Source organism: Pseudomonas sp. MWU12-2037 (genome assembly GCF_023242345.1).
GTDB lineage: Bacteria > Pseudomonadota > Gammaproteobacteria > Pseudomonadales > Pseudomonadaceae > Aquipseudomonas > Aquipseudomonas gingeri_D.
The window spans coordinates 57,672-112,887 of the sequence record NZ_JALLIZ010000024.1 but is presented as its reverse complement, the minus strand read 5'-3'; the positions used below and the strand labels follow the sequence as shown (position 1 = coordinate 112,887).

The 55,216-nt window shown below is 61.8% G+C and carries 57 protein-coding genes (1 of these 57 running past the window's edge); 24 read left to right on the top strand and 33 right to left on the bottom strand.

Going from position 1 to position 55,216, the window contains the following annotated elements; all coding sequences use genetic code 11:
• Positions 1–490, top strand: a 490-nt coding sequence (locus tag M5B42_RS29180) for a ribonucleotide-diphosphate reductase subunit beta (protein WP_187601521.1), incomplete at its 5' end; no start/stop codon positions are given.
• A gap of 88 nt (positions 491–578) precedes the next feature.
• Here the strand turns inward: M5B42_RS29180 and M5B42_RS29175 are convergent.
• A complete protein-coding gene (locus tag M5B42_RS29175) occupies positions 579–875 on the bottom strand; it encodes a fructose-bisphosphate aldolase (protein ID WP_152741244.1) in 297 nt (98 codons plus the stop codon).
• Positions 876–1,407: 532 nt separating this feature from the next.
• On the opposite strand from M5B42_RS29175, the gene M5B42_RS29170 reads away from it, so the two are divergent.
• Positions 1,408–2,604, top strand: a complete 1,197-nt coding sequence (locus tag M5B42_RS29170; RefSeq protein ID WP_248747759.1) for a Fic family protein — start codon at positions 1,408–1,410, stop codon at positions 2,602–2,604.
• Between the two features lie 116 nt (positions 2,605–2,720).
• Positions 2,721–2,972 carry a type II toxin-antitoxin system VapB family antitoxin gene (gene vapB / locus M5B42_RS29165; RefSeq protein WP_248747763.1) on the top strand — a complete coding sequence of 84 codons (252 nt, stop codon included), beginning with the start codon at positions 2,721–2,723 and terminating at the stop codon, positions 2,970–2,972.
• 2 nt (positions 2,973–2,974) lie between these two features.
• Here the strand turns inward: vapB and M5B42_RS29160 are convergent, their stop codons facing one another.
• The 3 genes from M5B42_RS29160 to M5B42_RS29150 all read right to left on the bottom strand — a co-directional run bounded on the left by M5B42_RS29160 (position 2,975) and on the right by M5B42_RS29150 (position 3,986).
• Positions 2,975–3,283 carry a chorismate mutase gene (locus tag M5B42_RS29160; protein WP_248747758.1) on the bottom strand — a complete coding sequence of 103 codons (309 nt, stop codon included), beginning with the start codon at positions 3,281–3,283 and terminating at the stop codon, positions 2,975–2,977.
• Positions 3,284–3,345: 62 nt separating this feature from the next.
• On the bottom strand, positions 3,346–3,747 hold the full coding sequence (locus M5B42_RS29155; RefSeq protein ID WP_100944165.1) for a type II toxin-antitoxin system HicB family antitoxin: 402 nt from the start codon (positions 3,745–3,747) through the stop codon (positions 3,346–3,348).
• Positions 3,744–3,986, bottom strand: a complete 243-nt coding sequence (locus M5B42_RS29150; protein WP_248747757.1) for a type II toxin-antitoxin system HicA family toxin — start codon at positions 3,984–3,986, stop codon at positions 3,744–3,746. Before M5B42_RS29150 ends, M5B42_RS29155 begins: the two co-directional genes overlap by 4 nt.
• Before the next feature lie 279 nt (positions 3,987–4,265).
• Here M5B42_RS29150 and M5B42_RS29145 point away from each other — a divergent pair, with 279 nt between their 5' ends.
• The gene (locus M5B42_RS29145; protein ID WP_103498814.1) at positions 4,266–4,595 is read left to right on the top strand and encodes a helix-turn-helix transcriptional regulator; all 330 of its coding nucleotides are present in this window, start codon (positions 4,266–4,268) and stop codon (positions 4,593–4,595) included.
• Positions 4,596–4,599: 4 nt separating this feature from the next.
• Here M5B42_RS29145 and M5B42_RS29140 read toward each other — a convergent pair whose 3' ends face one another.
• Positions 4,600–5,160 (bottom strand): AAA family ATPase, encoded by a 561-nt coding sequence (locus M5B42_RS29140; RefSeq protein WP_152741248.1) that lies wholly within the window; start codon positions 5,158–5,160, stop codon positions 4,600–4,602.
• 108 nt (positions 5,161–5,268) lie between these two features.
• Positions 5,269–6,207: a GlxA family transcriptional regulator gene (locus M5B42_RS29135; protein WP_248747756.1), complete on the bottom strand. Its 939-nt coding sequence runs from the start codon at positions 6,205–6,207 to the stop codon at positions 5,269–5,271.
• A 118-nt stretch (positions 6,208–6,325) separates the two neighbouring features.
• Between M5B42_RS29135 and M5B42_RS29130 the strand changes: the two genes are divergently transcribed.
• Positions 6,326–7,129: an SDR family oxidoreductase gene (locus M5B42_RS29130; protein ID WP_248747755.1), complete on the top strand. Its 804-nt coding sequence runs from the start codon at positions 6,326–6,328 to the stop codon at positions 7,127–7,129.
• A 49-nt stretch (positions 7,130–7,178) separates the two neighbouring features.
• Here the strand turns inward: M5B42_RS29130 and M5B42_RS29125 are convergent, their stop codons facing one another.
• Both M5B42_RS29125 and M5B42_RS29120 read right to left on the bottom strand, forming a co-directional pair.
• Positions 7,179–8,768, bottom strand: a complete 1,590-nt coding sequence (locus M5B42_RS29125; protein ID WP_248747754.1) for an amidase family protein — start codon at positions 8,766–8,768, stop codon at positions 7,179–7,181.
• 137 nt (positions 8,769–8,905) lie between these two features.
• Positions 8,906–9,955 (bottom strand): MBL fold metallo-hydrolase, encoded by a 1,050-nt coding sequence (locus tag M5B42_RS29120; protein WP_152741251.1) that lies wholly within the window; start codon positions 9,953–9,955, stop codon positions 8,906–8,908.
• 198 nt (positions 9,956–10,153) lie between these two features.
• On the opposite strand from M5B42_RS29120, the gene M5B42_RS29115 reads away from it, so the two are divergent.
• The 4 genes from M5B42_RS29115 to M5B42_RS29100 all read left to right on the top strand — a co-directional run bounded on the left by M5B42_RS29115 (position 10,154) and on the right by M5B42_RS29100 (position 14,270).
• Positions 10,154–10,768, top strand: coding sequence for a TetR/AcrR family transcriptional regulator (locus M5B42_RS29115; protein WP_103498819.1), 615 nt, complete (start codon positions 10,154–10,156; stop codon positions 10,766–10,768).
• A gap of 169 nt (positions 10,769–10,937) precedes the next feature.
• The gene (locus tag M5B42_RS29110; RefSeq protein WP_177102638.1) at positions 10,938–12,020 is read left to right on the top strand and encodes a diguanylate cyclase; all 1,083 of its coding nucleotides are present in this window, start codon (positions 10,938–10,940) and stop codon (positions 12,018–12,020) included.
• A gap of 303 nt (positions 12,021–12,323) precedes the next feature.
• The gene (locus tag M5B42_RS29105; protein WP_248747753.1) at positions 12,324–13,634 is read left to right on the top strand and encodes a PAS domain-containing methyl-accepting chemotaxis protein; all 1,311 of its coding nucleotides are present in this window, start codon (positions 12,324–12,326) and stop codon (positions 13,632–13,634) included.
• 96 nt (positions 13,635–13,730) lie between these two features.
• Positions 13,731–14,270: a DUF1003 domain-containing protein gene (locus M5B42_RS29100; protein WP_248747752.1), complete on the top strand. Its 540-nt coding sequence runs from the start codon at positions 13,731–13,733 to the stop codon at positions 14,268–14,270.
• Positions 14,271–14,396: 126 nt separating this feature from the next.
• Here M5B42_RS29100 and M5B42_RS29095 read toward each other — a convergent pair whose 3' ends face one another.
• Entirely contained in the window at positions 14,397–15,302 is a 906-nt protein-coding gene (locus M5B42_RS29095) for a LysR family transcriptional regulator (protein ID WP_248747751.1), read from the bottom strand.
• A gap of 80 nt (positions 15,303–15,382) precedes the next feature.
• On the opposite strand from M5B42_RS29095, the gene M5B42_RS29090 reads away from it, so the two are divergent.
• Together M5B42_RS29090 and M5B42_RS29085 are read left to right on the top strand one after the other, a co-directional pair.
• Complete coding sequence (locus tag M5B42_RS29090; protein WP_248747750.1) at positions 15,383–16,102, top strand: CTP synthase; 720 nt, start codon at positions 15,383–15,385, stop codon at positions 16,100–16,102.
• Positions 16,099–16,422 carry an antibiotic biosynthesis monooxygenase gene (locus tag M5B42_RS29085; protein ID WP_152741256.1) on the top strand — a complete coding sequence of 108 codons (324 nt, stop codon included), beginning with the start codon at positions 16,099–16,101 and terminating at the stop codon, positions 16,420–16,422. The genes M5B42_RS29090 and M5B42_RS29085 overlap by 4 nt, the downstream gene beginning before the upstream one ends.
• Positions 16,423–16,427: 5 nt before the next feature.
• Here the strand turns inward: M5B42_RS29085 and M5B42_RS29080 are convergent, their stop codons facing one another.
• The 3 genes from M5B42_RS29080 to M5B42_RS29070 form a co-directional block, all read right to left on the bottom strand.
• The gene (locus M5B42_RS29080; protein WP_103498826.1) at positions 16,428–16,757 is read right to left on the bottom strand and encodes a DUF2025 family protein; all 330 of its coding nucleotides are present in this window, start codon (positions 16,755–16,757) and stop codon (positions 16,428–16,430) included.
• A 320-nt stretch (positions 16,758–17,077) separates the two neighbouring features.
• Positions 17,078–18,322 carry an OprD family porin gene (locus M5B42_RS29075; RefSeq protein ID WP_103498827.1) on the bottom strand — a complete coding sequence of 415 codons (1,245 nt, stop codon included), beginning with the start codon at positions 18,320–18,322 and terminating at the stop codon, positions 17,078–17,080.
• Between the two features lie 121 nt (positions 18,323–18,443).
• Positions 18,444–19,727 carry an MFS transporter gene (locus M5B42_RS29070; RefSeq protein WP_177102646.1) on the bottom strand — a complete coding sequence of 428 codons (1,284 nt, stop codon included), beginning with the start codon at positions 19,725–19,727 and terminating at the stop codon, positions 18,444–18,446.
• Between the two features lie 333 nt (positions 19,728–20,060).
• Here M5B42_RS29070 and M5B42_RS29065 point away from each other — a divergent pair, with 333 nt between their 5' ends.
• Positions 20,061–20,864, top strand: a complete 804-nt coding sequence (locus tag M5B42_RS29065; protein ID WP_248747749.1) for a putative hydro-lyase — start codon at positions 20,061–20,063, stop codon at positions 20,862–20,864.
• A gap of 1 nt (position 20,865) precedes the next feature.
• On the opposite strand, the gene M5B42_RS29060 is transcribed toward M5B42_RS29065, so the two are convergent.
• Positions 20,866–21,318: a hypothetical protein gene (locus M5B42_RS29060; protein ID WP_247263206.1), complete on the bottom strand. Its 453-nt coding sequence runs from the start codon at positions 21,316–21,318 to the stop codon at positions 20,866–20,868.
• A gap of 122 nt (positions 21,319–21,440) precedes the next feature.
• On the bottom strand, positions 21,441–23,063 hold the full coding sequence (locus tag M5B42_RS29055) for a methyl-accepting chemotaxis protein (protein ID WP_177102650.1): 1,623 nt from the start codon (positions 23,061–23,063) through the stop codon (positions 21,441–21,443).
• Between the two features lie 313 nt (positions 23,064–23,376).
• Between M5B42_RS29055 and M5B42_RS29050 the strand changes: the two genes are divergently transcribed.
• Positions 23,377–24,399 carry a transporter gene (locus tag M5B42_RS29050; RefSeq protein ID WP_248747748.1) on the top strand — a complete coding sequence of 341 codons (1,023 nt, stop codon included), beginning with the start codon at positions 23,377–23,379 and terminating at the stop codon, positions 24,397–24,399.
• A 71-nt stretch (positions 24,400–24,470) separates the two neighbouring features.
• A complete protein-coding gene (locus M5B42_RS29045) occupies positions 24,471–26,084 on the top strand; it encodes an inorganic phosphate transporter (RefSeq protein WP_103498833.1) in 1,614 nt (537 codons plus the stop codon).
• A 64-nt stretch (positions 26,085–26,148) separates the two neighbouring features.
• On the opposite strand, the gene M5B42_RS29040 is transcribed toward M5B42_RS29045, so the two are convergent.
• Positions 26,149–27,015, bottom strand: a complete 867-nt coding sequence (locus M5B42_RS29040) for an NmrA family NAD(P)-binding protein (protein ID WP_248747747.1) — start codon at positions 27,013–27,015, stop codon at positions 26,149–26,151.
• A gap of 111 nt (positions 27,016–27,126) precedes the next feature.
• On the opposite strand from M5B42_RS29040, the gene M5B42_RS29035 reads away from it, so the two are divergent.
• Complete coding sequence (locus M5B42_RS29035; RefSeq protein WP_103498835.1) at positions 27,127–28,035, top strand: LysR family transcriptional regulator; 909 nt, start codon at positions 27,127–27,129, stop codon at positions 28,033–28,035.
• Positions 28,036–28,119: 84 nt separating this feature from the next.
• On the opposite strand, the gene M5B42_RS29030 is transcribed toward M5B42_RS29035, so the two are convergent.
• Entirely contained in the window at positions 28,120–28,551 is a 432-nt protein-coding gene (locus M5B42_RS29030) for a multidrug/biocide efflux PACE transporter (protein ID WP_177102654.1), read from the bottom strand.
• A 91-nt stretch (positions 28,552–28,642) separates the two neighbouring features.
• Between M5B42_RS29030 and M5B42_RS29025 the strand changes: the two genes are divergently transcribed.
• Positions 28,643–29,497, top strand: coding sequence for a LysR family transcriptional regulator (locus M5B42_RS29025; protein ID WP_152741265.1), 855 nt, complete (start codon positions 28,643–28,645; stop codon positions 29,495–29,497).
• 68 nt (positions 29,498–29,565) lie between these two features.
• On the opposite strand, the gene M5B42_RS29020 is transcribed toward M5B42_RS29025, so the two are convergent.
• Genes M5B42_RS29020 through M5B42_RS29010 form a run of 3 tightly spaced genes read right to left on the bottom strand, consistent with a single transcriptional unit; the run spans position 29,566 to position 31,726 of the window.
• The gene (locus M5B42_RS29020) at positions 29,566–30,834 is read right to left on the bottom strand and encodes an RNA polymerase sigma factor (RefSeq protein ID WP_177102656.1); all 1,269 of its coding nucleotides are present in this window, start codon (positions 30,832–30,834) and stop codon (positions 29,566–29,568) included.
• Positions 30,831–31,322, bottom strand: a complete 492-nt coding sequence (locus M5B42_RS29015) for an SRPBCC family protein (RefSeq protein WP_248747746.1) — start codon at positions 31,320–31,322, stop codon at positions 30,831–30,833. Before M5B42_RS29015 ends, M5B42_RS29020 begins: the two co-directional genes overlap by 4 nt.
• Before the next feature lie 59 nt (positions 31,323–31,381).
• The gene (locus tag M5B42_RS29010; RefSeq protein ID WP_248747745.1) at positions 31,382–31,726 is read right to left on the bottom strand and encodes a YciI family protein; all 345 of its coding nucleotides are present in this window, start codon (positions 31,724–31,726) and stop codon (positions 31,382–31,384) included.
• Positions 31,727–31,928: 202 nt separating this feature from the next.
• Here M5B42_RS29010 and M5B42_RS29005 point away from each other — a divergent pair, with 202 nt between their 5' ends.
• The 3 genes from M5B42_RS29005 (at position 31,929) to M5B42_RS28995 (ending at position 34,307) form a co-directional block, all read left to right on the top strand.
• Positions 31,929–32,414 carry a GNAT family N-acetyltransferase gene (locus M5B42_RS29005; RefSeq protein ID WP_103498841.1) on the top strand — a complete coding sequence of 162 codons (486 nt, stop codon included), beginning with the start codon at positions 31,929–31,931 and terminating at the stop codon, positions 32,412–32,414.
• A 14-nt stretch (positions 32,415–32,428) separates the two neighbouring features.
• Positions 32,429–32,902 (top strand): GNAT family N-acetyltransferase, encoded by a 474-nt coding sequence (locus tag M5B42_RS29000; RefSeq protein ID WP_248747744.1) that lies wholly within the window; start codon positions 32,429–32,431, stop codon positions 32,900–32,902.
• Between the two features lie 349 nt (positions 32,903–33,251).
• Positions 33,252–34,307 (top strand): hemolysin, encoded by a 1,056-nt coding sequence (locus M5B42_RS28995; protein WP_248747743.1) that lies wholly within the window; start codon positions 33,252–33,254, stop codon positions 34,305–34,307.
• 27 nt (positions 34,308–34,334) lie between these two features.
• Here M5B42_RS28995 and M5B42_RS28990 read toward each other — a convergent pair whose 3' ends face one another.
• From M5B42_RS28990 to M5B42_RS28955, 8 genes are all read right to left on the bottom strand, one after another.
• Positions 34,335–35,063: a class I SAM-dependent methyltransferase gene (locus M5B42_RS28990; RefSeq protein WP_177102666.1), complete on the bottom strand. Its 729-nt coding sequence runs from the start codon at positions 35,061–35,063 to the stop codon at positions 34,335–34,337.
• Positions 35,064–35,522: 459 nt separating this feature from the next.
• Positions 35,523–36,215: a response regulator gene (locus M5B42_RS28985; protein WP_103498845.1), complete on the bottom strand. Its 693-nt coding sequence runs from the start codon at positions 36,213–36,215 to the stop codon at positions 35,523–35,525.
• The gene (locus M5B42_RS28980) at positions 36,212–38,905 is read right to left on the bottom strand and encodes a sensor histidine kinase KdpD (RefSeq protein ID WP_248747742.1); all 2,694 of its coding nucleotides are present in this window, start codon (positions 38,903–38,905) and stop codon (positions 36,212–36,214) included. The genes M5B42_RS28985 and M5B42_RS28980 overlap by 4 nt, the downstream gene beginning before the upstream one ends.
• A gap of 34 nt (positions 38,906–38,939) precedes the next feature.
• Complete coding sequence (gene kdpB / locus M5B42_RS28975) at positions 38,940–41,006, bottom strand: potassium-transporting ATPase subunit KdpB (protein WP_248747762.1); 2,067 nt, start codon at positions 41,004–41,006, stop codon at positions 38,940–38,942.
• Between the two features lie 20 nt (positions 41,007–41,026).
• Positions 41,027–41,716: a potassium-transporting ATPase subunit KdpC gene (gene kdpC, locus M5B42_RS28970; RefSeq protein WP_248747741.1), complete on the bottom strand. Its 690-nt coding sequence runs from the start codon at positions 41,714–41,716 to the stop codon at positions 41,027–41,029.
• 10 nt (positions 41,717–41,726) lie between these two features.
• The gene (kdpA, locus tag M5B42_RS28965; RefSeq protein ID WP_248747740.1) at positions 41,727–43,433 is read right to left on the bottom strand and encodes a potassium-transporting ATPase subunit KdpA; all 1,707 of its coding nucleotides are present in this window, start codon (positions 43,431–43,433) and stop codon (positions 41,727–41,729) included.
• 167 nt (positions 43,434–43,600) lie between these two features.
• The gene (locus M5B42_RS28960; RefSeq protein ID WP_103498850.1) at positions 43,601–43,699 is read right to left on the bottom strand and encodes a potassium-transporting ATPase subunit F; all 99 of its coding nucleotides are present in this window, start codon (positions 43,697–43,699) and stop codon (positions 43,601–43,603) included.
• 177 nt (positions 43,700–43,876) lie between these two features.
• Entirely contained in the window at positions 43,877–44,374 is a 498-nt protein-coding gene (locus M5B42_RS28955) for a GyrI-like domain-containing protein (protein ID WP_103498851.1), read from the bottom strand.
• A gap of 216 nt (positions 44,375–44,590) precedes the next feature.
• Here M5B42_RS28955 and alaC point away from each other — a divergent pair, with 216 nt between their 5' ends.
• Positions 44,591–45,811 (top strand): alanine transaminase, encoded by a 1,221-nt coding sequence (gene alaC / locus M5B42_RS28950; RefSeq protein ID WP_103498852.1) that lies wholly within the window; start codon positions 44,591–44,593, stop codon positions 45,809–45,811.
• A 69-nt stretch (positions 45,812–45,880) separates the two neighbouring features.
• On the opposite strand, the gene M5B42_RS28945 is transcribed toward alaC, so the two are convergent.
• Together M5B42_RS28945 and M5B42_RS28940 are read right to left on the bottom strand one after the other, a co-directional pair.
• On the bottom strand, positions 45,881–47,233 hold the full coding sequence (locus tag M5B42_RS28945; protein WP_248747739.1) for a GntP family permease: 1,353 nt from the start codon (positions 47,231–47,233) through the stop codon (positions 45,881–45,883).
• Between the two features lie 84 nt (positions 47,234–47,317).
• The gene (locus tag M5B42_RS28940; RefSeq protein ID WP_103498854.1) at positions 47,318–47,851 is read right to left on the bottom strand and encodes a gluconokinase; all 534 of its coding nucleotides are present in this window, start codon (positions 47,849–47,851) and stop codon (positions 47,318–47,320) included.
• 226 nt (positions 47,852–48,077) lie between these two features.
• Here M5B42_RS28940 and M5B42_RS28935 point away from each other — a divergent pair, with 226 nt between their 5' ends.
• A complete protein-coding gene (locus M5B42_RS28935) occupies positions 48,078–49,109 on the top strand; it encodes a LacI family DNA-binding transcriptional regulator (protein WP_248747738.1) in 1,032 nt (343 codons plus the stop codon).
• Between the two features lie 51 nt (positions 49,110–49,160).
• Here the strand turns inward: M5B42_RS28935 and M5B42_RS28930 are convergent, their stop codons facing one another.
• Entirely contained in the window at positions 49,161–49,805 is a 645-nt protein-coding gene (locus M5B42_RS28930; RefSeq protein ID WP_248747737.1) for a DUF998 domain-containing protein, read from the bottom strand.
• A gap of 169 nt (positions 49,806–49,974) precedes the next feature.
• Here M5B42_RS28930 and M5B42_RS28925 point away from each other — a divergent pair, with 169 nt between their 5' ends.
• Entirely contained in the window at positions 49,975–50,709 is a 735-nt protein-coding gene (locus M5B42_RS28925; RefSeq protein ID WP_152741276.1) for an NAD(P)-dependent oxidoreductase, read from the top strand.
• Positions 50,710–50,878: 169 nt separating this feature from the next.
• Positions 50,879–51,436, top strand: coding sequence for a hypothetical protein (locus tag M5B42_RS28920; RefSeq protein ID WP_248747736.1), 558 nt, complete (start codon positions 50,879–50,881; stop codon positions 51,434–51,436).
• Between the two features lie 180 nt (positions 51,437–51,616).
• On the opposite strand, the gene M5B42_RS28915 is transcribed toward M5B42_RS28920, so the two are convergent.
• On the bottom strand, positions 51,617–52,483 hold the full coding sequence (locus M5B42_RS28915) for a LysR substrate-binding domain-containing protein (protein WP_152741277.1): 867 nt from the start codon (positions 52,481–52,483) through the stop codon (positions 51,617–51,619).
• Between the two features lie 128 nt (positions 52,484–52,611).
• Between M5B42_RS28915 and gstA the strand changes: the two genes are divergently transcribed.
• A complete protein-coding gene (gene gstA, locus M5B42_RS28910; protein WP_177102823.1) occupies positions 52,612–53,217 on the top strand; it encodes a glutathione transferase GstA in 606 nt (201 codons plus the stop codon).
• A 4-nt stretch (positions 53,218–53,221) separates the two neighbouring features.
• Here the strand turns inward: gstA and M5B42_RS28905 are convergent, their stop codons facing one another.
• A complete protein-coding gene (locus M5B42_RS28905) occupies positions 53,222–54,706 on the bottom strand; it encodes an aromatic amino acid lyase (protein ID WP_248747735.1) in 1,485 nt (494 codons plus the stop codon).
• A protein-coding gene (locus M5B42_RS28900) for an ornithine cyclodeaminase family protein (RefSeq protein WP_248747734.1) crosses the window boundary here: on the bottom strand, positions 54,703–55,216 show its 3' portion. Its footprint extends 491 nt past the window's final position; the window shows 514 of its 1,005 coding nt (coding positions 492–1,005); its start codon lies beyond the right edge, outside the window; the stop codon is at positions 54,703–54,705. Before M5B42_RS28900 ends, M5B42_RS28905 begins: the two co-directional genes overlap by 4 nt.

Sequence of the window (55,216 nt, the reverse complement as noted above, 5' to 3'; positions counted from 1 at the left end):
CGCCTACTACTGCGTGCTGGAAGGGATCTTCTTCTACTGCGGCTTCACCCAGATCCTGTCCATGGGTCGTCGCAACAAGATGACCGGGGTGGCCGAGCAGTTCCAGTACATCCTGCGGGATGAATCCATGCACCTGAACTTCGGCATCGATGTGATCAACCAGATCAAGATCGAGAACCCGCACCTGTGGGATGCCGAGATGAAGGAAGAAGCCACCCAGATGATCCTGCAGGGCACCCAGCTGGAAATCGAATACGCACGCGACACCATGCCGCGCGGCGTGTTGGGCATGAACGCGGCGATGATGGAGGACTACCTCAAGTTCATCGCCAACCGTCGCCTGAGCCAGATCGGTTTGAAGGAAGAGTACCCGGGGACCACCAACCCGTTCCCATGGATGAGCGAGATCATGGACTTGAAGAAAGAGAAGAACTTCTTCGAGACCCGCGTGATCGAGTATCAGACTGGCGGGGCGTTGAGCTGGGATTGATGCCGTTATTCACCCTGGGTGAATAGACTGAAACACCGAAAAGCCCTGAACCTGTTCAGGGCTTTTTCGTTTGCGTCTGATCACTGCGTTATGAAGCCAGGTGCTTCGCTTCCAGCCCTCGCGTTTCGATTACATCGAACACGTCACTGGCATCCTGTAGCAACAACCGTGAGATCGAGGCGATATTGCCCAGGTCTCGCGGGTCGCTGTCGCTTAGCCGGCTGCAGGTGAACAGGATCATCAGTTTGTTGACCGCCCGCATGCGCTCGCTGACGCAAGCATGCAGATCAACCAGCGGGGCATTGCGGTCGATGTAGAGAACAGGGAACTCAGTGGATACGCTGTCCATCGGGATAAAGCGCCTGGGGGTATGCTCGGTATTCATCGTTAAACTCCGTGTTACTAGAGAATGACCACCCTTCGCTGCGAAACGAAATGGGTGGCAGCTGTGCGCGGGTTCGCAGACCGACAAACACGGAAATCGGCAGGCTCGAAAGCCTCCCACACACAGCCACCATGAAACGAGCAGCAGCAAATATACAGCCGCCAACGTCTTCATGATGCTTTTTCGTGTTGTGCAAAAGGGCTGCGAAACCCTTCTCGCCAGATTACCCAGCGAGCCATTCAGACTCTAAGCCCACCTCTTTATCAGGAACAATTCGCCATAGTGGGCAGGCGTCCGATGAGTTTTCTGACTTGGGAGTAGGACGAGATACCAGCGATAGAATGAGCGAAATTAGCTACCTCAAAAACGATCTGAAACCTACTTTTACCACCTCGAGATTCCTGCCAAAGATATCTGCAAAAAAATCTGCAAACCTCCTCAAAAAAATGATGCTATAAGTTCTTACAGCCCTTTAAATACAAGCCATTCAGTCTTCAAAAAATCTGCAAAAAAATCTGCAAAAGGAGCCACAATGTCGTCCACATTGATGACAGGAAACCACTGGCTTGAGCCGCTCATGCCGAGCTTCCCTGCCGAGCTTCTGAAGCTGGCCGAGGACATTCCCTTCCAGGCTGGAAAGCTGACAGGAATGGTCCCACCTGAAATGGCCTCTCGTGTCGGTGGGCTCCTGCGGGTGACCAGCAGCTTTTACAGCAATCTGATTGAAGGCCAGTTTACTGAACCGCTCACATTGGCACCTTCCGCCCCAAAACGCAGCCGCAGAGAGTTGTCAGAACTCGCAATGACTCATATCGGTGCCCAGCAGGCGTTTGAGAGAGCCATGACACTTTATGCTGAGTCGCCCTGGGCTACTTTTTTCGACCCCAAACTCATTGCGCGCGTGCATCGGCGTCTTTTTCATGGAGCGACACCCGAACAATTACGCTTGGTAGACGGCGTCCTGCTGATTCCAGGCCAACTGCGCGACGAAGCACAGAAGAATGTTTTAGTCGGGGATCATGCTGCGCCCGCCAGTACAGCGGTCACCCCCATGCTGGTACGGATGCAACAAGTCTACGGACGCCTTCCCGACGCCCGTAGCCGCCTGCTTGCGACCATGGCCTACCATCATCGGCTAGCCTGGGTTCACCCCTTTGTGGACGGAAACGGACGCAGCATAAGACTGATTACTCATCTGCAATTGCATAAGCTCGGCCTGGCATCGCCGCTGTGGTCTCTTTCAAGAGGGCTGGCGCGACAGCAGAACGCTTATTACGCCTTTCTCGCCAACGCCGACAAACCTCGACGTGGAGACCTCGATGGCCGAGGACAACTCACTCAAGCCGGGTTATTCGAGTTCGTCGGTTTCATGCTGGAGACCTGCCTGGATCAGATGCGCTACACGGAACAGGCGTTGAACGTTGCCCAAATGAGAGCGCGCCTGGAAACCATATTCAAATGGGAGCCGCGTATTCTCAAGGCAGGGCTGAAGCTGGAGTCGGCTCGTGCACTGCATATCCTTTTGACGCAGGGAACGATCAGTCGTGCTGACTTCAAGGTGTTCACCGGCCTCAATGAGCGGACCGCTATCGAACAGCTCAAGATACTCGTAAACCTGGGAATTGTGGAAAGCCTGAGCCCCAAAGCCCGTGACCTGTATCCCGGTTTACCCATCTGGTTTGCGCAGCTTCTATTCCCTGATTTGCATCAGCGAATGATCGGTGCGTGAGCGGTCGATACCTCACAACCCATCAATCATGGCTTGTGAGGTTCTGCCAAAATTCTCGGCCAAGCGTACTTTGCCCTTAACGTATAAGCGAATATTATGGGATATACATCCAACATATCCCGAGGTGTACCGTAGAACAAGGCTCGATTTTCCAGAGTAACCGTAGCCAAGCGGTGAGATTACCCAAAGCCGTAGCGCTGCCTGATGACGTGAAGCGCGTCGATGTCATTGCAATCGGCAGAACAAGGATTATCACCCCTGCTGGCGAATCATGGGATAGCTGGTTTGAGGGTGAGGGGGTGACTGCCGACTTCATGACCGAGCGTGAGCAACCCGCAGATCAGGTGCGGGATTCCTTTTTAGGTTGATGCTAGGAAGGAGATGATAAGTGGCGAGCGCTTCCATGCTCTTGCAGCTCCTGCTCGATAAACGCCGCAATCATGGCCCGGTAGACCTGTTCGACCACATCGGGATTGGCGGCGTACTCCTCGGATAATGCCCGCACCTTGGCGATGACCTGCTCCACGCGCTGTGGAGCCCTGACGGCATCGCTGTCTTTTTTGAAGCGCGCAGCCTCAGTGACATAGGTACCCCGCTCCGCCAGCAGCGTTACGATCTGCCGATCCAGACGGTCGATGTTTTCGCGGACTTCTTCGAGTGATGTACAACGGACGGCCATATCGTTCTATCTCCTGTTGAGACCGGCCACTCTGGCTGATACATCTCTCCCTTTGCAACCCATCAGGCATACAACTCGCGCAACGCCGCCGTCGCCAGAAACCCCGAGCGCGAGGCGTAGCGATGATCCTTCTGCACACGTTCGTCGATCCGCTCAAGCAGATGCTCGGGCAACGAGGCGTTGAATCTAACCGACTTGCCCAGGTAAGGCGTCACATCAAAGTCGACGATGGCCCAGAGACCGCCGGCATAGTCCGGGTTATCCAGATAGACATCGGCCTCCCGCGCATGGGGTAACGGCTCACCGTCAGCCAGCAAACCCTCGAAATGCAAGGCCAAGGCCTCATGCACATTCTCCAGCGCTTCGGAAAAAGTGCTTCCGGCAGAAAAACAACCTGGCACATCCGGCACGGTCACGCCGTAGTCTGATTCCGCCTCTTTATGTAGTACCACTGGAAATTTCATTGGATACCTCGCCCATATGGAAACACGTCATTACGGTTGCCATCGCTATACGCTGTGCCCTTGAGGCCAGCCGACTTCAATATGTTGTGGAGTGTTCCCTTCGGAATTTCCGTTTTGGGATGGGGAACAGTGACGCGGCCTGTCTTGCTCGGATGCCGAAATTGGTGGTGACTTCCTTTCACCGCCACCTCATACCAACCATCGGCTTCGATCAGTTCAATGACATCTCTGCTTCGCATGCTCACTCCTTGAGCTCTGTTGTGTAAGGTACACACGCGCTTGAATCACATCAAGCCAAAAATACACACCCTACACAACATTGTTTTTACCAAGCAAAGAAAGGCCGTGACAAAGCATGTCGTACGGTCAATGCCGACGCATGGGCTGATCCAATCCCTACGAACACAACAGCTCGATACCGATAATCGGAATGCTGAAAAAACGTTTGATCAGGTCGAAAAACAACTGTACAAAAACACAGTATTTTTCAAATCAGCCGATCAAGCCCGGAGAGTGCCATGTCCAGCCAAGCCGCCAGTCATGTGATGAGGACCACCGTTGAACGCATCGTTTTGCATCAATTCACGCCCCGACACTGCCTGCAGGCGCGGGTCATGCTGGGCTGGAGCCATGAGCAACTGAGCCGGGAGTCCGGCGTCTCGGTCGCCGCCATCCAGCGCTTCGAAGCCGGCGAACCACTCAGGGATGTTACCCGACTGGCCCTGGCCTTTCGCTTCGAAGCCGAAGGCCTGGTGTTCTTCCCCGGGTTTGCCCCCGGTCGCGGGATGAATATCCGCGGAACCACACCGGACCCGATCGAGCGCAAGGATTACGAACTGATCGAGTAATCAGCTACACCGATGCAGCCGGCCGCTCCAGCGCGCGCATCACCTGTTCGACCAACGCCTCCACCGGATGCTCGGTGGTGTCCAGCCGCAACACCGGGCATGGCAGGTTCCTGATCCAGGTTTCATGTCGTTTGAGACTGCGGGTGCCATGGTCGCCGGTGTCATAGCCGGCCGCCCACTCCAGGAAGGTACGGGTCGCGACAAACCGCTCTCCCCCTTCGTGGATCTGCGCGCCATAGCGCTGGAACTCGCGAACGCGTAAGCGCTGCAAGCGGACCTCCGGGTCGAGGCGCATGAAAATCGCCAGGGTGAACGCCGGAATCAAGGGGTCGCCCCAGCCACAGAGCGAACCGGAGAGCACCCAGTTGTCCTGCCGGGCCAGTTGCTCACGCAGCAACTGCACCCGCTGGTCACGGGGACGCTTGCAACTGAAAGGCTTGTCGGCGGGCTGCCAGTAAAAGTTGTCCGAGTCAAAATGGGCAATTCCCAAGCGCTCGGCCAGCGCCATACCCAAGGTCGTAGTGCCGGAGCCCGACGCGCCGAAAAGATGAATTCGATGGGCCATGGTTGTTCCTGACGCTCTGCTTCCAGTCTCGAACTAATGGTAGACCCGTACTCGCCTGGGGGCTGAACGAAAAACCCCGCTCGCCAAGCGAGTGATTCCTTACAACGGCTACATCTGCAATTGCAGCGAGCGCCGGATCATCTGCGGCGGCTGACCATAGGCCCGCAGAAAAGCCCGACGCATGCGCTCCGGATCGGCAAAGCCGGTGTCGCGGGCGACGACATCGATGGAGTGCCAGCCCGATTCCATCATCAACCGTGCCGCTTCCAGGCGCAGGTGCTCAATCGCCTTGGCCGGCGACTGCCCGGTCTCGGCACGAAACAGCCGGCTGAACTGACGCGGACTGAGGTGAGCCACTTGCGCCAGTTGCTCAACGGATAAATCTTCCCGCAAGTTCTCCTGGGCAAACGCCAGGGCGCTTTGAATACGATCAGATTTCGGATCAAGGTCCAGCAATGCGGAAAACTGCGACTGGCCACCCGTCCGGCGGTGATAGACCACCAACGTGCGCGCAAGATTGCGAGTCACTTCCACCCCCAGGTCCTGCTCTACCAGGGCTAATGCCAGGTCAATACAGGCGGTCATGCCGGCCGAAGTCCAGATCGGACCATCCACGGTGAAGATCCTGTCCTCCTCCAGTCGAACAGCGGGATGCCATTGCTTGAAAATCCGCGCGTGGTACCAGTGGGTGGTCGCTCGTCGCCCCTCGAGCAGACCGGCCGCCGCCAGGTGAAACGAGCCGGTGCAAGCCGAGGTGATACGCCGGGCAAACGCCGGTGCACCGCGCAGGTAGTCAATCAGGCCTGTCGTCCCTGGCACCAGGTCGTTATCACCCACCACCACCAGCGTGTCGTAATCCTGCACACCGAAGGGCTGGGTCTCGACGCTGAAGCCGATGGAGCTTTTGACCGTACCACCGTGCTCGGAGAGCAGGTCCACCTGATAGACCTCGCGCTCGACTTCCAGATTGGCGTGCTCGAAAACCGTACCGGTCGCCAACGTCAGCGCCTGGAAACCAGGAAACAGGATAATGCCGACACGGATCATGGGCAGGACTCGATAATGTCTCAAAAGGTGGGAGATATGACATTGCCGCCAATAAATTACCACCATAATCTTAACGCCAGCAACGCCGACATCTCGTCGGCCACTCTGGAGCCTTGCAATGACTCAATCATCTTCGAAGGGTTTTGCCCTGATCACTGGCGCTTCCTCCGGTATCGGTGCGGTCTACGCCGACCGTCTGGCGCACCAGGGGTACGACCTGATTCTGGTGGCCCGCAATCGCGAACGCCTGGAGCAACTGGCCGCACGGTTGGGCAACGCGACCCAACGGACCGTCGAAGTGGTTCAGGCCGATTTGAATAACTCGGGCGATCTGGCGCGAATCGCGCAAATCCTCGAACAGGACCAGCGGATCAACCTGCTGGTAAACAACGCCGGTGTCGGGGCATCCGCCTCGCTGCTGGAGTCCGAACAGGCGAAAATGGATGCGATGATTCACTTGAACGTCGTCGCCCTGACCCGTCTGGCCAAAGCGGCGGCGACCAATTTCGTGGCCCGTGCTGAAGGGACGATCATCAATATCGCCTCCATCGTCGCCATCGCCCCCGAGCTGCTCAACGGTGTGTATGGCGGAACCAAGGCTTTTGTACTGGCCTTCACTCAGTCCCTGCATCACGAACTGAGCGAAAAAGGCGTCAAGGTCCAGGCCGTATTACCCGGGGCGATCAGCACCGAGTTCTGGGATATCGCCGGGTTGCCGATACAGCATCTGCCCGGTGAGATCGTGATGAACAGCGAAGATCTGGTGGATGCCGCGCTCGCCGGGCTGGCTCTTGGCGAGCTGGTTACTATCCCGTCGCTGCCGGATATTGCCGATTGGCAAGCCTTCGAACAGGCACGCCAAGCCCTGAAGCCCAACCTGTCGCATCAGGTACCGGCGGCTCGCTATACAGTAAAAGGCTGACCTTGCAACCTGCCACCAGACTCGGTGGCAGGCTCACCGCTACCCGGGCTTATTCAAAGTCCGGGTCCTGTCGCGCATTCGAAGCCTGCTCGTAGCCGTAGGCGATCGCCAGCAGCTCATCCTCGCTCCAGCGCGCACCGTAGAAATATACCGAGGTGGGCATGCCATCGGCATCCATGCCCGAAGGCACGGTAATCCCCGGATACCCGGCAAAGGTTGCGCTGCCCAGTTCAAGCACCGCAAACGGATGAGGATCCCCCAGTGCCGCATCCAGTCCGTTATCCGCCAGCAGCTTATCGACGTTGCCGCGCGCCTCATCGCCCAGTCCGTCCGACAGCTTCAGGTATTCGGCTTCGTCAAATACCAGCGCATTGGCTCGCTTGAGCAGGTCCTGGTTGTAGTTTTCCGCACCGGGATTCTTTTCGTTGTAATCCACCAGTTCCTGAAGGGTAGAGGCCTTCAGACCCGAGCGGCTGGCCAGATAGCCGGGCAGCACCCGCTTGATCGTCATGTCGAACAGGCGGCTCACTCGCGTCCAATCGTTTTCGCTCCAATCGGTCCCCTTCAAGTCGACCGGAACCAGTTGCGCGCCGGCACCACGCAGGGTGTCCAAGGCCTGGGCAAACTGCGGATGCTCGTTCAAGTCTTCACTACCAGGCTTGAAGCGACTGGGATAGCCGATGACCTTGCCTTGTAGCGCATCGGCTTTCAGCTTTTGCGTGTAGTCCTTCGTTGCGGGGACTTGCGCCGTAGCCGGGTCCTGCGGATCGAGGGCCGCCATGGCATTGAGGAGCAAGGCGGCATCACGCACCGTACGTGTAATCGGCCCGGCACTGTCGAGTTCGCGGGAAGCAGGAATGATTCCCGTGCGGCTCAACAACCCCACGGAAGGTCTCAGGCCGACGACACCATTCTTCGACGCCGGGCAAATCACCGACCCGAAGGTATCGGTCCCCAACGACAGCGGTGCATAACCCGCCGCTATCGCCGCAGCGGAACCCGAACTGGAACCACAGACATCGCCCTTGAGCCCATGGGGGTTCCTGGTCAGTCCGCCTCGCCCGCTCCAACCATCAGGCAGTCCATCACCGCGAAAATTCGCCCATTCGCTCATGTTGGTCTTGCCCAGGATGATCGCACCCTGCTCGCGGAGTTTTTGCACGATGAACGCGTCATCAGCCGCGGCGGTGCCGACCATGGCCAATGACCCGGCCGCGCTCTGCATCTGGTCGGCGGTATGGATATTGTCCTTGAGCAACACCGGGATGCCATGCAGAGGGCCACGCAGATTACCCGCCTGGCGCTCTTCGTCCAACGCCTCGGCAATCGACAAGGCCTCGGGATTGAACTCGATCACCGCCTCGATGGCCGGACCGAACGAGTCCAGATCGGCTGCACGGGAGATCAGATAGCTCACCAGTTCCTGCGAAGTGAAGCGCCCTTCGGCCAGCGCCAGTGCCACCTCGGCGGCACTGGCATAGACCATCTGCGCCAACGCCTGGTTTTTAACCGAGGCTGGCGCCGGAAATACAGCTTGGTCGGGAGTATTCGCCTGACTGACAAGGGGTGTCAGACAAAGGGCGTGCAGCAACGCCAAACGGGTGAGCATCACGGCGCGCTTTTTGAGCATTCGATACATGAATCGTGTCCTGAGGAAACCAAACGCCAGTGATCCATTTCACTGGCGGCGGTCATCCTAATGGGCGCTTCCGTCAGAAGCGCCGGACACAATCGGTTGCAGGCTGAGTGAAAATTCAATGTAACCCGTGAGACACCCTAGCGCGCGGTGATCGGCGTCTGCGCCTCTTCCGGGTGCTCCACTTCCAGCCACCAGGCGTACCCGCGATGGGGTTGCAGCAGGTTGAAGGCTTCGCCCATCCGCGGCGTGGTGATGGACACATTGCGTTCCCAGGCCAGGGCCAGGATCCGGTCGAAGGGTTCGTGCCAGACATGGAAGGACAAGTCGAACGTGCCGTTGTGGATCGGCAGCAACCAACGGCCCTTGAGGTCCAGGTGCGCCTGCAGGCTCTGTTCCGGTTGCATGTGCACATGGGGCCAATCGACGTTGTAGGCACCGGTTTCCATCAGGGTCAGGTCGAAGGGGCCGTAATGTTCACCGATGTGCTTGAAGCCTTCGAAATAACCGCTGTCACCACTGAAGAAGATCCGCTGCTCGCCCACCATCATCACCCAGGACGCCCACAGCGTCTGGTTGTTGTCGAACATCGTGCGACCGGAAAAGTGCTGTGCCGGGGTGGCGGCGAAACGAATGTCGCCGACCTGGGTTTCTTCCCACCAGTCCAGTTGCCGGACCTTGTCAGCGGGGATACCCCACTTGATCAACAGATCGCCCACGCCCATGGGCGCGAGGAAATAGCGGGTCTTGGCAGCGAGTTGCAGGACGGTCTTATAGTCCAGATGATCGTAATGATTGTGGGAAAGAATCACGCCCTCGATAGGCGGCAACTCTTCAAGGCTGATGGGCGGTTGATGAAAGCGCTTGGGACCGGCCCATTGCACTGGCGACGCACGTTCGGCGAACACCGGATCGGTCAACCAGAACAGGCCCTGCAGCTTGAGCAACAAGGTCGAATGGCCAAGACGAAAGACACTGAAGTCTTCCGCCGCCAACAACTGCTCACGGGTCAGCCCCAGGACCGGAACGCTGCCGGACGGACGGGTAGTGCGGGGTTTGTGAAAGAGCATCTTCCAGAAAATACCGAGCATCTTGCCAAACCCGCCCTGGGGGGTGGGAGCATGGTTGCGGTACTGCCCCTGCTCCTGCAAGGACGAGGGTTTGGCGCGGGTAAGCGAACGAGTGGTCATTACGGGGTGACTCCCGGAAACCGCCAAGGGTTCCCACGTTCTTCTGCTGAATGATCAAGGGCCGCTGCACGCAAGCCTTGAACCGATGAAATACTGGAGTAGAGCAACTACACTACACAGTGTAGTTTCAAGCTTGCAACAACGCTGCCGATAAGTAAACTACCGAGTGTAATTTTTCTTTTCCTGCCGAAGCCGCCCATGACCGCTCCCCTACGCCTGACCGACCGCAAACGTGAAGCCATCATCCAGGCGGCCATCGAGGCCTTTCGCGCCGACGGTTTCGAGGCCACCAGCATGGACAAGATCGCCGCCAAGGCGGAGGTGTCCAAGCGCACGGTGTACAACCACTTTCCCAGCAAGGAAGAGTTGTTCGCGGAAATCATGCACCACCTGTGGGCCAGCAGTGCGGCACAAGTGGATATGTCCTACCACCCGGATCGCAGCTTGCGTGAGCAGTTGCGCGAATTGATGGCCTTGAAACTGCGCCTGCTCAGTGAAAGCAGCTTTCTCGACCTGGCCCGTGTGGCCATCGCCGCCACCATCCATTCACCCGAGCGCGCCCAAGGCATGGTCGCGCGCCTGGCCGAACGGGAAGAAGCCTTCAACCAGTGGATTCGTGATGCCCAGGCCGACGGCACCTTCAAAGCCGTGGACCCGGCCTTCGCCGCGGCGCAGTTGCACGGCCTGCTCAAAACCTTCGCCTTCTGGCCACAGATCAGCCTCGGCCAGCCGCCCCTGGACCCCTCTACCCAGAGCCGCGTCATAGAATCGTCGCTGGATCTGTTTCTCGCCGGCTACGAAATCGTCAAATAGCCGGCACAGACCGCTAAAACCGCCTCAAGACCTTCTAAATGGCTTGGAAGGACACTGATTATTCTTTACGGAATGCTCGACAATATTCATCCTTCTTATCCGATGAACGGCCGTTCCGTGCAGAACACCGCCCAGGTGTTCAGATGAATAAAGTGGCGCAAAAAAACCTATGCAAATCCAACGAGGCAAAGGGCTATCGTTTGCCAAGCGCATTTACCTGCCCCGTACGGTAGGCGTTGGTATCGGTTGCTTCAGCATAATCGCCGCACTTTACCCGTTGGCCATGCCAACGTGGATCTGGGTACTGCTTAGCATCAACGCAGTGGCCTGGCCGCACCTGGCTTATCAGATCGCGAAACGCTCGCCCTTTCCCTATCGGGCTGAACGCCGCAATATCCTCATCGATTCGCTGATGGGCGGATTCTGGGCCGCGACCATCCAGTTCACGCCACTGACCACGGTCAACATGCTGGCCTTGATGGCCATGCACAACGTCGCCGCCGGCGGACCCCGGCTGATGGCCCAGGGGCTGGTCGCCCAGGCCATAGGCATCCTGGTGTCCTGGCTGATCTTCGCCCCGGCCTTCAACCCGCTGACCACGCCGATACAGATCTACAGCGTGCTGCCGGTGCTGATCCTCTATCCCCTGGTGATCGGCATAGGTTGCTATCAACTGGCGATCAACCTGGCCGAACACAAACGCACCCTCAGTGCCCTGAGCCGCACCGACAGCCTGACCGGGCTGCTCAATCACGGCTCCTGGAAAGACCTCCTGCACCTCAAGTTCCACAAATGCCGCCACAGCCAGTGCCAAGCAGTGATTGCGTTGATCGACATTGACCATTTCAAGGCCATCAACGACACCTACGGCCACCTGGTCGGCGACAGCGTGCTGCGCCAATTGAGCAAGGACCTGCGCGATAACCTGCGCGAAGATGACCTGGCCGGGCGTTATGGCGGCGACGAGTTCTGCGTGATCCTGCCGGAGATGTCACTGGAGCGGGCCAATGACGTCATGGAGCGCCTGCGTGAGGTGTTCGGCAACTATCGCAATGCCGAGGTCCCGGAATTACGGGTCAGCCTGAGTATCGGCCTGGCCTCCTGCCGCCGGGATTTCAGCGATGCCGGCGCCTGGCTGAACGAAGCCGACAAGGCGCTCTATGTCGCCAAGAACACCGGGCGCAACAAGGTCAACAGCGCCGAAGAGGACAGCGCCGAGGGGTGCGCGTGCAACCTGGTCAACTCGGCTTGAGCCACGCCGCCAGTCTGAAAGACGCCCCATAAAATTGTACAAACACACATTGTTTTGTATAAGAAAAGAAATATCATTAGGCCATTATTCAGTCATCTTTTTTTTGAACGATCACTTGGATATAGACATTCGCACAACCCATGGCCGTTCATGGGTGTGGCAGTGCGGTGGGCTGTATCAAATGAACCACCAGTCATGGAGCACTGGTACCGGGCTGCTACTTCCCTTGCCCCTCTCGGACAAGCCGCAAGCCGCATGATCAGGGACTAACTCTCACGTTCTATCCCTCTCCGAGCAGACGCCATGCTATTTGCCTCCCATAAGAAAGCCATCAGTACCCTGCAACAATCCGTCACCGAGCAAGCCAACCAACTCGCGGCCATCGACCGCTCCATGATCGTGATCGAGTTCGACCTCAATGGCATGGTCCTGCGCGCCAACGAGAACTTTCTCAAGGCCACCGGCTATCGCCAGGAGCAGGTGGTGGGCCAGGCGCACCGGACGCTCTGCACGCCGGCCTACGCCCGCAGCAGCGAGTACAGCCAGCTTTGGTCACGACTGAAGTCCGGCCAGTTCGAAGCCGGGACCTTCGAGCAGGTCACGGCCGATGGCCGGTCCATCTGGTTGGAAGCCAGCTACAACCCGATCAAGAATGACAGCGGCAGTCTCTTCAAGGTCATCGCCTACGCCCTGGACATCACCGCCAGGATGCAACAGGAGAGCGAGGCCAACGGCAAGTTGCAGGCTATCGACCGGGCCATGGCGATGATCGAATTCAACCTCGATGGCAGTGTCATCTCTGCCAACCAGAACTTCCTCAAGCTGATGGGCTACACCCTGGCGGAGATCCAGGGCAAGCACCACAAGATATTCTGCAACCCGGCCACCACCAACAGCAGCGAGTACCAGGATTTCTGGCGCCGCCTGAACCAGGGCGAGTTCTTCAACGGCCAGTTCGAACGCGTCGGCAAGCGTGGCCAGACCCTGTGGCTCGAGGCCAGCTACAACCCGGTATACGACGCCGGCGGTCGCTTGTGCAAAGTGGTCAAGTTGGCTTCGGACGTTACCAGCGGTGTCGAGAAACACGAACAGGATGCCAAAAGTGCGACCGAGGCCTATCACCTCTCGATCGAGACGCGAAAAGTCGCCGAGCACGGTACTGGCGTTATCCAGCAGGCCGCCACCGAGATGCGTGAAATTGCCTCGAACATCGAAGGCTCCTCCACGCTGATCGCCAAACTGGGCGAGCGCTCCGAACAGATCACCGCCATCGTCAACACCATTCGCGGGATTGCCGACCAGACCAACCTGCTGGCGTTGAACGCGGCCATTGAAGCGGCTCGGGCCGGCGAACAGGGACGCGGCTTCGCGGTGGTCGCCGACGAGGTGCGCTTGCTGGCGGCGCGCACCAGCGGTTCGACCGCAGAGATTTCCGAGATGATCGGCATGATCCAGAACGAAACCCTGAAGGCCATCGACAGCATGAACGGCACCCGCGACCGAGCGGCCAAAGGGGTCGACCTGGCGGACCAGGCCGGCACGGTGATCCTGCAGATTCGCGAAGGGGCCAATCAGGCGGTGCGCGCGGTCAGCATGTTCGCTGGGCAGAGCTGATACACAGCGGGCCAGACGAGAGCGCCAGGGATGGCGCCGGGCAACGTCGGATAGGGCTATAGTGAGCCTTGATTCCCACGCCTTGCAGAGTCCACCATGACGTCAGAAAGCCCTGAAGCGAAAAGTCCTGAAACCCCGAAGAAAATCGTCGACCATCTGCGCTTCCATCGCCCCCACGCCCACCTGTCCACCACCTTCGGCAACGACACCTTTGCGCTGAAGGCCGAAGCCTTTGCACGGTTTTTTGGTACGCCGATGTTTCTCGGTGCCCAGACGGTGATCGTCGCGGCCTGGATTATCCTCAACGTCGCGGGCGTGACCCAGTTCGACGTCTACCCGTTCATCCTGCTCAACCTGGCGTTCAGCCTGCAAGCGGCCTATGCCGCGCCCTTGATCCTGCTGGCCCAGACTCGCCAGGCCGCGCGGGACAAAGCCCATTCCGACGCGGACGCCCAGCACCGCGAAGCCCTGGCTGTCGCCAATACCGAACGGCAGGCCGAGGCGGCGAAAACCACCGAGCAACTGCTGGCGCTGCTCGAACAGAACACCCAACTGACCGAAATGACCAAGCAACTGACCGAACGTATCGAGGGTCTGACGCTGGAGATGCACGAGCATTTCGTGCGCAAGACCTGAGTCGTCGGTGAAACGCTGTTTTAAAAACACCGCGTACCTGTAGGAGCCTGGCTTGCCAGCGAAGCTTTCAGCGTCCTCAAGGACGCCTCGCGGGCAAGCCAGGCGCCTACAAGGGCCTGTGTGTTTTCAGGAAAGTATTTCGGCACCAGGCCCAAGGCGAATAGATTGGGCCAGCTCATCGAACAAGGTCACCACCGAGCGCAACGCCCGGCAATCGGGACGGGTCAGCAGCCACAACGCCGTATTGTAGCTCGGCGGCACTTCGGCCAGGGGCCGCAAGCCCTGCTGCTCACCCAGCAGGAAATCCGGCAACACCGCAATGCCCAATCCGGCCCGCGCCAACTCCGCCACCGACAACATGCTGTTGCAGCGGTAACTCGGTACCACCCCGGGGAAATGCTGGCGACGCCAGCTCACGCTCGGATGCTCGGGCAGAAAATCATCCGGGGCGATCCAGACCCCTCGCTCCAGATCCTCAGGAACAACCGCCGGCAAATACCCCGGACTGGCACACACCCGATAAGACACCGCACCCAGGCAACGCCCCACCAGATGCTCCGGTGGCGAGTCAGTCAACCGCAAGGCGATATCGGCATCGCGCCGGTTCAGGTTGGCGAAATCGTTGGAGGTGCTGAGCTCCAGGGTCAAGGCCGGATAAGCCGGCATAAACCGCGCCAGCGCCGGTAACAAAAGCGCATGCAGGACCGAATCGGTACAGGTCAGGCGCACCGTACCACTGATCACCTCGCCGCCCTGCTCAATGCTGACACACGCGGCTTCCAACGCCTGCTCGGCACGCTCCGCCTGTTCGGCCAGGGATTGCGCCAGGCTGGTGGGCAGATAACCGGCGCGGCTCTTTTCGAACAGCTCACGGCCCAGTGAGGCCTCCAACCGACGCACCGAACGGAACACCGTCGAGACATCGACCTTGAGCAATCCCGCCGCCCGTGCCAGGGAGCGTCCGCGGACCAGCGCCAGAATCAGCGAAAGGTCGGCGTGCTCCATCCGATAGTGCAACGGTGCATTGATCAATTGGGTAACTGCCTATATTGAATGCGTCGCCGCCACCTTATAGTTCGCCCCAGGAATCAACAAGCCTGAGGGAAAACTCCATGGAACAGCGCTCGCCACACACCGCCCTGAACATTGCCCTGATCGGCGATCACGACCCACAGGTCACCGCTCACCGCGCCATTCCCGTGGCTCTGCAACGGGCGGCCGAGGCTGCCGGGCTTGAGGTAAGGGCTCACTGGCTGGCCACGGATAGCCTCACACCGCAGACCGACCTGAGCCTTTTTGCTGGTTTCTGGTGCGTACCGGCCAGCCCCTACCGCAGCCTGGAAGGCGCATTGCGGGCGATCACTTACGCCCGCGAACAACAGCGACCGTTTCTCGGCACCTGTGGCGGTTTCCAGCATGCCGTCCTGGAATATGCGCGTCATGTTCTCGGCTGGACGGATGCCGAGCATGGCGAAACAGCGCCCGACTCGGCGCGCGCGGTGATTTCACCGTTGAGCTGCTCCCTGGTCGAAGCCCACGACCGCATCCAGTTTATCGAAGGCACGCTGATCGCCAAGGCTTACGGGGCCCTGGAAACCCACGAAGGTTATCACTGCCGCTACGGCATCAATCCCGAGTTCGAAAGCGCCTTGCTCGATGGCGACCTGCGCGCCGGCGGCCATGACGCCCAGGGCGATCTGCGCGCGCTCGAACTCAAGGGGCATCCGTTCTTCGTCGCGACCCTGTTCCAGCCCGAACGCGCGGCGCTGGAAGGCCGTATCCCGGCGTTGACCAGTGCATTCCTGGCGGCCTGCGCGAGCCAGCAACAATGATCGCCCAGACACCGCAACCGCCCTACTACGCCGTTATCTTCACCTCCCTGCGCACCGAGGGTGATCATGGTTATGGCGAAGCGGCAGAGCGCATGGTCGAACTGGCCCGACAACAGCCGGGCTTTCTCGGCGTCGAGTCGGCCCGGGGCGAGGATGGCCTGGGCATCACCGTGTCCTACTGGAGCGACGAAGCGGCAATCCTGGCCTGGAAACAACATGCCGAACACAGCGAAATCCGTGAACGCGGCCGTTCAACCTGGTACCAGGCCTGTCATACCCGGGTGTGCAAGGTCGAACGGGCCTACTCTTTCCAGCGTTGATCACCTCAGGAGGCGATGAGTGCCCGGCGCAGCGCGACAATCTCGGGAATATCCACGCGCCGCTGGTACACCCGCAGCGGTTCGCTGATGTTGATCCGATCGTCAATGTTCTGGTCCAGCAGCAGTTGAATCCGTTCGCGGCTCAGGCTCATGGTCTCTTCCGCGGCCGGCACCCAGACAAACTCGCAGGCCGCAAAGATGGCGTCATCCGCCACGTCCATGCCGAAGGCGTCCTCACTGAAGCGGACGATGTACTGGGCGGTCTTGTGATTGAAGCCGACAAAACCCTTGAGTTGGTCAGCGGCCTGGCAGATAAGCTCGGATGTGATCGACATGGTAAACCCTGCTTCAGAGCCACAAGGCTCATGGATGGACGGTTTACACGCAGGGCACAGGCCTGTCCCTCTGGCGGGGAAATCGGCGACAAATACTGTTGCACAATACCCGAGGAAAACGCCGAAAACCGGATCTGGAGCAGGTTTGTGTCGGTTTCGCGATAGCCCCTGTAGCAATCCGTTGTTGATGGGCTGAAGTGGGACGTCAAGCTCGACGCCAAGACCGGCGCGGTGCTTCACGACAAGAAAGACACCTGCTCCCACGCTGACCTTGCGCGAGCCGGACAAGCCGACTCCCGCAAGGTCCTGGTTACAAGCGCTTACCAGAGCGCCAAGGTGTAGCTGATGATCAGACGGTTCTCGTCCAGGTCATTGCCGAAGTTCGAACGCACCGTCGCATTGCGCCACTTCACCCCCACCCCTTTGAGCGTCCCGTCCTGGAACACATAACCGATATCGGTGTTGCGTTCCCATTCCTTGCCTTCACCCGGAATCGTCCTTTGCACATTGTCACCGGATACGTAGCGGGTCATGAAGGTCAGGCCCGGCAAGCCCAGCTGTGCAAAGTCGTAGTCATAACGCACCTGCAAGGAACGTTCGTCGATATTGGCGAAGTCGCCGATCTGCACGAAGTTCACCAGGTACGGATCGCTGTGCCCGATATACGGGAACGGGTCCTTGCCGCTCATGCGCTGATAGCCGAAGCCCAGGGAGTTGCCCTTGAAGGAGTATGTGAACATCCCGCCCAATGCGCGGTTATCCAGCGGACGGAAGTTGCCGTCCTCGGCACTGCGGGCGTAACGCAGGTCGGTCTTCAAGCTCTGGCCCTGGCCCAGGTCCCAGTTATGCACCAGGCCCAGGAAGTTCTGCTGGTAGATATTCTCCAGCTTGCCATAGCGATACTGGGTCAGCAGGTTGGGCAGCCACTGGTAGTCGGCCCCGGCGAATTGGAACTTGTCGCTCGAACCGCCGATACGGTTGGCCGTCATCTTCTGATCATCGGTGGAGTCGACGTAGCGGATCTGGTTGAAGGAGCCCCCGGTCAGCCTCAAGTGGTCGATTTCCTGCACGTTCAGCAAACCGCCCTGAAAGGTCCCGGGCAACAAGCGGGTATCGTTGGAGATGATCACCGGGTCCTTCATCTGGAAGCTACCGACCTTCAGCGTGCTTTTGGAAATACGCACCTTGGCCGCCGCCGCCAGCTTGCCGTAGCTGTCCTGGGAACCGCCGTGGCGGGTGTCCGCCGGCAACAGGCCGGTCCCCGCCGTGCCCGGTCCCGAGTCCAGTTTGTAACCGACCATGCCCAGGGCATCGAGGCCGAAACCGACGGTGCCTTCGGTGTAGCCCGATTCCATGCGCAACAGGAAACCCTGGGCCCATTCATCGGCTTTTTCCCGGGAACCCGGCTGGCGAAAATCTCGGTTGAAGTAGAAGTTGCGTGCTTCCAGGGTCCCCTTGCTGTCGGCGAGGAAATCCGCCCGGGCGCCCGGCGCCCAGAGCAGGCCCAAGCCCACTAACGCGCTCACTGGCACGGAAAAACGTGATAAATGATCGAACGACTTCATGGTGTGCTCCTTTATTGCGGACGCGAGCCGACCCTCTCGGGGGCGTTGGGATCGCGACCGATGTGGTTGAAATGTCAGGATCAGTAGTCCCTGGGCCCGCCGGACCCAGGTGCGTCGGACATCAGCTCTCGAGCTGGCGACCGCGGGTTTCAGGCAGGCTCAGGGCCGCCAGGATCACCACCGCGTAAGCGCCGGCGGCAAACACACCGATGCCGACGCCAATCGGCAGGGTTTCACTCAGCGCACCGATAAACAGTGGGAACAACGCGGCGATGGAGCGCCCGGCGTTGTAGCAGAAGCCCTGGCCCGACCCACGCATGCGGGTGGGAAACAGCTCGGTGAGGAACGCCCCCATGCCGGCGAAGATGCCCGAGGCGAAGAAGCCCAGGGGAAAGCCCAGCCAGAGCATCCAGGTGTTATCGATGGGCAACTGGGTGTAGGCCAGGACGATGCTCATGGAGCCGACGGCAAAGAGGATGAAGTTCTTCTTGCGGCCGATGGCGTCGGTCAGCAATGCACTGATGACGTAGCCGACATAGGAACCGACGATCACCATCGCCAGATAGCCGCCCGTGCCCAGCACACTCAGGCCGCGCTCGGTTTTCAGATAGGTCGGCAACCAGGTGGTGATCGCGTAGTAACCGCCCAGCGCACCGGTGGTCAGCAGCGAAGCGCGCAAGGTGGTGCTGAGCATCCGCGGCGCGAAGATCTCGAAGAAGGCCCAGGGCGAAGGCTTTTCAGCCTGGCTCAGACGCTCGTCCCGAGCCTGCTCGAAGGTGTCGGACTCCTTGACCAACCGGCGGATCACCAGCACGAACAGCGCCGGTACCAGACCGACCATGAACAGCGCCCGCCAGGCCTGCTCCGGTGGTAGAAAGCTGAACAGGCCCGCATAGAGCAGGGCCGTCAGGCCCCAGCCCAGCGCCCAGCCGGCCTGCACCATGCCCACCGCCTTGCCACGATCCTGGGAGCGGATCACCTCGCCGATCAGCACCGCGCCGGCGGTCCACTCGCCACCAAAACCGAAGCCCATCAGCGTGCGCGCCACCAGCAGTTGGTCGTAGTTCTGGGCCAGCCCGCACATGAAGGTGAAGAAGGCAAACCAGAGCACCGTCAGTTGCAGGGTGCGCACCCGACCGATGCGGTCGGAGAGAATCCCGGCGATCCAGCCGCCGGCCGCCGAGGCCAGCAAGGTCGAGGTGCCGATCAACCCGGCCTCGCCCTTGGAAATGCCCCAGGTGGCAATCAGGGTGGGAATCACGAAACTCAGCATCTGGGTGTCCATGCCATCCAGGCCATAGCCGATCTTGCAACTCCAGAAGGTGCGCTTTTCATTTTTGCTCAGCGGGGCGTACCAGGCGAACGGGCCGGCACGGCGCGTCCCTGAAGGCACGGGGTCAGTCATGGTGTGTTCCATGGAGGGTTCCTGCGGCAGCAAGGGAAGATGACGGACACGCCTCATTGTTTTTTTGTGAAGGCGTTGTCGTGGAGAACCGATGCAGATGCGCTACATCGTGGAGTGGATTCTTCGCGCCGGAGCGGCACAGCGTCAAACGGGAAAAAAGCCGGTCAATGCATAAGAAAAGTTGATGGCCCCTTAATGGCCTCTACCGGGATAGCGGCGTGCCGTGTGCAACCGCGCATCAGTTTTTCTTGTTTGCAATAACAGATTTTCTCGTTGGACGAGGCGGTCGCGGCGCCCTAAAAAGGCCTCGACCCAACACAAGAGAGACGTTCGATGAACCTGCCTGCGCTGTCCTTCGATCAGTTGCGCCATCTGGCGCCACGCGCCTTGCGCCGACACATCGCCACCGACCAGTATCAAGGCCACACCAGCGGCCTGGGCCTGGGTCGGGTACAAGCCAATATCGTGATTTTGCCAGGGGACTGGGCCGACGAGTTCCTGCGTTTCTGCACCCTCAATCGCCAGGCCTGCCCGATACTGGACATCACCGAACCCGGCGACCCGATCTTCCGTCACCTGGGCGAGAGCGTCGATATCCGCCATGACGTACCGCGCTACCGGGTCTATCGCCAGGGCGAACTGAGCGAGGAGCCGCAAAACATCAAGCACCTCTGGCGCGACGATATGGTGGCCTTTGCCATCGGTTGCTCCTTCTCCTTCGAGCAACCCTTGCTGGAGGCCGGCATCGACCTGCGCCACGTCAAATTGGGACGCAACGTGGCGATGTTCCAGACCAATATCGATACCCGCCCCACCGAACGTCTACAGGGCAAGCTGGTGGTGAGCATGCGACCGTTGAAGGCCGCCGACGCCATTCGGGCAGTGCAGATCACCGGACGCATGCCCAATGTGCATGGCGCACCGGTGCACATCGGCGAGCCGCGGCTGATCGGCATCCACGACCTTGGCGCACCGGACTACGGTGACGCCGTGCCGCTGGCCGATGATGAACTTCCAGTGTTCTGGGCCTGCGGCGTGACCCCGCAATCGGTGGTGCAGGCGTCACGCCCACCGTTATGCATTACCCATGCGCCGGGCTGCATGCTGGTGAGCGATCTGCACAACCACAGCCTTTGACTCAAGCCGTGGTGTTCACCGAAGTGCCCGAGGTGCTGCTGCCCTCGGCCTGCAAGGCAGTGGTCAGGGCAGCGCTGACGGTGGAAATGGAACCGGCAATGGAAGACACCTGCGACTGCGCGGCCGCGAGCAAGGTGGCCTTGGCGTCCGGGTCTCCCTTGCTGTCCTGGGCTTTCTGCATTTGCAGCTCCGCTTGCTGCAGCTGCTTTTGCAGATCGGCCAGTTGCTTTTGCAGTTGCTGGACCTCCTGGGAGGAAGCACTGGTGCTGGAGCTGTCGCTGCTGCTACCGGAGGCGCCGCCAGCACCCGCCGGTTGACTACCGCTGGCCTGGGTGGTGCTCGCAGCCCCGGTGGCGCTGGTGCTGGTGGTGTCAGTAGCGGTGGTGCCGGTGGTCTTGTTGGTGCTGCTGGTGGTAAGGGTTGGGGCAATGGTGACCGAAGTAATGCTGACCATGGGGATCTCCCGATTCAGTTATGGGCAGTCATGTCATCGACAACCCTTCAACATGATTGAGATCGATTCTGTATCACACGTGTCAGCGTCCCGATACAAGGCCACATCCCTGTGGCCGCGAATCAGGCCCCGAGGCGCGCCGTCACGTCATTCAACTGTCCCGACAAGCCGTGCAGGTTCTGGCTCGCGGCCTCGGTGCGCTTGACGTTGTCCAGGTTGGTGCTGGCGATGGCGGTGATCTCGGTCAGGTTGCGCGAGATGTCTTCGGCCACCGAGGTCTGCTCTTCGGCGGCGGTAGCGATCTGACGGTTCATGTCGCGGATCGCTTCCACCGCGGTAGTGATGCGTTCGAGCATGGCCCCGGCCTCGGTCACCTGCTCGACGCTCTCCTCACTGCGGGCCTGCCCGCCTTCGATAGCCTGGGCCGCGTCCACCGCACCGGTCTGGACCGAATGGATGATCTGGTTGATCTCGATGATCGACGCCGCGGTGCGCTGGGCCAGGCTGCGCACCTCATCGGCGACCACGGCAAAGCCGCGTCCGGCCTCACCGGCACGGGCGGCCTCGATGGCGGCGTTGAGCGCCAGCAGGTTGGTCTGTTCGGCAATCCCGCGAATCACTTCCAGCACCTTGCCGACCCGTCCACTGTCGGCTTCCAGGCGGCGGATGACCGTGGCGGTGGAGGTGATTTCGCCACGCATGCGGGTAATGGTCTCGATGGTCGATTGCATCACCAACTCGCCCTGCTGGGCCGCGCGATCGGCATCATCCGCCGCTGTAGCGGCATCTCCGGCATGGCGGGCGACCTCCTGGGCGGTGGCGGACATTTCGGTCATCGCCGTGGCCACCTGGTCGGTCCGTTCGAATTGTTCGTGGGTGCCGTTGGCCATCAGGCCGGCAATCGACTTCAGTTCGCCGCTGGCGCTGTCCAGGTCCGAGGTGCTGCGCTTGAGATGGCTGAAGGTTTCGGCCAGGAAGTCGCGCAAGGTGTTCGCCGCTACCGCCAGGTGTCCCAGTTCGTCCTGGCGATCGGCGTTCACCCTGTTGTCGAACTTGCCATGGCTCAATTGCGCCACGTAGTCGATCAGGCGACGGATCGGTTCCACCAGATTGCGGTTGATCAGCCACAGGCTCAACAGACCAATCAACAACCCGGAAATCACCAGCACAACAATGCCGACCCAGATCGTCCGCTCGGCCTGGGCACTGATAGCCTGCGACTGCTCATCACCCTGCTGGCGCAACTGCGCGACCAGGTTCTTCATCTGCTCGCTGGCGGCGCGGTCGACGCCCTTGACCGCCTGGTCACCGGCGCTCGCATCGGACCCGGCGGCCAGATAGGCCTCGCGACCTTTCAGATAGGCGCTACCCAGCACCTGGTGTGCATCACGCAGTTGCTCGATCTGCGACTTGAGCCGTGCATCCATGCCAGGCTGGTTGATCAGACGACCGAGGATGTCCTGCACATCGCGCTGACGCGCTTCAAACTGCGACCAGTAACGGTTGAGGTCCTCCGGCTGCTTGCCGCGCAGCAGGACATCCTTCCACTCCTGCACCTGGGCTTTGAATTGCACATTGGCCTCGTCGATCAAATGCGAGGTGTGCAAGGGCCCTTCGATCAGGTTCCGATAATCCTGGACGCCATTGGACAGGAGATGAAAACAGGTCAGCGCGATCAGCAACATGGCGATCAGGCTGCCGCTCAGGAGCGAGAGAATTTGAGCTCTCAGGGATTTTTTCAACATCGGGGGAATCTCTGAACAAGGATTAAGCGTCCCCTGTAGGAAACGCAAGGAGTCGAAACATCCTTGTCAGCGACAACCGGGCTCATGGCCACATAGTGCTGTGGGTAACATCACTACCATCGGCGCGCCAGTACGGCGCTTGAATCAAACCGACCACCGGTCAACGGCGCGCATCATACCTGCCGGTCTGTTAAAAAATCTCGAAGCATCTGTTTACACATCACCTGTCACAAAAACATCAAAAAGCCTTGCGAAGATGAAACCCGCGAACCTGTAAAAAAATGTTTCAGGCGTTTCCCTCCAGCGAGCCCCCATGAACCACAGCCTTGACCAAAGTCACCGTGACCCGGATCTGTTCGGCCTGCTTTACGGCTTTCGCTTCCGCACCGGCGAACGGGGCGAGGAAATCGACTCGGCCACCGTGCTGCACTGCCTGCAACAACCGGAAGATCCCGACACCTTTCTCTGGCTGCACCTGAACCTGGCACACGCCGCCTGCGAGCGCTGGATGAAGACCCACCTGTCGTTGCCCGCCGAGTTTTTCGAGGCCCTGCACGAAGGCTCGCGCTCGACCCGTATCGAACACGTCGACAACGCCTTGCTGGCGGTGGTCAACGACGTGGTGTTCAACCTCAGCAGCATGGTCTCCTCGGACATCTCCACGCTGTGGGTCTGCGCCCGCAGCAAACTGTTGATCAGCGCGCGCCTGCAACCCCTGCACTCGGTGGACAAGCTGCGCTCCTCGGTCAAGGCCGGCGAACGCTTCCGCTCGCCACTGGAACTGCTGGTGCACCTGCTGCGCGACCAGGGTGAAGTGCTGACCCAGATCGTGCGCAAGACCAGCACCAGCGTCGACCAGATCGAAGACCAGTTGCTGGCCTTGCGCCTGAGCAACAACCGCGCCGAACTCGGTGCCATGCGCCGGATACTGGTACGCCTGCAACGCCTGCTGGCCCTGGAGCCGGGCTCGTTGCTGCGGCTGCTCAACCGTCCGCCGCAATGGTTGCAGAAGGAAGACGTCAAGGAACTGCGCAAATCCACCGAGGAGTTCTCGCTGATCCTCAGCGATCTGGAAGCCCTCGGCGAACGGATCAAACTGTTGCAGGAAGAGATCGCCGCCAGCCTCAACGAACAGAGCAACCGCACCCTCTTCACCCTGACCGTGGTGACCGTCCTGGCACTGCCGATCAATATCATTGCCGGCTTCTTCGGCATGAACGTCGGCGGCATCCCACTGGCGGGCGACCCGGAAGGTTTCTGGATCCTGGTGGCGTTGGTCGTGACCTTCACCTTGCTGGCCGGGCGCTGGGCGTTTCGCAAACGTCAGGATTACTGATCTGGCGCAGTCAGCCTGTAACATTCAGCAACGAATATGACTGGCATCCGTTCTCAAAAAGGATTCCCGGTATGGCCATCCCTTCATCGACTGCTGCCTCGTCCGCCCAGGGCGAAGGCAACCCCCTGCTCGAAAGCAAACCCCGCGTCTTCACCGCGGTGATCTTTTTCGCGGTACTGGCCATGGGGTTGCTGTTCACCGCCTACAGCCTGATGCATGACATGCATGACTTCGGCACCGTGGTCACCACCTGGACACCGTTCCTGCTACTCGGCGTGGCGCTGCTGATCGCCCTCGGCTTCGAGTTCGTCAACGGTTTCCACGACACCGCCAACGCCGTGGCCACCGTGATCTACACCAACTCCCTGCCGGCGCATTTCGCGGTGGTCTGGTCCGGCTGCTTCAACTTCCTCGGCGTGCTGCTCTCCAGCGGCGCGGTGGCGTTCGGCATCATCGCCCTGCTGCCGGTGGAACTGATCCTGCAAGTCGGCTCCTCGGCCGGTTTCGCGATGATCTTCGCCCTGCTGATCGCCGCCATCCTGTGGAACCTCGGCACCTGGTGGCTGGGCCTGCCGGCCTCTTCGTCCCACACCCTGATCGGCTCGATCATCGGTGTCGGCGTGGCCAATGCCCTGATGCACGGACGCGACGGCACCAGCGGTGTGGACTGGAGCCAGGCAACCAAGATCGGTTATGCCCTGCTGGTGTCGCCACTGGTGGGGTTCTTCTTCGCCGCGCTGTTGCTGCTGGTCCTGCGCCTGTTGGTGAAGAACCGTGAACTGTACAAGGCGCCCAAAGGCAATTCGCCGCCACCGTGGTGGATTCGTGGCCTGCTGATCCTGACCTGCACCGGTGTGTCTTTCGCCCACGGCTCCAACGACGGGCAAAAAGGCATGGGCCTGATCATGCTGATCCTGGTCGGCACCCTGCCGATGGCCTACGCGCTGAACCGCACCATGCCGGCCGACCAGGCGCTGCAGTTCGCCGCCGTCGCCGAAGTCACCCAACAAGCACTGGTGCGCAACGCGCCGCAACCGGCCCCCGCCGACCCGCGCCAAATACTCTCGGACTACGTGCGAAGCAAAAAAATGACGCCGGAGGTGGTCCCGTCACTGGCGGCCCTGGCCGGCAATATCGGTACCGAGGTCAAGGGTTACGGCTCGCTGGCCAAGGTCCCGGCCGAAGCCATGGGCAACGTGCGCAACGACATGTACCTGAGCAGCGAAACCATCCGCCTGATGGACAAGGACAAGGTCGGCAATTTCGACGCTGATACCCAGGGCAAGGTGCAGTTGTTCAAACAGCAGATCGACGGCGCCACCCGCTTCATTCCGCTGTGGGTGAAGATTGTCGTGGCCATCGCCCTGGGCCTGGGCACCATGGTTGGCTGGAAGCGCATCGTGGTCACCGTCGGCGAGAAGATCGGCAAGACCCACATGACCTACGCCCAGGGCGCCTCGGCGGAAATGGTCGCGATGCTGACCATCGGTGCGGCGGACATCTACGGTTTGCCGGTATCGACCACCCACGTCTTGTCCTCGGGCGTGGCCGGGACCATGGTCGCCAATGGCGGCGGCTTGCAGATGCGCACCATCCGCAACCTGATGATGGCCTGGGTCCTGACCCTGCCGGCGGCGATCCTGTTGTCGGGCAGCCTGTACTGGTTGTTCACGCAGATTTTCTAAGCCACACCGCCTCAATGGCACAACACAAAACCCGTGGGAGCCGGCTTGCCGGCGATGGGGCCCGTCAACCGGACACGCCACTGCGGATCAACAAATCCTTCAGCACGCTGCGCAACGGCACCTCGCCCTTGCGCGGCGTTCCGACGAACTCGATCCAGCCTTCGTTGAAACCGTCGATCATCTGCATGCGCGGCAGCGGGTTATTCATCCCCTGGGAGGTGAACAAATCCTCCCAGGTATCACGTGCCACCACTTCCATGCGCACCGGCTTGCCCAGCCACTCGGCAAAACCGCCGGCAATCTGCTCGGGCGTCACTCGCTCCGGTCCTTCCAGTTCAACCACCCGCTTGCCACTCCAGGATTCCTGCACCAACTGCGCGGCCAGGCGTCCGACATCCGCCGTGGCGATCATCGGCACCGGCTTGTCCAGCGGTTGCAGAAAGCTGGGGATCACTCCCGTTTCCACCGCCGCCGCCACATCCCACAGGGCATTCTCCATAAACCAGCCCGGACGCAGGAAGGTGACCGGCAGATCCAGCGTGCTCAAGCCCTGTTCCAACAACTGCAACTGGTTCAGCAGATTCGGCTGGGTCGCCTGGGCACCGATGGTCGACAAACACACCACCTTCGCCGGCCGCGCCTGTTCCAGCGCCGCGCGCAGGGTTTCCACCACTTGGCGGGCTTCAGGAAAGCCCGGCGTCGGATCGAAGTTCGACGGCATCATGATAAACACCCCCTCGACACCGCTGAACGCCTGCGCCAGTGCCTGCCCGTCATCCACATCGGCCAGGGCCACCTGGCAGCCTTGTCCGGCCCACGGCGCACCTTTCTCGGCGCTGCGCACCACGGCGCGTACCGATTGCCCGGCGCTGAGCAGCGTACGGGCGACGGCACCGCCCACTTGTCCGGTAATACCCATGACTGCATACATGCAAGTTCCTCCAGGAAGCGGCGACCTCTGTCGCGATGGAGGAATTCTCCGCCAGGGGTCGGGATTCTCCGATAGCATGGATGTCATTGAATAACTGACTGGTAATCAGTAATGAGCTTCGACTCCAACCTGGCCAGCGGCCTTGGCGTACTCAACGCGGTGGTGGACGGCGGCAGCTTCGTCAAGGCCGCCGAAGCCCTCGACATGACCGCCTCCGGCGTCAGCCGGGCCATCGCCCGGCTGGAGAAACGCCTGGGCATCCGGCTGTTCGACCGCACCACCCGTTCGGTGAAGCTGACCGACGAAGGCCGTCGCTTGTACGAGGAAGTCACCCCGTTGCTGGCCGGTCTCGAAGAAGCGGCCCATGCCGCCAGCGGTAGCGCCAGCCAGGTACGCGGGCGGTTGCGGGTCAATATCGATCCGTACTTTTCCCGCCTGATCCTCGGCCCCGCCCTGGGCGAGTTCATGAGCCGCCATCCGCTGTTGCACCTGGAGCTCTATACCCGCGACCAACTGGGCGACGTGGTGGCCGATGGTTTCGACCTGGCCGTACGCTTCGGCCACCCGGCCAATTCTTCCCTGGTGGCACGCAAGCTGCTGGACGTACGGGTACTGACCTGCGCGGCGCCGGCCTACCTGAAACGCCACGGGAGACCGCTGACACCGCTGGACATGGAGGATGAACGGCATGTCTGCGTGTCCTTCCGCGACCCGGAAACCGGGCGGCCCTTCCCCTGGGAGTTTCACCGTGCCGGCCGGCGGGTGGATGTGCGCAATAACGCGCGACTGGTACTCAACGATGTCGGCACCCTGCACAGCCTGTGTGAAAGCGGCCATGCCATCGCCCAGGTGCTTGACCTGGGGGTACGTCCGGCCTTGGACGCGGGTAGGCTGGTGGAGCTGTTTCCCGATTGGCCGGACGAGCGCTTTCCGCTGTATGCCCTTTATCCGTCCCGGCATCTGCCGCCGGCCAAGGTCAGGGCGTTTCTGGATTTTATTATTGGGTTGAGTGCTGCTTGATGCGGTTGGGGGGTAAAGAGCTCGAGGCAATGTGCATGGCCGCCTTCGGCGGTTCGCGAGCAATCGAGCGTCGACCGGCTGCTCCTACAAGGTTGTGCGTGGCAGCAGACGTTCGCGTATGCCGTCATAGGCCCAGTGATACAGGTAGGTATAGGGCAGGAAGAACAGCAGCACGCCGATATCCAGCAGCAGCGCCGTCAACAGGCTGAGATCCAGCCACCAGGCCACCAGCGGCACGCTCACCGCCACCAGGCCGCCTTCGAACAGCAAGGCATGGAGCAGGCGCGTCCAGACGTTCTGCTCCAGGGCAAAGCGCTCGCGCATCCGGTCGAACATCCCATTGAACAGGACGTTCCAACCCAGGGCGATAAAACAGTTGGCGACCGTCACCACGCCCATCTCCAACAGCGGTTTGTTCATCACCCAGGCAAACAGCGGCGTACACAGCAGCACCGCGAAGACCTCGAAGCCGATGGCTTGCAAAACACGTTCGGTAAAAGACTTGCCGGGGGTCATGATGGACGCCTCCATTGATATCCGAGGGTTGTCATTATCGCCACCCGGACAGATACTAAAAGTCGATTACCATCGACAAAAGCGATAGTTCATGGCCTCCAACGAAATGCTCCAGGCCTTTGTCCAGGCCGCGACCTTGGGCTCCTTCTCCGCGGCGGCGCGCAAGCTGGGCAAGAGCCAGTCGACCATCAGTGCCGCAGTCGCGAGCCTGGAAATCGACCTCGGCCTGGAACTGTTCGACCGCAGTACCCGCAAGCCCGGCCTGACCGCGGCCGGCCATGTCATGCTGCAAAAGGCCGAGGATATCCTTGCGGCCAACAACCGCCTGGAGATGAGCGCGCGCCAATTGGCCGGCGGTCTGGAAGCGAAACTGACGGTGGTGATTTCCGACACCTACCAGTCCAACCGTTTCGAGGCCACCCTGAGCGACTTCGAAGCCCGCTACCCGGACCTCGAGCTGGAGTGCCTGATCGCCGAGTGCGACGACCTGGTGGAGTTGGTCCGCCAAGGCCGGGCCCAGGTGGCGTTTGCCGAACGGCAGGACAGCTACCCGCCGGACCTGGGCAGTGCCACCGTGGATGAACGCACCGAATTTGCCGTGTTCGTCCATCGCGGGCATCCCTTGGCACAACAGGTCAAGGTCGATCAAGCCAGCCTGCAGCAGCACCGTGAACTGCGCCTGGCGAGCATCGTCAATCCTTACGAAAGTCGTGCCCAGGGCCGCTTCTGGTCGGCGTCGAGTTACCTGATGCTGCTGGAAATGGCCCAGCGCGGGTTCGGCTGGGCACCGCTGCCACGCTGGCTGGTGGAGCGCTTCGACAATGCTTCGCTAGTGGAACTGCCGCTGCGCGGCTGGCCAAGGCCGGTGGCGGTGGATGCGCTCTGGTCACGCCTGCATCCGCCAGGGCCGGCGGGCAGTTGGTTACTGGCTAGAATGCTGGAGTAATGGCCTCTTGTGGGAGCTGGCTTGCCAGCGATTACGATGCCACATTCACCGCTACTCTCGACCGACGCCTACAAATTTCCAGGCCCACGCTCGGCGCCTTTCAACGCCTCCAACCGACGCTCGATAAAACGCCGCTCCGGCGCCTGCTGCGTCAATTCCAACGCGCGCTGGTAGGCCTCCCGTGCCTGCTCAACCCGCCCCAACCGCCGACAGAAATCCGCCCGCGCCGAATGCGCCAGGTGATAGTCCAGCAAGTCGCCGCGCCCGAGGATGCCCTCCACCAGTTCCAGTCCCGCCAATGGCCCGTCGCGCATGGCCACCGCTACCGCCCGATTGAGCTCTATCACCGCCGAAGGCACGGCCCGCAGCAACAGGTCATAGAGCCCGACGATCTGCCGCCAGTCAGTGTCCTCGGCCGTCGCCGACTCGGCATGCACGGCCGCGATCGCGGCCTGCAAACCATAGGGCCCGAAACGTCCGGTACCCAGCGCGCGTTCCACCAACCCACAGCCTTCGGCAATCAGCGTCGCGTTCCAGCACGAACGATCCTGGGCATCGAGCAGCACCAGTTCCCCGCTCTCGGAGACCCGCGCCTGACGCCGCGACTCATGCAACAACATCAACGCCAGCAACCCCATGACCTCGGGATCGGGCAGCAACTCCAGCAACAGGCGCCCAAGGCGAATGGCCTCCGCCGTCAGTTCGTCGCGGGTCAGGCTGGCACCGAGGGAAGCGGAATATCCCTCGTTGAACACCAGGTAAATAACCCGCAACACACTGTCCAACCGCGCGGGCAACTCCGCCAGGGAAGGCACCTGATAAGGAATCTTCGCATCGCGAATCTTGGTCTTCGCTCGCACAATGCGCTGGGCGATGGTCGAGGGGCTCGAGAGAAAGGCCCGGGCGATTTCTTCGGTGGTCAGGTCGCAGACCTCGCGCAATGTCAGCGGCACCTGGGCATCCGCCGACAACGCCGGGTGACAGCAGGTAAAGATCAGCCGCAGGCGATCGTCCTCGACATCCTCGTCATTCCATTCACTCTGCTCCAACGCTTCGGCCTGGGCGATCAACTGCCCCTGGGATGCGGCAAAACGCGCCCGGCGGCGCAATACATCGATGGCCTTGAAACGCCCGGTGGAGACCAGCCAGGCCCGGGGATTGGCCGGCACGCCATCGCGCTGCCAGCGTTCGATGGCGATAAAGAAGGCTTCGTGCAAGGCCTCCTCCGCCAGATCGAAATCCCCCAGCAAGCGAATCAGGGTCGCCAGGATCCGCCGTGATTCCTGGCGATACACCGCCTCGACCTGCTGCTTGACGCTCTCGGCTTCGAGGGTCAATCCAGCAGCCCCTGGCGGACCAACAGGGCCAATCGATCCAGGCTTTCACCCCAGCCCTGATAAAACCCCATCTGTTCGTGGGCCGCTTTTTCCTCCGCCGACCAGTGCATCGCCCGGGCCGTATACAAGGTATGACCATCGGCCTCTTCGAGGGTGATTCGCGCCGTCATGAAGGGCTTGCCCGAGGGCGTCCAGTCGGGGGTAAAGGCGTCGGTGAAGACGATCCGCTCCGGTGCGGCGATCTCCAGGAACACGCCCTGATAAGGGTACTCGACACCCTCCGCCGTACGCATCAGCGTGCGAAACGAACCGCCAACCCACAACTGCATTTCGCAGACCGGCATGGTCATGCCATGGGGGCCCCACCATTGACTCAGCAGACGGGGTTCGGTCCAGGCACGAAAGACCTGGTTGCGTGGCGCCTCGATCAGGCGACTGATGGACAACTCATGTTCAGCTCCCGAAAGGGGCAGCGGTTGACGGTTCATGTTCAGGCTCCTTTTATTCTTATGGTTGCCGTTTATTCTTATGGTTGCCGTTCGAAAGCTCAGAGATTCAGTTCCCGCACCGGCCGCACTTCCACGCTGCCCACTCGCGCGGCCGGGATATGCCCGGCAATCTGCAAGACCTCGTTCAGGTCGCGGGCCTCCACCAGATAGAAGCCGGCCAGTTGTTCCTTGGTTTCGGCAAACGGCCCGTCGACGATCGACAGCTTGCCGCCGCGCATGCGCACCGTGGTGGCGGTGCTCACCGGCTCCAGCGGCTCGGCGGCGAGCAGGCGACCACTGGCCCGGATCGACTCGCCGTAGGCCAGGCACTCGGGGTCCTTGGGGCTGTCGGGATGGGAATGCAGCAGTTCCTCATTACTGTAGATCAGGCACAGGTATTTCATGGGATGTCTCCAGGGCGGTCGAACAACTATGGCTGCTGTTCCGCGCTTTGGCGAAAGCGGCTGACGATCAGCAAGTGTACGAATAGTCGCTTGGAAGCAAAGGAAATCGACAGGCGTAAAAACTCGTAGGAAAAATAATATCCAGCCCGCTAAAGCCGATAGAATTCGGCCTCCCCTACTGCCGGAAACAGGATATGCCGCTGTGAGAATTTCCCTTGTCGACTACGTCACGCTGACCCCCGCCCAACGCGAGCAGTTGGCCTTGATCCAGGTCGATGCGGCGCAACGGGAATTTTCCAGCGATATCACCCGGGGCCTGGCGGTGCTGCTGGCCCACACGGGCAATGACGTGAAGGGTTTTGTACTGCTGGCCGATGCGCTGCCGGTGGGTTTCCTCTTGCTCAAGCGGCCCCCGGCATCACCGGCCTGGGCCAGCGGCAATGTCTGCACCCTGCATGGCCTGCAAGTGGATAAAAACTACCAGGGCCAGGGCCTCGGACGCGCCTGTATGCAGGCCCTGCCGGACGCCGCTCGCGGCGCCTGGCCGGCTACCCGCCAACTGATGCTGATGGTCGACGCAGACAATGATGCCGCCCGCGGGCTCTACCTCAAACAGGGATTTGTCGACAGCGGCGAGACCTTTCACGGGCGGGTCGGTGAAGAACGTCGGCTGACCTTGCCACTCTGAGGCGGGAGATTGTCATGAATGCCCGACTGACCCGCTACGACGACCTGAGCGCCCTGCAACGCGAACAGCTCGCGGACCTCGAAGTCCACCCCGGACAGCTGCAATTTTGCGGTGATATCCAGGCGGCCCTGCACTTCCTGCCACGGGAGCCCCATGACGGCGTGCTCGGTTTTGCCCTGCTCGACCATGACACCCCGGTGGCCTTCCTGTTGCTCAAGCGCCATCCTTTCGTCCCCCATTGGGCCGACGAAAGCAGCGCCACCCTGCATGCCCTGCAGGTCGACAAAAGGCTTCAAGGCCAGGGGTTCGGCGCGGCCTGCCTGCAAGCCCTGCCCGCAGCGGCACGCCAGGCCTGGCCCCAGGTCCGTCAGTTACTGCTGTCGGTAGGAACCGATAATCAGGCGGCGATGAATCTTTACCTGAAACAGGGTTGGGTGGATACCGGTGAAGCCTATAGCGGCGAACGACGATTGACCCTGACACTTTAAAGTTGCCGGTGGCCATAAGTATGAGATCAGTTGGTCATTTACAGTAAAACTTGATCGCTGGGCAAATTCGCCTTCCAGTTATTAAATCGATGACGTCGCTGCTGTATCAGCCAGCGCATCGCTACTTGATAAGCCGTTATTTAACTCAAGTAGCCATTTAATAAACTGAAAGGACTCAATACCCATGGATGCAAAAAATCGAATCTCGAACAGCGCCCCCAAAACCTCATCCTCCGCGGCCATCCAACAGCCCGGCAGCGCCGGAAGATTTGATCTGGAATTTGGTGAACACCGCGACGGCCTGGTTATTTTTTCAGAAAGAGGCCCTGGCTTTGTCGGCCCTTCTTTATTGCGCCCCGACGGCCGCCATCGGTTTATCGGCGTCCATGAAGACCAGCCAGAAAGTATCACCCAGGCCGACTTCAGCGAAGATGGCCTTTATTATCATGACTTCGCCCGGTCACTCGGAAGTTCCAGCCGAAGACTGATCAAGGCGGTCCTCGACGAAGACGACAAGTTCCTCCTGCTCGGCCACTTCCGCTCCGGTGAACAGGTCTTCTGCGCCCGTATCACTGAAGACGGCATGCCTGACCCCGATTTCGGCGACAACGGTCAGGTTGCCCTGCCTTACACGGCCCCCTGGATCGGCTATGGCCGCCGGCTCACCGTGCAACCCCAGGACGGTTTTATCGTCCTGGCCCTGAGGAACAGCACCGTGGGCGAGTCGGCACGCGACGTTATCGTGCGTCTCGACCGCAACGGCAGTTTCGACCCGCGCTTCGGCACCTGCGGCGTGGTCACGGCACCGGAACCGAACATCGCGTTCGAGGCGGTTCAGGTCCAGGCCGATGGCAAGCTGATCGTGGCCGGCCGACGCGGCCGCAAGGCCATGCTGATGCGCTACGGGGCCACCGGCCTGCCAGACAAGACCTTCGGTTGCGCCGGCTATCTGGAGCTGGAGCCGGCCCGCGACGGCCACGCCGCGTTTTTTGATCTCGCCGTGCAACCCGATCAGAAAATCGTCGTCACCGGCTCCGCGGATCTGTCCCACAATATCGCCCTGCTCACCCGTGTCACAGCCGACGGCAAGCTGGACGTCACCTTCAATGCCGGAGTGCCCTGGGAGCTGCCGGAACTGGATATCGCCTTCGCCCTGGCGGTGCAGGAGGACGGGAAAATCGTCAGCGCCGGTCATATCAACAGCGGCAGCCGCTGCTGGTTGATGCGCCACTTGAACAACGGCGAACTGGACCCTGATTTTGGCGACAACGGCATCAGCCGCCTGATCTACATCGGCGATTCCACCAGCTACCTCTCCAACCTGGAGTTGCAGCCGGATGGCAAGATCCTGCTCTCCGGACGCTACGCCACCCATTCGGCGGTGATTCGCTGTTACGGCAACTGAGCACGTAGCGCCTGGGGAAAGGCAAGGTCATGTCGGTGATACGGCGTTCCTCGATGCCACCCAGGCGCCCCAGAACAGGCTGGAAAAAAACCGCGTCGCGGTGCCGAACCCGGCCGTCTCAAGCAAGTGCTGAACCGCCGCCTCCGAGTGTGGCGGATCGGCCCCCTGGAGAATCTTGCCAAGCTTGGCGCGAACAGCGTCAGCACTCGCGCCCTGCTGGCGCCAGCGCTCGCCCCAGGCCGCCAACAACAGCGGCTGGCTGGCATAGGCCTGATGGTTACCCGCCACAATCAACGGAGCTCCCGGTTTGAGCCGGGCGGCAATCGCCTTGAGAATGTCGTGCTTGGCCTGATCGCCGGGCAGGTGATGCAACACACCGATCAGGGTCGCGGCATCATAGGGCGGCTCGTCGGTCAGTTCCTCGACCGTGCCCAGGAATACCCGCGTGCGCGCCAGCAGCCCCTGGGCCTGGAGACTGGCCTGCGCCAACTCAAGCATCGGTGCCGAGGGGTCTACCGCGGTGAACCGCCAAAGCGGCTCAAGCGCCGCCGCCGTCAGGATTTCCTGGGCGGTACCGCCGGCGCCCACCACCAGAATCCTCGCCTCGCCCCCGCTGCCCAGGCTGGCCGCCAGCATGCAGGCGACCAACTCGTGACAGGCGTCATAACCGGCCAGGGCGATACGGCTTTGCTCGGCGTACTCACCGGCACGGGATACATCGAATTTCCGAGCGGAATCCAGAGGTTCGGACGACATGGGCTTTCTCTCTTGGCGGGGAACTTCAGCCCAAGGTAGTCGCCCTGCGAAAATAAAGAAAATTCATGTTTTTAATGCAATGCATTCCTTTCAGGAATACGAAAAACACCAGCGGCTCAGTGGCTATCGCGCCCCCGAACGCCCCTTTGATCAAAAGCCGACGACGGGGTCGAGACAATGCTCAGCGGCATCGGGATGGCGATTTCAACCCAGTTCGTATCCGCCCTATATTGTTGCGCGAACGCCTCGTAAAGCTTTCATATAGTCGATGTCATTTGCCCGCCATTTCGACTATTTCTCTGCAGGTCGCCGCCTGCCGCGGTGTTTTCCGGAGACCTGCCATGACCCATATCCAGATCGGCCTGCTTATGCTGTTGGGCATCAGCGCGTTCGGTGTGATCACCCTCTACCTCGACTTCTGGCGTGCGTCCAAGACGCAAAGGGAGAACAAATAAGCCGTTACAGGCCGACCAGACGATAGCCCACCTGCAATTCGGTGATCAGGTGTTGCGGCTGCGCCGGGTCGGCTTCGAGTTTTTGCCGCAGATGCGCCATGTGTACCCGCAGATAATGAGCCCGATCGGCATAGTCCAGCCCCCAGACATCCAGCAGCAATTGCCGGTGCGTCAGCACCCGGCCCTGACCCCGGATCAACGCGATCAACAGGCGGAACTCGATGGGTGTCAGGTGCACGCCCTCGCTGCCACGTCGCACCTCATGGGTCGCCAGATCGACCTCGACCTCGCCGAAGCGCACCTTGCTGCTGACCGCCGCCGTGCCGCTTTGCACCTGCCGCCGCAACTGCGCACGAATACGCGCCAGCAACTCGGGCACACCGAACGGCTTGACCAGATAGTCATCAGCGCCAGCGTCCAGTGCGGCGACCTTTTCGTCTTCGCGGTCACGGGCCGACAGCACCAGGATGGGCACGCTCATCCAGCCACGCAGTTCACTGATCAGGTCCTTGCCGTCACCGTCGGGCAAGCCCAGGTCGACGATCACCAGGTCCGGCTGGCGGCTCGCCGCATCGATCAGGGCACGCTTGCTGCTGTCGGCCTCGAAGACCTGGAAGCCTTCGTCCTGCAAGGCAATGCCGATGAAACGACGGATATTGGCTTCATCCTCGACAATCAGGATACGGGTGCTGGTCATAAGGTTTCCATGGACGGCGGTTGACCCGCCGGTAAGCTGATAACAAAACAAAGGCCGTTCGGCAGCCGCGGCCGGGCGACGACCCGGCCGCCGTGGGCTTCGACGATCCGCCGGACCAGGGCCAGCCCCAGGCCGATGCCGGACACCGCCGATTCCTGCCGGCCACGGCTGAAGGCTTCGAAGAGTTGCTCGGGGGCGATACCCGACGGGCAGCCCGGTCCGCTGTCGGCGATCTCCAGGACGATCTGCTGGTCGACCTGGCTCGCCGTGATCTCGATCGGCGTACCCGCCGGGGTGTATTTCGCCGCGTTGTCCAACAGGTTGACCAACACTCGCTCGATCAGCAGCGCATCGATCTCCACCAGAGGCAGGTCCGCCGGCAACTGCGCCCGCACCGGGTGCCGGGCGAGGGGTTCGCGCAGTTGGCGCAAGGCGCTGCCGACCACCTCTTCCAGGGAATGCCACTGACGGTTAAGGCGCACCCCATGTTCCTGCAGGCGCGCCATATCCAGCAGGTTTTCGATCAGCCTTTGCATGGCACAGGCCTGATCGTGAATCCCGCCCAATAACCCGCCGACCAACGCGTCACGCACATGGGGCGCTGCGGCGTCGGCGGCGCCGATAATGCTGGTCAAGGGCGTGCGCAGGTCATGGGAAATGGCCGCCAGCAAGGTGTTGCGCATGCGCTCGCCTTCCATCTGCACCAGGGTGCTTTGCGCCACTTCAACGAAATGCACCCGTTCCAGCGCAATCGCCAACTGGCTCATGCAGGCTTCCAACAGGCGTTGCTCATCGGGGTCCTTCAGGCGCTCGGCATCACTCAGGTCGAGGACCAGCACACCGCGCACGCGCATCGGCGCCTTGAGGGCAAAGTAGCAACCGGGGGCGGCCGCCAGGGTATCACTGCCCTGTCCGGCCGGGCGTCCGTGTTCATAGGTCCACTGGGCGATGCTTTCATCCACCGGGAAGACACTGCCGGCCAGGGTGCCGACCCGGTCGCCGGCATCCGGCAAGGCCAGGCCGACCCGGGCCTCGAACACCCCGCTGAAGGTGCGCAGCGCCACCGCGCCGAGCTGTTCGACGGTCAGGGCCGCGGACAGGTCGCGAGCCAACAGCGCCAGCGAGGTCGCCCGGCGCTCACGGGCCGCCGCTGTACGCGCCTCATGGCGCAGGCGCGCGGTCAGTTGGCCGGTGATCAGGGCAATGCCCAGCATCAAGGCGAAGGTGAAGAAATACTGGGTGTCGTTGACGGTGAACGACAGCACCGGCTGGACAAAGAAAAAGTCGAAACACAGCACCGCCAGCATCGCCGCCCAGACACCCGGCCCGCGGCCCAGGCGCAGCGCCACCAACACCACCGTCAGCAGGAACAGCATGACCACGTTGGCCGGGTCGAAGACTTGCAGCAACAACGCCGCTACCGCCGTGGCGGCGAAACAGGCCAGGGTCGCCCACAGGTAGGCCAGGCCCCTGCCCGGTGCCAGTCTCGGTTCCGCTTCCGGTCGGGACGGCGCCGTGCGCGGCAGCTCGCCATGGGCGATCACGATCTGGTCGATCTGCGGGTGGTGGCGACTGATCCGGTCGCTGACCGTCTGGTGCCAGAACTGCCAGACCCGTCGTGGCCGATGGCCGAGCAACAGGCGGTTGGCATTGCGTTCGCGGGCACAGGCCACCAGGGTTTCGGCGACATCGATACCCGCCAGGATCGCGGTATCGGCACCGAACTCGGCGGCCAGAGCCAGGGTCTTCACCGCCGCCGCGCGTCGCCGCAGGGCCATGCCGCCCGTCGACACCGACTCGACATGCACCACGATCCAGTCGGCTTCGAGCTTCTGCGCCAGGCGCGCGGCTTCGCGCACCAGACGTTCATCCGAGGACTCACCGGCAACCCCCACCAACAAGCGCTCACGAGCGGCCCACAAGGTGTCGATGGAACGCTCGCGACGATAGACACGCATTTGCGCATCGACCCGGTCGGCGGTACGGCGCAGGGCCAGTTCACGCAGGGCCAGCAGGTTGCCTTTGCGAAAGAAGTGCCGCGACGCCCGGTCGGCCTGCGGGCCCTGGTAGACCTTGCCGTCCTTGAGACGCTGCAACAGTTCGTCGGGGGCCAGGTCGATCAGCACCACTTCATGGGCACTGTCGAACACATGGTCGGGGACGGTTTCCCGCACACGGGTGCCGATGATGCCGCTGACCAGGTCATTGAGACTTTCCAGGTGCTGGACGTTCAGGCTGGTCCAGACCTCGATCCCGGCCCGCAGCAGCTCTTCGATATCCTGCCAGCGCTTGGGGTGGCGTGAGCCGGGGACATTGCTGTGGGCCAACTCGTCCACCAGCAACACCGCCGGACGGCGGACCAGTGCCGCATCGAGATCGAACTCCGGCAACGTGCTGTCGCCATGGGCCAGGCGATGGCGCGGCAGTTGTTCCAGGCCGGCGAGCAAGGCGGCGGTATCACCGCGCCCGTGGGTTTCAATCAGGCCGGCGACCAGATCGCATCCGAGAGCCCGCTCGCGGTGCGCGGCCTGGAGCATGGCGCAGGTTTTCCCGACCCCGGCGTTCGAACCGAAATAAATACGCAAACGGCCGCGCTGGGCGGCCTTCTCGTCGGCTTGCAGTTGCTCCAGCAGCGCATCCGGATCGGGTCTACCGTCGCGGATGTCGCGGGAGGTGTCATTCAAACTCATGTCATTCCTTGTCAGACGCACCCATGCCGGTCACCTAGACCACGCCCAAGCCGACCAGCAGCATATCGATCAGCTTGATCCCGGCAAACGGCACCAGCACCCCGCCCAGTCCATAGATCAGCAGGTTGCGATTGAGCAGCGCCGCCGCGCCGATGGCCCGGTAGGCCACGCCCTTGAGCGCCAGCGGGATCAGGAACACGATGATCAGGGCATTGAAGATCACCGCGCTGAGGATCGCCGAGTTCGGGCTGCCCAGGTGCATCACGTTCAAGGCGCCGAGCTGCGGGTAAGTCGCCACGAACGCCGCCGGCACAATAGCAAAATACTTCGCCACATCGTTGGCCACGCTGAAAGTGGTCAGGGCGCCACGGGTCATCAGCATCTGCTTGCCGACCTCGACCACCTCGATCAGTTTGGTCGGATTGCTGTCCAGATCGACCATGTTCCCCGCTTCCTTGGCCGCCTGGGTGCCGCTGTTCATCGCCACCGCGACGTCGGCCTGGGCCAGCGCCGGGGCGTCGTTGGTGCCATCGCCGGTCATCGCCACCAGCTTGCCCTGGGCCTGGTAGTCACGGATCAGTTGCAGCTTGTCTTCCGGCCGGGCCTCGGCCAGGTAGTCATCGACCCCGGCTTCCACCGCAATCGCCGCCGCAGTCAGCGGATTGTCGCCGGTGATCATCACGGTCTTGATACCCATGCGTCGCAACTCGCCGAACCGCTCCTTGATGCCGGCCTTGACCACGTCCTTGAGCTCGATCACCCCAAGGGCCCGCGCGCCCTCGGCCACCACCAGCGGTGTGCTGCCGCGCCGTGAGACTTCATCCACCCGCGCTTGCAGGGCCGCCGGGAAACCACCGCCCAGTGCCTCGATATGCCGGCGAATCGCATCGGCCGCACCTTTGCGGATCATCCGGCCATCGGCCAGGTCGACGCCGCTCATGCGGGTCTGGGCGGTGAATGCGACGAAGCTGGCGTTCAGGCTTTCCAAATCCGGCTCATTGAGCTCGAACTTCTGTCGCGCCAACAGCACGATGCTGCGCCCTTCCGGTGTTTCGTCGGCCAGGGACGCCAGTTGCGCCGCCTCGGCCAGTTCACGCTCTTTCATCCCCGGTGCCGGCAGGAAGGCACTGGCCTGGCGATTGCCGAGCGTGATGGTGCCGGTCTTGTCCAGCAGTAACACGTCGACATCGCCGGCCGCTTCCACCGCGCGCCCGGAGGTGGCGATCACATTGGCCGCCATCATCCGGCTCATGCCCGCCACGCCGATGGCCGAGAGCAGGCCGCCGATGGTGGTGGGAATCAGGCACACCAGCAAGGCCACGAGCACCGTCGCGCTGACCACACTGCCGCTGCCGCTCATGACCACGGCGAAGATCGAGTACGGACTGAGGGTGACGATCACCAGCAGGAACAAGGCCGTCAGCCCCACCAGCAGAATGGTCAGGGCCACTTCGTTGGGGGTCTTCTGGCGCTTGGCCGATTCGACCATGAAGATCATCCGGTCGAGAAAGGATTCGCCGGGATTGACGCTGATACGCACCACCAGCCAGTCCGAGAGAACCCGGGTGCCGCCGGTCACCGAAGAGAAATCACCACCGGCCTCACGGATCACCGGAGCCGATTCGCCAGTGATCGCGCTTTCATCCACCGACGCCACGCCCTCGATAACGATGCCATCGAGGGGCACCAGGTCGCCGGCCTCGATCAGCACTACCGCGTCCTTGCGCAACTCGCTGGCCGCCATCGGCAACCATTGCGCACCATGACGCGGCTTTTGCAGGACCTTGGCCAGGGTCTGGCGCTTCATCCCGCGCAGGCTCGCCGCCTGTGCCCGGCTCCGCCCCTCGGCCAGGGCTTCGGCGAAGTTGGCGAACAGCACGGTGAACCACAGCCACAGGCAGATGCTCAGGATAAAACCACTCGGTGCCTCGCCCTGGCCTCCCCAGGACTGCAACCACAACAAGGTGGTGAGCAGGCTGCCGAGGTACACCACGAACATCACCGGATTTTTCCACTGGGCCTGGGGCAGCAGTTTCCGGAAGGCATCCACGCCGGCGGCCAGCAACAGCTCGCGGTCGAACAAAGGCAAACGGGCTTTCATGTCACTCATGATCGATTCTCTTACTCAGTGACGACGACTGGGGACTGGCGGGGTGTCGCCAAGGCATCCAGCGCCAGGTTGAGTTGCAGCACATTGACTCGCGGCTCGCCGAGCAGGCCGAAGGTACGCGTCTCGGTCGACGTCCGGACCAAGGTCAGCAGGGCGTCTTCGGACAGCTGCCGCAGCGGTGCGACGCGCCGCGCCTGGATCAGCGCGTTGGCCACTGAAATATGCGGGTCCAAGCCGGACGCCGAAGCCGTCACCGCGTCGACCGGCACCGGCGCTTGCGGGTCCAGGCCGTTCGAGGCGCGATAGGCCACGGCCCGCTCCTTGACCGCGTCGAGCTGACGCTGGCTGGTCGGGCCCAGGTTGCTGGCCCCGCTGAGGCCGGCGTTGTAGGGCGTGGTCACGGTCTTGCTGGCGTCGTTCGGATCGACGTTCTGGGTCACGCTGGGGCGGGCCTGGAAATACTCCGGGCGGTTGAACGCCTGGCCGATCAGCACCGAGCCGACCACCTGGCCGTCGCGTTCCAGCAGGCTGCCCTGGGCCTGGAACGGAAACAGCAGGTTGGCCGCCAGGGTGGTGAGCGCCGGATAGGCCAGGCCAGTCAGCAACATGAACATCACCGAGGACACCAGCACCGGGCGCCCCAGGCCGCGGAACAGCCCTTGAGTCACCGCCAGCGGCGGCGTGGAAATACGCGTAGTCATGCAAATATCCTCACTTGTAGGTCTGGCTGGAGAGCAGTTGCAACTGCTCGACCACTGGCCCCAGCGCGAGCGCCGGCAGGAAGGTCAAACCGCCGACCACCAGCACCACGAACACCACCAGGAACATGAACAGCGGCGTGGCAGTGGGAATAGTCCCGGCACCGGCCGGCGTGGTCTTTTTAAAGGCCAGGGAGCCGGCCACGGCGAGCATCGGCAGCAGGGTGAAGAAACGCCCCAGCAACATCGCCAGGCCGATGGTGGTGTTGAAGAACGGGGTGTTGGCGTTCAGCCCGGCGAAGGCCGAACCGTTGTTGGCGGTGCCGGAGGTGTAGGCGTAGAGCACCTCGCTGAAACCGTGGGGCCCGACGTTGTTCAGGCTGTCCAGGGTGCCCGGCCAGAGCGCCGCCAGGGCGGTGAAGCCGAGGATGCAGATCGGATGCGCGAGCACCGAGAGCATCACCAGTTTCATCTCCCGGGCTTCGATGCGCTTGCCGAGGAACTCGGGGGTGCGACCGATCATCATGCCCACCAGGAACACCGTCAGCAGGGCGTACTGGATCAGGTTGATAAAGCCCACGCCGTCGCCGCCGAACACGCAGTTGAGCATCATCTGCGCCATGGGCACGAAGCCGCCCATGGGCATCAGCGAGTCATGCATGGCATTGACCGAGCCGGTGGTGGCGCCGGTGGTGGTGGCGATGAACAGACTGGTATCGGCGATGCCGAAACGCAGTTCCTTGCCTTCCATATTGCCGCCGCTCTGGGTCGCCGACAGCAGTTGGTCGACGCCCAGCCGGGTCAACAGCGGGTTGCCAGCCTGCTCGGCAAAATAGACCACCGCGAGAAAACCGACGAACATCACCAGGAAGGTGCCGAAGAACACCCAGCCCTGGCGCCGACGGGCCAACAGGCTGCCGAAGGCATAGGTCAGCGCCGAGGGGATCAGCAACATGCTGAAGATATGCAGGATGTTGGTCAGTGGCGTCGGGTTCTCGAACGGGTGCGCGGCGTTCATGCTGAAAAAGCCGCCACCGTTGGTACCGATATGCTTGATCGACTCGAAGCTCGCGACCGCACCGACGATCAGTTGTTGCTGCGCACCTTCAAGGGTGGTCGCCAGGGCCTGGGAGGAGAAGGTCTGCGGCATACCCTGCCAGATATAGACCAGCGCCATGGCGAAGCAAAACGGCAACATCACCCGGTAGAGGATGCGGGTGAAGTCCACCCAGTAGTTGCCGATATCCGTCGCGCTGCTGCGGCTCAAGCCGCGGATAAATCCGGCGGCGGCGACCACACCGGAGGTGGCACCGACAAACATCAGGAAGGTGATCACCGCCATCTGGCTGAAGTTGGACAGGCTGGTTTCGCCCGAATAGGCCTGCCAGTTGGTGTTGGTGATAAACGAGGCGGCGGTGTTGAACGCCAGGTCCGGGGCCTGGGCGGCCAGGCCCAGCGGATTGATCGGCAATGAACCCTGCAGGCGCAACAGCAGGTAGCCCAGCAGCATCATCGCGCCGTTGGACAACAGCAGCGCCGAGCCGTAGCGGGCCCACCCCATGGTTTCCCGTGGATCGACGCCCAGCAGGCGATAGGTCAGACGCTCCGGCAGCGCATGGCCAGGGTGAGAAAAGACCCGGCTCAACCAGCGCCCCATCAAGACGGCAAGCCCGGTCATCAGACCCAGGACCAGCGCAAATTCCAGCAGTACGGTCAACATGTGCAAGCTCCGTTCAAATCTTGTTCAAGGCGACAATGAACAAGGCTGTCGCGCCGAAAAACACCAGGGTCGCGCCCAGGAAAATCAGGTCGTACATGGTTGGTTTCCTTGTTCTATAGGGTCCTTGCGGACCGCACGAAGCGCCTGCGACGAGGCGTGGACAGGAATCAGAAGTCTTCGGCGCGGATCAGCGCGTAGCCCAGATAGACGAACAGGCCGGCCGCGCCCAGGCCGCTGAGCAGGTAGATGAGTTTGAGTGTCAACACAGGTGTCCCCTTGCCAAATCGGTCGGCTCGCTCAAGCGCACGCAAGGGCGCCGCAAGCCAGATCAAAGGGTACGGGCGCGGGTATTAAGGTCGGGCACTGATTGCCGGGGGGGACGTTAAGATGGCGTATAGAAGAACGCTCCCCTTCTGCCGAAGGGGAACGTCAGCGGCACAGAATCAGGCCTTGATCGGCAACCAGATTTCCACCGTGCCGGTGCCTTTTTCCGGATTGAAATCGGCGCTGTAGCGCTCGAACTCCGGCGCTTCGGCCGCCAGGTAGCCGGATTGCGGCAACCAGTGGTTCCAGATGGCCTCGAAGGTGTGCTTGAGGGTGTCGAGGGAGCCCTGGTGTTCAAACACCGCGTATTGCTGGTCCTGCAATTCCACCCAGCGATACAGCTCAGGCAGGTCGTCGAGCTTGCTGATCTGCACTCCGGCGATGTACTCGAAGCCGCCCTCGCCATCCGGATGGCAGCAGATACCGTACGTCACCTCACCCACCTGGCTGGGGACTTTTCCGATGTGCGGCACGAAGGCATCCCACAGGTCAGGGATAGATCCCGACGTCTCGGCGGTAAAACGTGCGCCCAGGCCGGCAATCAACTGAAAGTGACCGTGCTCGAAGCGTGGCGCTGGCAAGGCCTGCGTGTAGCCAAGGTTATGTGCTGCGTCCATGAGGGCAAACTCCATAGGGGAAACAACTCCGAAAAGCAGTATAGAAGCAAATAATCCTGTCGTTGGGCGACCCGACGCTTGTCCCCCCGGCGGAAAATATTTTCCGTCGCCCATCTGGACAGATGACCAGCATCGCCCTTATTGTCTGCTCCGCAGGCCACCGCAGTGGCCGACGTCGCTCGGACGGTTCCGGGCGCTTACGTGTCAGAGGTTTACATGGCAGACCCAGGTTCGCCGCGCCGCTTTGCGCGCATTGATCGACTCCCCCCCTACGTATTCAATATCACTGCCGAGCTTAAGATGGCCGCCCGTCGTCGTGGCGAAGACATCATCGACTTGAGCATGGGTAACCCCGACGGCGCCACTCCGCCACATATCGTCGAAAAACTGGTCACCGTCGCCCAGCGCGAAGACACCCACGGCTACTCCACGTCCAAGGGCATCCCACGGCTGCGCCGGGCGATTTCCCACTGGTACAAGGATCGCTACCAGGTCGATATCGACCCGGAAACCGAAGCCATCGTCACCATCGGTTCGAAAGAGGGCCTGGCCCACCTGATGCTCGCCACCCTCGACCAAGGCGACACGGTGCTGGTGCCCAACCCCAGCTACCCGATCCATATCTACGGCGCGGTGATCGCCGGCGCCCAGGTCCGTTCGGTGCCGCTGGTGCCGGGCGTAGACTTCTTCGCCGAGCTGGAGCGGGCCATCCGTGGCTCCATTCCCAAGCCGAAGATGATGATTCTCGGTTTCCCCTCGAACCCCACCGCGCAGTGCGTGGAACTGGACTTCTTCGAACGGGTGATCGCCCTGGCCAAGCAGTACGACGTGCTGGTGATCCACGACCTGGCCTATGCCGACATCGTCTACGACGGCTGGAAAGCCCCGTCGATCATGCAGGTGCCCGGAGCCAAGGACATCGCGGTGGAGTTTTTCACCCTGTCCAAGAGCTACAACATGGCCGGCTGGCGCATCGGTTTCATGGTCGGCAATCCGGAGTTGGTCAGCGCCCTGGCGCGGATCAAGAGTTACCACGACTACGGCACCTTCACGCCGTTGCAGGTGGCGGCCATCGCCGCGCTGGAGGGCGATCAGCAATGCGTCAAGGATATCGCCGAGCAGTATCGCCAACGACGCAACGTACTGGTCAAAGGCTTGCATGAACTGGGCTGGATGGTCGAGAACCCCAAGGCCTCGATGTACGTCTGGGCGAAGATTCCCGAGGAATATGCCCAGATGGGCTCGCTGGAGTTCGCCAAGAAGCTGCTGGCCGAAGCCAAGGTCTGCGTCTCGCCGGGGGTCGGCTTTGGCGAGTACGGCGACGACCATGTGCGGTTCGCCCTGATTGAAAACCTCGACCGCATCCGCCAGGCGGTACGCGGGATTCGCGGGATGTTCCGCACCGATGGCCTGCTGAAGAAAGCTACCGCGGAATAACCTGTGTAGCGAGTGCGCTTGCCACATGATTCGGGGCCGACACCTTCACAGGTGTCGGCCCCGATTCGTTTAGACCACCAGCGACAACAGCAGGATAAACACCAGCCCCACCACCGACAGAATGGTCTCCATGGCCGTCCAGGTCTTGAACGTCTCGGCCACGGTCATATTGAAGTACTGCTTGACCAGCCAGAACCCGGCATCGTTGACGTGGGACAGGATCAACGAACCCGCCCCCGTCGCCAGCACCAGCAGTTCACGGTTCACCCCTGGGATCAGGTCCACCACCGGCATCACGATGCCCGCCCCGGTAATGGTCGCCACCGTCGCCGAACCCGTGGCGATGCGGATCACCGCCGCCACCAGCCAGGCCAGCAGGATAGGTGATATCTGCGCATTCACGGCGATATGCCCGATCACATCACCCACGCCACTGGTCACCAGCATCTGCTTGAAGCCACCGCCGGCACCAATGATCAGGATGATCGCCGCGGTCGGCGCCAGGCTGGCATCGAGCAGCTTGAGCACGCGTTTGGAATCCATGCCCTGGCGTTTGCCGAAGGTGTAGAGCGCCAACAGCAGGGCCAGCAGCAAGGCGCTGATCGGGTGACCGATCATGTCCATCCAGATACGGAAGAAATGCCCGTCCGGCAGGGCAATGTCGGCAAAGGTCTTGAGCAACATCAGGAACACCGGCAACAAGACGGTGACCAGGGTCACGCTGAAACTCGGCAGCGCTTTCACTTGCGGCTCACGGGCCAACTGGTCGACCAGTTCCTGGGAAGGGTTGCCCGGGATGTATTTGGCGATGAAGGTCCCGTAGATCGGACCGGCGATGATGGCGGTCGGCAGGGCGACGATCAGGCCGTAGAAAATGGTCTTGCCGATGTCCGCATTGAACACCCCGATGGCCAGCAGCGGCCCCGGATGCGGCGGCACCAGGCCGTGCACCGCCGAAAGCCCGGCCAACAGCGGAATACCGATCTTGATCAGCGGCACGCCGGTCCGTCGCGCAACGATGAACACCAGCGGAATCAGCAGCACGAAGCCGATCTCGAAGAACAGCGGAATGCCCACCAGGAACGCCGAGCACATCATCGCCCACTGCACCTGCTCCTTGCCGAAGGCGCGGATCAGGGTCTGGGCGATCTGATCGGCACCGCCGGAATCGGACATCATCTTGCCAAGCATGGTCCCCAGCGCAAGGATGATTCCGACAAAACCCAGCACGCCGCCGAAGCCGTCCTGGAAGGCCTTGATGATCTTGTCCGCGGGCATGCCCGAGGTCAGGCCGAGAAACGCCGAGGCGATGATCAAGCCGATAAAGGGGTGAATCCTGAAGCGGGTGATCAACACGATCAGCCCGATAATCGTGACCACTGCATCCAGCAACAGATAGGTCTCGTGGGACAGTCCGAACATAAGGTGTCTCCTGCTTGTTGTTTTTATGCGTTGCGTGATTTGACGATAGCCCAATGGGATAGCGCTATCTTTTCGAGACGAAAATCAGGCCGAACGTTCCAGCCCGTGTGCCTGCCACCAGCGATGGGCCGACTGGGCCAGACGCTCGATGCTCTGGGTCGAGGCATCGAGGGCCAGGGTCAGGGGCTCGCCGACCGGCGATTCAAGGGTGGCGAACTGGCTGTCGATCAGGGTCGAGGGCATGAAGTGCCCGGGACGATGGGCCACCCGCTCGGCGGCGACTTCACGGCTCAGTTCGAGAAATACGAAGCCCAGGCCCGGCGCCGCGCTGCGCAGGCGTTCGCGGTAGCTGTGCTTGAGCGCCGAACAGGTCAGCACCGGATGCCCGCCCGTGGCCAGGACCGCGCGCAACTCGTCGCACAGGCTGTCGAGCCAGCCGGCACGGTCATCATCGGTCAGGGGGATGCCGGCACTCATCTTGGCGATATTGGCGGCGGGGTGAAAGCTGTCGCCTTCGATCTGGGTCGCGCCGTTGAGCCGGCACAGGGCCTCGCCCACACTGGACTTGCCGCAACCGGAGACGCCCATGATGACCAGGGCAGTGATGGGTTGACTCATGTAACACCTCAGCACGCAGACAGCGCTGTCTTTGTCGAAGCTTCCATACTCGGAAAGCAAAGCACAAAACACAGACTACCGACGCTTTCTTGTCATTTTTATGGGGTGATGCGCTAAACATCCACGACAGCATCCGACGCGATCAGGCCAACCGCGCTCGAACAATTGCAGGCTCGTCGAGACAGCGCTACCTTAGTGCCTTGAATTTTGTTTGGCAAGCCGTCCGATGACCTCCACCAAAACCGACAAGAATACCCGTACCACGGGACGCCCTACCCTTAGCGAAGTCGCGCGCCTGGCCGGCGTCAGTCCGATCACCGCGTCGCGGGCCCTGCGTGGCATCAGCAGTGTGGCCACGGACCTGGTGGAAAAAGTCCGACAGGCGGCGGAAGAACTGAACTACGTGGTCAACCCGGCCGCCCGCGCCCTGGCCTCGGCCCAGAGCCATTCGGTGGTGGTACTGGTGCCGTCGTTGTCCAACCTGCTGTTTATCGACACCCTCGAAGCCATTCACTCGGTGCTGCGCCCGCGGGGCTTCGAGGTGCTGATCGGCAACTATCACTATTCCCGCGACGAAGAAGAAAACCTGCTGCGCAACTACATGGCCTACCAGCCACGGGGCTTGTTGCTGACCGGTTTCGACCGTTCGGAAAGCGCGCGGCGGATGATCGAAGCGAGCAACGTGCCCTGCGTCTATATGATGGACCTGGACCCCGGCGCCGGGGTGAACTGCGTCGGCTTCTCGCAACAGAACGCCGGCGCCACCGTGGCCGAGCACCTGATCTCCCGTGGTCGCAGGCACCTGGCCTATATCGGCGCGCAACTGGACCAGCGCACGCTCCTGCGCGGCGAAGGCTTTCGCCAGGCGCTGCAGGCGGCCGGGCTGTACCACCCGGACCTGGAACTGCTGACCCCGCGCCCCTCGTCGGTGGGCCTGGGCGGCGAACTGTTCCTGCAACTGATGCAGAGCCATCCGCAGGTCGACGGGATCTTCTTCGGCAACGACGACCTGGCCCAGGGCGCCCTGCTGGAGGCCATACGCTGTGGTATCAAGGTTCCGGAGCAGGTCGCGGTGGTGGGCTTCAACGACCTGCCCGGCTCGGCCTTCATGGTCCCGCGCCTGAGCAGCATCCGCACACCCCGGGAGGCCATCGGCCGGCGGGCGGCGGAACAGATGCTGAGCTTGATGGCCGGCAACCCGGTGGCCCAGCCGGTGCAGGATATGGGCTTTGAACTGATGGTGCGTGAGAGCAGTTGAAGGGCCTCAGGCACAGAAATCAATCCCCGGCTCGGCGGGGATTGAGCGGCATCAAGCCTGATCGGTGCGACGCTTTTCCCTGACCAGCAGCAGCGCGGCAAACACCCCGATCCAGACCACCGAAGCGCCGTAGTTCAGGCGCTGGTACAGACCGAAGCCCTCGCCCGCCGCCACCGCCTGCCCCATCAACGGCAACGCCGCCACAGCCACCAGGGTGCACGCCAGGGAAAACCAGGCGAAGGCTTTCGAACCCAGCAAGCGCGCGGCGAGATACACCCACAGGGCGTTGGCGATCACCAGGGTCAGAAACATCATCAGCCACGCGCTGTTATGCACGGTCTGGCTGAAGGACGGGTGCTGCAACCCACAGCCGGCGTCGCAGGAAAAGTAACCGGTAAACAGGCTGGCGATGCCGTGCAGCGCAATCAGTACCCCACTGATCTGCGCCAGCCCGCGCCCTTCGAAACAGGCGAAGACCGTCACGCCAAAGGCAAAGAACAACAGCCCCAACGGCAGGTTGTTGATCAACGGCGACAACTCGTGGGTCGGTGCGCCCAGCGCACCCAGTTCACTCATGGCCTGGTTGAGATGGCTATAGCCCGGATACAGCGCTCCGGCCAGGGCCAGCCCGACGAGTAACCAGAAGGGCGTCAACAATCCGGCCACACAGCCGAATTTACGCAATGCCTTGTGCATCTAGCGGGGACCTCAGAGGGTTGGATGAAAGCGACAGGCCACTATCCTAAAACGCCACGCGAACCCTGAGCCAGAGATTTATTGACCAGACAGACTGGCGGCCATGGTCTACCTTTAATCGTCACATAACCTTCATATTAAGGTCAGAAAACCTACACGGAAGTTGTATATGAACCCACTCAAGGTATTGCTGACCGGGGCCTGCGGTCGTATCGGCAAGACGTTTTTCCAGGCGACGCAACACCAATACGACTTTGTTCTCGCCGACCGCCACCATCCGGACTTTGCCATCGGCGAGCACCGCTTTGTCCGCCTGGACATGGCTGAGAAGGAAGAACTCGCGGCCTTGGTCGATGGTATCGACGTGGTGGTGCACCTGGCGGGTATTCCTTTTGCCGACTCCTCCTTCGAGGAGCTGCTGCCGAACAATATCCTGGCCACCACCTACCTGCTGGAGGCCGCCGCAAACGCCCAGTGCAAACGCGTGGTGTTCGCCAGCAGCGCCCAGACCATCGAGGGTTACCCGGTGGACCGGCAGATCACCCCGGGCATGCCGGTGATGCCGGCCAATCTGTACGGGGTGAGCAAATGTTATGGCGAAGCGCTGTGTGCGTTCTATTCGGCACGGCACGGCTTATCGACCATTGTCCTGCGCATCGGCGCCTTCGAGTTTCCCGACGATCATGACCTGCGCAACGCCCGCGACCTGAGTGCCTGGCTCAGCCCGCGCGACGCCGTGCAGTTGTTACAGAAGGCCATCGAGGTCAAAGGCGTGCAACACCTGGTGGCCCACGGTATTTCCAACAACCGCTTCAAGCGCCTGGACCTGAGCGAGACCGTCCGGGTACTGGGTTATCAACCGGTGGACGACGCGTTCCGCGAGTTCGACCTGCCGATCCGCTGAAGCCGCAAGCGCACTGCCGGGAGCGGCAACCCAGGCGGCAATGCGCCTCCGCCTGCCGCTGCCCGTTTGTCCGGTATGTACCCGTCAGACGTTGATAAGCCTGTGTTTGTACCAACAGGCATACAAATTGCTGACACGGGTCATGTTCCCTCATTCAGGGGTTTATCCCATGTTGATCAATGCCCGTTATAACCCAGTGGTTCAGCCCAGCCATCGCACGGACCAGGACCCGACCACCGCTGCCGCCAACGCGCTGTCCAGTGGTTTTATCCAGAATGCCCAGGCGACCAGTGCAGCCAGCACCGTCCCCGGCACCCAGAACGCCGCGGACCAGATCGCCGACAACGTCAATGCGGCCTTCGCCAAGACCCGTGTGCAGCTGCAGGCGGCAGTGCCGACCGTCGCGCTTCCGGCGACCCTGACCGCCACCGCACCGACGACCCGCACGGCCCCGCCTGCCGCCGCGAGCAACGACAGCGACGCGATGAAGGCCTTCAAGGACTACATGAGCAAGCCGGTGGCCCAACGCATCCGTGATCAGATACTCAAGGAAGAGGGACTGACCGAGGACGACCTGAAAAGCATGTCGCCGGAAAAACAGAAAGGCATCGAAGACAAGATTGCCGAGCGCATGAAGATGGAGTTCAACGCGAAGACCGCGGACAACAAGGCCAACCCTGCCGACCAGCAGGCGGCCGGAGCCTTCCTGGCCACCGCCAGCCAGTAAACCGACCGGCACGGTTCCCAGATTCAGTGGGAGCCGGCTTGCCGGCGATGACAGCCCAAGCACCGCACGGTGTCAGGCTTGCCGCGTTATCGCTGACGTCCAGCCAGCAAGCCGGCTCCTGCAAAAACCAGTGGCCAGCAACCAACTGTTGCTGGCTTATTCGATACCGATCCCCGTAGATCAGCGTAACATTTCGAACAAGGCCTGCACCGCCGCCGAGCGAGCCCCCACGGCCGACGGCAGCAAGCCGAAGCGTCGTTCGATCGGCACCTCCAGGCGCAACACCCGCAGGCCCTTGCGCTCGGCAGGCAGGGCCAGTTCGGGAACCAGCGTCACGCCGAGGTTTTCCCGCACCAGGGTGTAGGCGCTGCTCCACTCACGGACCTCGACGCGAATATCCTGCAGCGACAGGCCGATTTCGGCGGCAATGCTCCGGGCGTTGACCGCGCAACCGCCGGTCGCCAGTACAAAGGGCTCTGCGACCAACTCGGCCAGGCTCACGCAGCCATCGGCGCCCCTGGCGGCCAGTCGATGGGCCATGGGAACCACCGCGACCCAGGTGTCGTGCCCCAGCTCCAGAGCGCCACTTTCGATGTCGGGGTTGAGCACCACGCCGACATCCACGGTGTCATTGGCGAGCATGGCCTGCACTTCATGGTCGCTGACCTCCAGCGCCACCACTTCGATACCGGGATGGCGCTGGCGGAACTGACGCAACAGCGGTGGCAGCAAGGAGCCCAGGATCATCGGAAAACTCGCCAGGCGAATACTGCCACCGACCAGTCCTTTCTCGCTGTCGACCAACTGGCGAATGTTTTCCAGAGCCGCAAGCATCACCCGCGCCTGGGCCAGGACCTGCTGGCCGATGGCGGTGGGCAATGACTCGCGGGCATGGCGGGTGAACAGCTGGACGCCGAGGGTCTGTTCCATCGCCGCCAGCGCCTGACTGGCCGCCGATTGGGTCATGCCGACCTGTTCGGCGGCCCGGGTCAGGGTGCCGGTATCGAGTACCGCTACCAGTAAACGCCAATGCAGCAGATTCATCATGACAGTAGCTGACCTTATGGCTGGTTTCTCAAGAATTAATTTTACCCAGGTCAGGGCGCCATATGACACTGCCGCTCGCCAAGGCCGTCAAGGCTGAACACAGTTCCTATTCAGGGAGTCTCATTGTCATGAAGCTGTACTACGTCCCAAACACCTGCTCGCTGTCACCGCATATTGTCCTGCGCGAGCTGGGCCTGCCCTTCGAACTGGTACGGGTCGACAACCAGAGCAAAGTCACCGAGCACGGAGAGGACTTCCTCAAGATCAATCCCAAGGGTTATGTGGCCGCCCTTCAATTGGACAATGGCCAGGTGCTCACCGAAGGCGTGGCCATCGTGCAGTTTCTCGCGGATCTCAAGCCCGAGGCCGAACTGGCACCGCTCAATGGCAGCTGGGAGCGCTCACGTTTGCAGGAAGCACTGAACTTCATTTCCGGCGAAGTGCATGGCGGGATGGGGCCATTGTTCAACAGTGCGATACCGGATGAAGTGAAGGCGATTTTCCGGGAGAAGCTGTACAAGCGTTTCGCCTTGCTGAGCACGACGCTGGAGCAGCGCGACTACCTGCTGGGCGAGCACTTCAGCGTGGCCGATGCCTACCTGTTCACCGTGCTGCGCTGGACGGCCTTCCTTGGCCTGGACCTGGGACCGTGGCCGGCACTGCAACGATTCATGGCCCGGATCGATCAGCGCCCGGCGGTGATCGCTGCGCTGGCGGTAGAACTGGCGGCCTGAGTCATCAGGTGATCCCCCGCGTCTCGATCAATCCCAGCAACGCCTCGACATCCCAGGCCGTTGGGCGATCATGGTCGAGCCGCGCCACCTGACTGCGCACTGCCCGGTAGATCGCCCCACTGCCCTCCCCCAGACGCAATGCGCCGCGCAGGTCCACCGCCTGCGCCGCGACAATCAGCTCGATGGCCGCCAGCGTGGTCAGGTGCCGCGTCAGCTCACGGGTTTTCTCGATCACCGCCAGTGCCTGTCCGGCGTAATCCTCCACCCGATCTGCCACCGCAATGCTCACCGCCGGCAATGGATTGGCCAGATGGCCGATCTTCGCCACCAACGCCGACGCCGTGCGCTGCAACGCTGCCAGGCCCACATGCCCCGGTTGCTCGATCAAAAAGCGCGGCAGTTCGCTGGAGCCCGGCGACAGCAGCTTGGCCATGCGCTCCGCCGAACAGGCCGCCAGCCGACTGAAGGCCAGGCCCAGTCCCTCCCCGGCCAAGGCCAGGTGGGTGCTGTCGAAATTGGCATTGGCCAACACGCTCTGCGCCTCGACGATCAAGGCCGGGTTGTCCGCGCCACTCGCCAACTCCAGCGCCACGGTATCGCGCAACTGCTGCCACGCCTGCAGCGCCGCGCCCTGGACCACGGTTGCACAGCGAAAACTCAAGGGGTCCTGCAAGCGCCTCGCCGCCCCTTCTTCATTCAGCTCGCCGGCGGCCAGCAGCGCCAGCAAGGCCGCCGAGGCTTCGCTCTGCCCCGCCGCCGGACGCAAACGCGACGCCCAGGCTTGGAACGGACTGAGATTGGCGCGATAGCCCTCGCAGGACAGCGCCAAGGCCGCCAGCAAAGTCTCCAGCGCACGCTCAGCCTCAGCCACCAATAGGGCGCCCAATCCGATGCTGGCGGCATTCGCCGAGACCAGCGCCAGACCGTCCTTGCCGATCAACCGGGCCGGCTCAAGCCCATTGCGCGAAAGCGCCTCGGCCGCCGACAAACGCTCGCCGCGCCAGCTCACCCAACCCTGCCCCAGCAAGGCCAGGCTCAGATGGGCCAGCGGCGCCAGATCACTTTCGCCGATGGAACCGGTCAACGGCACCTCGGGATAGATCCCGGCCTCAAGCAAGCCCAGCAACGCATCCGCCGTGGCCGGGGAAATCCCCGAGCGGCCCTGGGCCAATCCCGCCAGGCGCGAGCACAGAATCGCCCGCACCTCCTCGGCACTCGCCAGGCGTCCGACACCCACCGCGCGCCCCAGGGGAATAAGCTGCTGCAGCTGCCCATCATCCAGCGGCAAACGCACATCCACCGCCGCGCCGAGGCCGGTGGTCACGCCATAGATCGCCTCCCCGGCTTCGGCGCGAGACAGCAACAAGGCATGCCCGTCGGCGATCCGCTGGCGCGCGGCGGTACTGAAAACCAGCGGCGCGCCATCGCGTACCACCCGCAGCCAGTCCTCCAGCGCCAGACCTTGTCCGTCCAGCTCGACCGCCGTCATGCGAACCTCAATCGCTGGCCGATCCCCAGACGCGTCGCCTTCTGCAACAACGCATGCCCCAGGGCGATATCACTCAGACTCAGGCCCCGGTGCCAGAACAGAATGGTTTCCTCGGAACTCTGCCGCGCGCTCCTCAAGCCGGCGACAATCTGCCCCAATTCGGCGTGCAGGGTCTGCTCACTGAGCTTGCCCGCCTCCACATGAGCCCGCAGTGAACCGAACATGCCACCCTTGCACTGGCCCCAATCGTCCACCACCAGCTTGCTCATGATATCGGTCAGCGACAGCTCCACCGCGCTCATGGTGCCATAGGGCACGACAAAGGCTCCGGGCTTGATCCACTCGGTACGCAACAGCGGTTGCGGCTGGTCCAGGCGCGAGGCCTCGACCACGATATCGGCACCGCGCACCGTGCTTTCCCAGTCATGGGTCACGGTGACCGGCTTGCCCAGGTCGCGGCGCAGTTTTTCGGCAAAGGCCTCGCGGCTTTCCTCGCGCCGCGAATGCACG

Coding starts and splice junctions, on each gene's coding strand:
- M5B42_RS29035 (WP_103498835.1), top strand. CDS start 27,127: ATGAGCTTCGACTCCAACCTGGCCAGCGGCCTTGGCGTACTCAACGCG.
- M5B42_RS29110 (WP_177102638.1), top strand. CDS start 10,938: ATGCAAATCCAACGAGGCAAAGGGCTATCGTTTGCCAAGCGCATTTAC.
- M5B42_RS28915 (WP_152741277.1), bottom strand. CDS start 52,483: ATGATGAATCTGCTGCATTGGCGTTTACTGGTAGCGGTACTCGATACC.
- M5B42_RS28990 (WP_177102666.1), bottom strand. CDS start 35,063: ATGTCGTCCGAACCTCTGGATTCCGCTCGGAAATTCGATGTATCCCGT.
- M5B42_RS29145 (WP_103498814.1), top strand. CDS start 4,266: ATGTCCAGCCAAGCCGCCAGTCATGTGATGAGGACCACCGTTGAACGC.
- M5B42_RS29000 (WP_248747744.1), top strand. CDS start 32,429: ATGAATGCCCGACTGACCCGCTACGACGACCTGAGCGCCCTGCAACGC.
- M5B42_RS29060 (WP_247263206.1), bottom strand. CDS start 21,318: ATGGTCAGCATTACTTCGGTCACCATTGCCCCAACCCTTACCACCAGC.
- M5B42_RS29090 (WP_248747750.1), top strand. CDS start 15,383: ATGGAACAGCGCTCGCCACACACCGCCCTGAACATTGCCCTGATCGGC.
- M5B42_RS28955 (WP_103498851.1), bottom strand. CDS start 44,374: ATGGACGCAGCACATAACCTTGGCTACACGCAGGCCTTGCCAGCGCCA.
- alaC (WP_103498852.1), top strand. CDS start 44,591: ATGGCAGACCCAGGTTCGCCGCGCCGCTTTGCGCGCATTGATCGACTC.
- M5B42_RS28925 (WP_152741276.1), top strand. CDS start 49,975: ATGAACCCACTCAAGGTATTGCTGACCGGGGCCTGCGGTCGTATCGGC.
- M5B42_RS29175 (WP_152741244.1), bottom strand. CDS start 875: ATGAATACCGAGCATACCCCCAGGCGCTTTATCCCGATGGACAGCGTA.
- kdpB (WP_248747762.1), bottom strand. CDS start 41,006: ATGAAAGCCCGTTTGCCTTTGTTCGACCGCGAGCTGTTGCTGGCCGCC.
- M5B42_RS29115 (WP_103498819.1), top strand. CDS start 10,154: ATGACCGCTCCCCTACGCCTGACCGACCGCAAACGTGAAGCCATCATC.
- M5B42_RS29040 (WP_248747747.1), bottom strand. CDS start 27,015: ATGTATGCAGTCATGGGTATTACCGGACAAGTGGGCGGTGCCGTCGCC.
- M5B42_RS29025 (WP_152741265.1), top strand. CDS start 28,643: ATGGCCTCCAACGAAATGCTCCAGGCCTTTGTCCAGGCCGCGACCTTG.
- kdpA (WP_248747740.1), bottom strand. CDS start 43,433: ATGTTGACCGTACTGCTGGAATTTGCGCTGGTCCTGGGTCTGATGACC.
- M5B42_RS29015 (WP_248747746.1), bottom strand. CDS start 31,322: ATGAACCGTCAACCGCTGCCCCTTTCGGGAGCTGAACATGAGTTGTCC.
- M5B42_RS28940 (WP_103498854.1), bottom strand. CDS start 47,851: ATGAGTCAACCCATCACTGCCCTGGTCATCATGGGCGTCTCCGGTTGC.
- M5B42_RS29050 (WP_248747748.1), top strand. CDS start 23,377: ATGAACCACAGCCTTGACCAAAGTCACCGTGACCCGGATCTGTTCGGC.
- M5B42_RS28905 (WP_248747735.1), bottom strand. CDS start 54,706: ATGACGGCGGTCGAGCTGGACGGACAAGGTCTGGCGCTGGAGGACTGG.
- M5B42_RS29125 (WP_248747754.1), bottom strand. CDS start 8,768: ATGTATCGAATGCTCAAAAAGCGCGCCGTGATGCTCACCCGTTTGGCG.
- M5B42_RS29065 (WP_248747749.1), top strand. CDS start 20,061: ATGAACCTGCCTGCGCTGTCCTTCGATCAGTTGCGCCATCTGGCGCCA.
- M5B42_RS29070 (WP_177102646.1), bottom strand. CDS start 19,727: ATGACTGACCCCGTGCCTTCAGGGACGCGCCGTGCCGGCCCGTTCGCC.
- M5B42_RS29160 (WP_248747758.1), bottom strand. CDS start 3,283: ATGGCCGTCCGTTGTACATCACTCGAAGAAGTCCGCGAAAACATCGAC.
- M5B42_RS29135 (WP_248747756.1), bottom strand. CDS start 6,207: ATGATCCGTGTCGGCATTATCCTGTTTCCTGGTTTCCAGGCGCTGACG.
- M5B42_RS28985 (WP_103498845.1), bottom strand. CDS start 36,215: ATGACCAGCACCCGTATCCTGATTGTCGAGGATGAAGCCAATATCCGT.
- M5B42_RS28930 (WP_248747737.1), bottom strand. CDS start 49,805: ATGCACAAGGCATTGCGTAAATTCGGCTGTGTGGCCGGATTGTTGACG.
- kdpC (WP_248747741.1), bottom strand. CDS start 41,716: ATGACTACGCGTATTTCCACGCCGCCGCTGGCGGTGACTCAAGGGCTG.
- M5B42_RS28920 (WP_248747736.1), top strand. CDS start 50,879: ATGTTGATCAATGCCCGTTATAACCCAGTGGTTCAGCCCAGCCATCGC.
- M5B42_RS28980 (WP_248747742.1), bottom strand. CDS start 38,905: ATGAGTTTGAATGACACCTCCCGCGACATCCGCGACGGTAGACCCGAT.
- M5B42_RS28945 (WP_248747739.1), bottom strand. CDS start 47,233: ATGTTCGGACTGTCCCACGAGACCTATCTGTTGCTGGATGCAGTGGTC.
- M5B42_RS29120 (WP_152741251.1), bottom strand. CDS start 9,955: ATGACCACTCGTTCGCTTACCCGCGCCAAACCCTCGTCCTTGCAGGAG.
- M5B42_RS29100 (WP_248747752.1), top strand. CDS start 13,731: ATGACGTCAGAAAGCCCTGAAGCGAAAAGTCCTGAAACCCCGAAGAAA.
- M5B42_RS29170 (WP_248747759.1), top strand. CDS start 1,408: ATGTCGTCCACATTGATGACAGGAAACCACTGGCTTGAGCCGCTCATG.
- M5B42_RS29055 (WP_177102650.1), bottom strand. CDS start 23,063: ATGTTGAAAAAATCCCTGAGAGCTCAAATTCTCTCGCTCCTGAGCGGC.
- gstA (WP_177102823.1), top strand. CDS start 52,612: ATGAAGCTGTACTACGTCCCAAACACCTGCTCGCTGTCACCGCATATT.
- M5B42_RS29045 (WP_103498833.1), top strand. CDS start 24,471: ATGGCCATCCCTTCATCGACTGCTGCCTCGTCCGCCCAGGGCGAAGGC.
- M5B42_RS29155 (WP_100944165.1), bottom strand. CDS start 3,747: ATGAAATTTCCAGTGGTACTACATAAAGAGGCGGAATCAGACTACGGC.
- M5B42_RS29075 (WP_103498827.1), bottom strand. CDS start 18,322: ATGAAGTCGTTCGATCATTTATCACGTTTTTCCGTGCCAGTGAGCGCG.
- M5B42_RS29130 (WP_248747755.1), top strand. CDS start 6,326: ATGACTCAATCATCTTCGAAGGGTTTTGCCCTGATCACTGGCGCTTCC.
- M5B42_RS29030 (WP_177102654.1), bottom strand. CDS start 28,551: ATGACCCCCGGCAAGTCTTTTACCGAACGTGTTTTGCAAGCCATCGGC.
- M5B42_RS29105 (WP_248747753.1), top strand. CDS start 12,324: ATGCTATTTGCCTCCCATAAGAAAGCCATCAGTACCCTGCAACAATCC.
- M5B42_RS29080 (WP_103498826.1), bottom strand. CDS start 16,757: ATGTCGATCACATCCGAGCTTATCTGCCAGGCCGCTGACCAACTCAAG.
- M5B42_RS29140 (WP_152741248.1), bottom strand. CDS start 5,160: ATGGCCCATCGAATTCATCTTTTCGGCGCGTCGGGCTCCGGCACTACG.
- M5B42_RS29085 (WP_152741256.1), top strand. CDS start 16,099: ATGATCGCCCAGACACCGCAACCGCCCTACTACGCCGTTATCTTCACC.
- M5B42_RS29150 (WP_248747757.1), bottom strand. CDS start 3,986: ATGCGAAGCAGAGATGTCATTGAACTGATCGAAGCCGATGGTTGGTAT.
- M5B42_RS28935 (WP_248747738.1), top strand. CDS start 48,078: ATGACCTCCACCAAAACCGACAAGAATACCCGTACCACGGGACGCCCT.
- M5B42_RS29010 (WP_248747745.1), bottom strand. CDS start 31,726: ATGAAATACCTGTGCCTGATCTACAGTAATGAGGAACTGCTGCATTCC.